This is a genomic window from Agrobacterium salinitolerans (assembly GCF_002008225.1).
Lineage (GTDB): Bacteria > Pseudomonadota > Alphaproteobacteria > Rhizobiales > Rhizobiaceae > Agrobacterium > Agrobacterium salinitolerans.
The window spans coordinates 172715-230385 of the sequence record NZ_MRDH01000023.1; the positions used below are offsets into that span (position 1 = coordinate 172715).

A 57671-nucleotide genomic window follows, 5' to 3' on the forward strand; every position below is an offset into this window, starting at 1 on the left:
CAGAGTTTTCGCATTCATGGCGAAAAAGGCATCGTCATCATCGAGAAGCGGCGCAACCTTGGCCGCGACGTGCGGCAATGTCGGCGATACCAGCAGCTCCTGCCGGTCGATCATGTTGGTAAACGCCGCCGTCATGCGTTCGCGCGCCTCGTTGATAGCGATATAATCAGGCATGGAAATATTCGCCCCGAGCTTCGTTCGCGCAACCACGCGCGGGTCCATGTGCGCCGCATCCGCACCTTCCAGCCGTATCTTGTGCAGGGCAAAGGCTTCCGCCGTCACCAACGCGCCCTTTTCCCTGATAAGATCGAACAACTCCGAAAAAATGGGAATTGCCTGCCGCCGCACCGAAGCACCGGCGCGGACAAGACGTTCCACCGCCTGCTCGAAGGCGGTAGCCACGCCATCTTCAATGCCTTCGAAAAAGACCGTTTCCGGCACCACCAGCGCCAGGCGGGAAAGAGGCGTGCGTGTGAGATCGGCAACCGCCTTACCGCGCATGGCGGCATCCACCCAAACGGCATCCTGTACGGTGTGCGTGAGTGGCCCGAGCGAATCGAGGCTTTTCGCCAAGGGATAAACGCCGCGCATCGAATAACGGCCGCGGCTCGCCTTGTAACCGACCACGCCGTTGAAAGCGGCGGGAATACGCACCGATCCGCCGGTATCAGTGCCGATCGCCACCGGCACCAGGCCGGCAGCCACGGCGACGCCCGCACCCGACGAAGAGCCGCCCGGCAGACGGTGACCATCCGTGGAAGCAGGATTGCGCGGCGTGCCGTAATGCGGATTAATGCCGAGACCGGAAAACGCGAACTCGCTCATATTGGTGCGGCCGATGCAGATCATGCCCGCCTGTTTTAGCGACGTCACCACATCCGCGTCACGAGACGCAGGCTTATCGTCCGCGAGCACCGTCGAGCCGGCCGTGGTCGCCATGCCTTCAAGGTCAAAGAGGTCCTTCCAGGCCACCGGAATACCATCGAGCACACCACTAGAACGACCCTCACCAATTCGTTTTGCCGCGTCTTCCGCCTCCGACATCGCCCGTGCTGCCGTCAACTCGACAAAAACGGCCTGATCTTCCCTTCCGCCGATCGCATCCAGCGTCTCTTCCACCAGGACACGCGGATCGAGGTGGCCGCTCTGGAGGAGAACGGAAAGCTGCGCGATGTTTTTGCCTTTATGAGCCATGATATCTTTCCTGAAAGCGGCATGTTGCGCACAAGATGCCGTTTATCGGCCAGTTGGCAAGGCCAATCGCTGCGCTATCGATGACAGACATACCGGATCGGGAAACTTGGCGGAGATCGCAGAATTTTGGAGTTTATCCTTAACGGCTCATCTCTATCCCCCGATTTTTTCAACCTAAGGTGCAAGAGCAACACCTCTTATATAAGCTACGACTATAAAAAAGAGGGATTAATTCTTAATCGCATCTAAACTTTGTTGAATTATTTAGCAGACAGCATTGAAATGCATGCCCTATAAAATTCCATAAAACAATTATAACGCGACATCGCGGGGGACTATCGCGAATGGAAGAGACTGCCTATCGCGGGACAGATAGACAGGTTGAACCGGGCCACACGCTTCGCTCGCCAACGCAGCCGGAACCAGGCCGGTTTTCGCGACGGCGCTCGCTCGCCAGCAAGATAACCCTGATATTCCTTGGCGGCGTGATTTTTTCCTATAGCATCGGCGCGCTTGTCGGCTGGTATATGTTCGTCGCCGCCGCCAGCGAGCAATGGCTCAACCAGGCCCGCGTCAATTCGCAGATCGCCAGCGCCACGCTTCGCAGCATCTACACCTATGTCAGCGTTACCGCCGATGCCGACGGGCAGGTCAACGGCATATTGACCGACAAACCCATCGGCGACGACGAATCCATTCTCGTCACCGGCTTCAACCCCAGCGACGTTCTCGCGCTTATCGGCGCACAGACCAAGAATGCCGTCTGGCTTTTCCGTTATGACGAGGCGGATTCCGGCTTCCGGCAGATCGCGGCGGCCTTCGACAACGCCACGGACGACGATGAAAAGCCGCTCGCGACCGATCCCATCTTTTCCCGCGATGCGGTCGCCGCGCGTTTTTCCACCGGTTTTGCGACCATCGGCGAATCCAGCCATTATATCGGCCTGCTGCCGATCATCAGCACGGAAACGAAGAAACCCATCGGCGCGGTCGCCGTCAGCATTGGCGGCTCGGACGCGCTTTATGGCGCGCAGCGCAAGCTGATCTATAATTCGCTCGCCGCCCTGATCGTGGTCTTGACCGTCACCGGCGCACTTGTGACCGTCATCGCCCGGCATTTCCTCAAACCGGTCCCGGCGCTGGTGCAGGCGACGCTTCGGATCGCCCGCGAGGAAACGGATGTCGCCACGCCATTTCAGGAGCGGCGGGACGAAATCGGCGACATGGCTACCGCCATTGAAACGTTGCGCGAGGCGGTTCTGGAACGCGGACGCCTGCGGCAGATTCGCGATATGGCGCAGCAGCTGGAGCATATGGCCCATCACGATGCGCTGACCGGGCTGCCCAATCGCGTCCTGCTGATGAAGACGCTGGAAAACCGTCTCGAACAGCTTGCCGCGTCAGGCCAGCCGTTCAATGTCATGCTGCTCGATCTGGACCGCTTCAAGGCCGTCAATGACACGCTGGGCCACGCCGCCGGCGATTCCCTGCTGGTGGCGGTGGCCTCGCGGATTTCCGCCGTACTTGGTGAAAACGACATGGTAAGCCGTCTCGGCGGCGACGAATTCGCGATCATCCAATCGGCAAATGCCGACTGCGAGAGCGATGCGGCGATGCTGGCCGCGCGGGTAGTGCATGCCGTCTCGCGCAGCTTCAGTCTGGAAGGCAGCGATATCAGCATCGACACCAGCATCGGCATTGCCTGCGCTCCGGGCCACGGCACATCCGCCACGCAGCTTCTGCAACATGCAGATCTCGGCCTTTACCGGGCGAAATCCATGGGCTGCGGCTATTTCGTCTTTTACGAGCCCGGCATGGACATGGCGGCGCAGCACAAGCATGCGCTGGAAATCGACATGAAATCGGCGCTCGAAAACCAGGAATTCGAGCTGCATTACCAGCCGGTCGTCAATCTGCAGAGCGGTCGCATCGTTGCCTATGAAGCGCTGGCCCGCTGGCGGCATAGCAAGCTTGGCCTCATCGCACCGGACCGCTTCATTGCGCTTGCCGAAGAAAACAACTTCATCAAGCCGTTGGGTGAATGGGTTCTGGGACAAGCCTGCATGGATGCCATGACATGGCCAAAGGATATCAGGCTGGCTGTCAATCTTTCCGCCGTTCAGCTCAGCAATGACGACATCGTCCCGATAGTGGACCGGGCGCTTGAAACATCCGGCTTACCGGCGGAACGGCTTGAACTGGAAGTCACGGAAACGGTCATGCTGGAGCGCGACAACAGCACGCGGATCCTGAAACTGCTGAAGGAAAGGGGCGTGCGCCTCGCGCTCGACGATTTTGGCACCGGATATGCGGGGCTCAGCACGCTGACCCATGTCGCCTTCGACAAGATAAAGATCGACCGGGAATTCGTCTCCGGCCTGCCGTCCAATCCCATGTGTTCCGCCATTGTCAACACCGTCATCGACATGGCTGAACAGATCGGCCTGAAGGTTACCGCCGAGGGCGTTGAAAACAGGGAGCAGGTGGAAGCGCTTAAGCTTTCCGGCTGCGACGAAGCGCAGGGCTATTATTTTGCCGAGCCCGCCCCGCTTGCCCGTATTTTGAAGAACCGCGCCGTCATAGCTTCGATCGCGCAGGATGAATTCGGCGATCCCGGTCTGCCGACACAGGAAACCTATTGCCCACCACAAAAAGCCATTTGAGAAACCGGCTCCCGGCCCAGAGGACATGAAATGCGTCTTTCAGTATTTTGCCTTTTCCTCGCATGCCTTGTTCCCATCATGCCCCTTCAGGCAGCAGGCGGAGGCGATACGCTTCAGCAAATTGCCAAAACCGCAAAGATCCGCATCGGCTATCGCGAGGCCGAACCGCCCTTTTCCTATCAATTGCCGAATGGTGAGGTCACCGGCTTCTCGACCGATCTTTGTCGGGCGATCAGCGAAGATATTCGCAAGAAGCTGAAGCTCGACAGGATTGAACTCGAATACGTCAAGGCGACGCCCGCGACCCGTTTCATCCTTGTCCGCAGCGGGCAGATCGATATTGAATGCGCGGCCACGACCAACAATAGCGAACGCCGCAAGATCGTGGATTTCTCCTATCCCAACTTCATGACCGCAACGCAATTTCTCTCCCGCAAGCAGGACAATCTGAAAAGCCTTGCCGATCTCGCCGGGCGGTCCGTCACATCCTCCTCCGGCACCGTCAATATCGAGCAACTCAACGCCGTGAACCGGGCGAAGAACCTCAATATCTCTGTTATGCCGACGAAAACCAATGAGGAGGCCTTCGAACTCGTGGTTTCCGGCAAGGCTTCCGCCTTTGTCATGGATGGCATATTGCTTGCGGCGCTGGCGGCAACGTCAGAGAATCCGGACCTCTATGCGCTTTCCGAGGAAACGCTGAGCGCACCCGAACCTTATGGCCTGGTTTTCCGCCGCAACGACCCGGATTTCAAGGCGGCGGTCAATGAAAGCCTTCGGCACATTTTCACCGGGCCGGTCATTCATGGCCTTTATGAAAAGTGGTTCACCAAGCCCATTCCCCCAAACGGCATGAACCTGAACCTGCCGATGGCCGCCTCTCTGAAACAGGCGTACGAACATCCGAGCGAATACCAGGACTGAGCGCGCAAGGCGCCAACCCGTATCGATTTTCATGAAAATGTTTTGACGGATTATTTTGACTGGAGATGCGCGATGCAGAGATCGACATTATGGCTTATGCTGGTTTTTTCAAGTCTTCTTCCCGCTCAGGCGGTGAGCGAGGACGCCCAACCGCCGACACTTGAAACTATCGCCAGAACCGGCACGATCAAGCTCGGTTATGCCGATCGCAACATCCCTTTCTCCTATCTCGGCGCCGGGACGGAGCCTATCGGTTATAGCATAGAACTGTGCCTGAGGGTGGCGGATTCCATCAAGAAAAAGCTCGGCCTGCCTGAACTGAAGGTCGAGTTCGTCAAACGCACGCCCAGCAACCGCATCATGCTTCTCAATGACGGCACGATGGACATGGAATGCGTGGCGAGCACGAATACGGAAGAAAGGCGCAAGGCCGTGTGGTTCTCCTATAGCCACTTCATCACCGGCACCCGTTATGTGGCGCTGAAATCGAGCGGCCTGAACACTGTCGCCGATCTTGCCGGGCGAACGGTGGTGGTGACGACGGGAACCATCAACATCACCCAACTCAACGTGCTCAATCGCAAATTGGGTCTGAACGTCGCGGTTTTGCAAAATGACAGCACGGAAGGCAGTTTCGACATGGTGACGGAAAACCGCGCCTCGGCATTCGTCATGGACGATATACTTCTGCGATCCTTCGTTGCCGAAACCGGCAAGCCCGAAGACTACGTCATCTCGGACGAATATCTCGCCCCGCCGCAGCCCTATGGCCTGATGCTCCGCCACGGCGATACCGGCTTCCGCGACGCCGTCAATGAGGCGCTCGGCAAAATCTATGCCAGCGGCGAAATCGAAAAAATCTACGACAAATGGTTCAACACGCCGATCCCGCCGAACGGGATAAACCTGAAACGCCCGCTGCCAGATGACCTGGAGGAAACCTTTCGCAACCCCGTCGACACGACAGCGGAATAAAAAGCCGCCCGGAGGCGGGCGGCATCCGTCTTTGGTAAAATGTCTTCAGGCAGCGCGCAGGTCAGCGCCGAGCGGGATTTCGACATCGATCTCCAGAATGGAGACATGCTCGTCGCGATCCATCTTCACATGCACCCGGTCATTGTCGATCTGCACATGTTTGGCGATGACGGCGAGAATTTCTTCCCTAAGAATGGCGACGAGATCGGAGCCCGATGACGCCCTTTCGTGAGCGAGCAGCACCTGCAGACGCTCGCGCGCAAGCGGTGCCGACTTCTGTTTGCGGAAGAGGCTGAAGATGCTCATGCAGCCCTCCTTGCGAAGATCTTGGAGAAGATGCCACGCTTCTCACCCGGGATGACCACCGGAATATCCTCGCCGGACAGACGGCGAGCGGCGTCGAAATAGGCCATAGCCGGCGCGCAGCGGGCGTCCGCCAGCGTGACGGGCGCACCGACGTTCGAGGCTCGCAGCACATCCGTGCTTTCGGGAATGATGCCGAGCAGCGGAATGGAAAGGATTTCCAGAACGTCATCGACCTTCAGCATGTCGCCGCGCTCGGCGCGGGAAGCATCGTAACGCGTCAGAAGCAGGTGTTTCTCCATGCGCTCGCCGCGCTCGGCCTTCAGCGTCTTGGAATCAAGCAGGCCGATGATGCGGTCGCTGTCACGCACCGAGGAGACTTCCGGATTGGTGACGACGACGGCCACATCCGCATGGCGCATGGCCAGCGTCGCGCCGCGTTCGATACCGGCCGGGCTGTCGCAGATCACCCAGTCGAAATGTTTCTTCAGCTCGTTGATGACCCACTCGACACCTTCCGGCGTCAAATTGTCCTTGTCGCGGGTCTGCGAGGCGGGCAGCAGGAAAAGCGTCTCGAGGCGCTTGTCGCGGATCAGCGCCTGCGTCAGCTTGGCATCGCCCTGGATGACGTTGACGAGATCGTAAACCACCCGGCGTTCAGCACCCATGACGAGATCGAGGTTGCGCAGGCCGACATCGAAATCGACGACCACGACCTTCTCTTTATTCTGCGCCAGTGCGGCGCCAAGCGCTGCGGTCGAGGTGGTCTTGCCAACCCCGCCCTTGCCGGAAGTTACAACGACTACCTTCCCCATACGGCTCTCCTGTTCCTGTTCGTTTCTATATTATCAGCCGAGCTTTGCGGCCTTGATCGTATCGTTTTCCAGCCAGAGCTGAACGGGCTGGCCGCGTAGCTTGTCGTCAATGTCTTCGGCAACCTTGTAGACCCCGTCGATGGCCAGAAGCTCCGCCTCCAGCTTGCGGCAAAAGATGCGCGCCGAAACATTTCCAAGCGAACCGGCCATGGCGCGACCGCGCAGGGCGCCGTAAATATGCACCGAGCCGCCAGCGATGATTTCCGCCCCCGAGGCGACCGAGCCGATGACCGTCACGTCGCCCTCGGGAAACATGATCGACTGGCCGGAGCGAACCGGCTCGTTGATGACCAGCGACTGCACCACGGCCCTGACCTCTCCGGCAGCGCGCGGCTTTTCCTCCGGCAACTCGGCGGCGATGGCGACCGGCTCAACCTCGACATCGGAAGCGGGCTTTCCGCCCTTCAGCGACGGCGGCATGCCCGGCTCGATCATCGAGGGGCGAACGCCCTCAATACCCATGATGCCGACATTGCGCTCCGTCAGCGCCGCCAGCAGCTCCTTCAGCCCCGCCTTGTCGAGCGACAGCTCCGACACATCCAGGACCACCGGACGCGAGAGGAAGAAGCCCGCCGAACGGGCGGCAAGATCATCCAGCCTTTCCAGCCATTGATCGACCGGAGATTCGGGAGACAGCACGACTGCGAGGAAGGAGCGGCCTTTGATACGGATCGAACGCTGGTCTGTTAGCACTTTGGTCATCTTGGTAAACAAATCGTTGACAATTAGGTACCTCGAATATGGTTAACAAATGGTTAACGCCACACCTAAATGGACGAAAGCGTTAAGAAAATTCCCTTGTGAATTTCTTTTAAAGGAACTTTCAAAAACCGTGCCACCCCTTTGATTACACAACATTCTGAACCCTATGAACGCTCATGATGACATGCCATCCTTGCAGGAGGCTGACTTGGGGTCATGTCGGGCGTGTTCTGGACCGAGCCCGCGCCCGCCGCGTGTTTTAGCGGAATCATGGTTGCCCGATTCTGATACAACGTCGCCTACCTTCCCTTACGCCTTCATCGACCACTCCTTCGGAAAATCGATTCCGTTAAGTCTCCATATAAGATAGACACGGGCTGCCCCGACAGTTTCAACGGAAGAATGAGATGCACAGCAAAGTCCCCCAGCAGAACCGTATATTTTCGCAAGACTTTGGGGCCTTCCTGTTCGACATGGATGGAACGCTCGTCAATTCGATCGCCGTCGTCGAGCGCGTCTGGCGGGAATGGGCCGTCGCGAATGGCATCGAGCCAGACGCCTTTCTTCAGCGCATTCACGGCATGCGCGCCTCCGAGGTCATCCGTCGCGAAGCGGTTCCCGGCCTTGATATCGACGCAGAAGCTGACATGATATTACGTGCCGAAATGGACGATGTGGATGGCATCATCCAGATACCGGGTGCGGCAGAATTTCTTGCGACCTTACCGGCAAGTAAATGGGCCATCGTCACCTCGGCTGTGCGCGAATTGGCTGAACGCCGGCTTGCCGCCGCGGGCATCACCCCTCCGGCCGTCATGATCTGTGCAGACGATGTGGTCAACGGCAAGCCCGATCCTGAAGGTTACCGCAAGGCCGCTGATAGGTTGGGTGTCGCCCCGGAAATGTGCGTTGTCTTCGAGGACGCACCCGCAGGCATTGAGGCTGGAGAACGAATGGGGGCTGCGGTCGTGGTGATTAACGTCACCCACTCCCACCCGATGGAAACCTCTCATCTTTCCATTGGCGGATATGGCGAGGTGAGCGCGGTCATCGGGGAGAACCGCAACCTAAGGCTGACGAGCAATAAAGCCTGAAAAGCCATTTCCATATAACAGCAGACTTTTGCAAAGCGGCTAATTGACAGCCCGGCATAAATGCGCCCTAATGAAATTGGTAAGACCATCTTACCGCTTGCGCGAATGGGGGGAGACCTTCGCGCTGGGAGGATATCATGTTTGTGGCTCTTGAGCCGCGCCGCCTTTACCGGTTGGTCGCGGAACAAATTCGTTTGCTCATCGAAAGTGGGGAACTGACCGAAGGCCAGCGCCTGCCGGCGGAACGGGATCTTGCCGAACGCTTCGGCGTATCGCGGCCGACGGTCCGCGAAGCGCTTATCGTTCTGGAAGTGGAAGGCCATATCCATATCCGCATGGGTTCGGGCGTTTATGTCAGCGCAGCCGGCAAGCAGGCCAAGGAAAAGCCACCGGTGCCGGATGCGCATGGGCCATTCGAAATCCTGCAGGCGCGCTGCATCATCGAAAGCGCAATTGCGGAGGAAGCGGCAAGGCTTGCCAAGCCGGAATGCATCGCCAAGCTCGATGATATCATCGAACGCATGGCCGGCGCGCTCGACAACTCGCCACAGGCACTCAATTTCGACAGGGCCTTCCACACCGCCATCGCCGATATCATCGGCAATTCGGCACTCAATCGCTTTACCGGCCTGATATATGACGAGCGCAGCCTGTCACCCTTTTTCGAAAAGCTCGCCAGCTATTTCGAGGGGCCGCATACATGGAACCTTGCCGTTCAGGAACACCGCGCAATCCGCGACGCTATTGCCGCCAACGACCCGGAAGGCGCGCGTGAGGCGATGCGGCAGCATCTGATGCTGTCGCAAAAGAGATTTTCCGAAAGTTTCGGGGAGGAAACGATCGGAGAAGAATGACCGCCGCCGCGACCGGCGACGGGAAAAATGAGAAATCTGGCTTTAATTCGGGAGGAGTTAAGAATGAAAATCAGATTGTCGACTTTGATGGGTGCAACAGCCGCCATCCTGCTTTCCGCGCTCGCGGCGCAGGCGCAGACCGCGCTCAAATGGGCACATGTCTACGAAACCTCCGAGCCGTTCCACACGGATTCGGTCTGGGCTGCGGAAGAGATCGCCAAACGCACGGACGGCCGCTACAAGATCGATGTGTTTCCGGCGTCGCAGCTTGGCAAGGAAGCAGATATCAACCAGGGCCTGAAACTCGGCACCGTCGATATCATCATTTCCGGATCGAGCTTCGCGGCGCGTGACTACAAGCCGATCGGCGTCACTTACTTTCCTTATATCTTCCGCGATCCGAGCCATCTGATCGCCTATACCAAGAGCGATGTCTTCAAGAAGCTCGCGAAAGGTTACGAGGACAAGACCGGCAACCACATCGTCGCCGTCAGCTATTATGGCACGCGTCATACAACCTCCAACCGGCCGATTGAAAAATGCGCCGACATGGCAGGGCTGAAAATGCGCGTTCCCGATGTGCCTGCCTATCTGGCCATGCCGCGCGCCTGCGGCGCCAATACGACGCCGATCGCCTTTGCGGAAGTTTATCTGGCGCTTCAGAACGGCACCGTCGAGGCTCAGGAAAACCCGCTGACGACAATCGAGGCGAAGAAGTTCTACGAGGTGCAGAAGAACATCGTTCTGACCGGTCATATCGTTGACCATCTCAACACGCTGGTTTCCAAGACACGTTGGGCGAGCCTCTCGGATGAGGACAAGAAAATCTTCACTGAAGTGATGCAGGAAGCCGCGGCCCGCACGACGAAGACAATCGAAGCCCGTGAAAAGGCGCTCGTTGATGAGTTCAAATCGAAAGGCATCACCGTCGCGGACGTCGACAAGGCTGACTTCGAGAAAAACGTGGTCGAAAAGGTGAAGCTTGAAGATTTCGGTTACGAAAAGGCCGACTGGGAAGCCATCCGCGCCATCAAGTGATGTTTGAGCCTATCCCGGCGCCATTTCCGGCGTCGGGATATCGCCGACCAAGACCCACTGGAGTTCCAGCCAATGACTGACAAGCAGCACGCGCCCGTCAGCGTGGAAGAAATGGCGCATGCCTTCGAGGAAGAAAACAGCCCTGTCGATCTTTCACCCTATGCGGTGGAAGACTGGATAACGCTTGCCGTCTTCTGGGGCATGGGCCTTTGTGTTTTCCTGCAATTCTTCACCCGTTACGTGTTGAACGACAGTTTCGCTTGGACGGAGGAGATTGCCGCCAATTGCCTCGTCGTCGTCGTCTTCCTCGGCTCGGTCATGTGCGTGCGCATGTTCCGCCATATTCACGTCGACCTGATCTACCGCTTCGTGCCGAAAGCCGTTGGGCGGTTTCTTGAACTGATCGTTGATCTCATCACCATTGGTTTTTTCGCCTATATCACCTGGCTGATGTGGCGTTATCTGGAAATCGTCGGCGATGAGCGCATGGTCACCGTCGATCTGCCGCGCGGTATCGTCTTTTATACCGTTTTCGCCGCTTTCGCGCTGATGTTCCTGCGTGCCCTGCACAATTTCATCAAGGACATCACCGGCAAAAAAACCGTGCGTGAAAAGGCTCAGGAAGCCGTCAGCACACAGGGAATTTAGGCCATGCTCCTGCTTATCGGTTCATTTCTTCTGCTTCTCATTATCGGTACGCCCGTCGCCGTGTCGATGGCCGTCAGCTCGCTGCTTTATCTTGTGCTTTATGGTGTTGCCCCCGATATCATCGCAGCCCAGCGCATGATTGCCGGCGTCGAAAGTTTTCCGCTCATCGCCGTTCCCTTCTTCATCCTCGCCGGTAATCTGATGAACATCGCCGGGGTGACGAGCCGCATTTATCGCTTCGCGCTGGCGCTCGTCGGATGGATGAAGGGCGGCCTGGCGCAGGTCAATATCATCGGCTCTGTGGTTTTTTCAGGCATGTCGGGTACGGCACTTGCGGACGCGGCGGGCATCGGCACCATCGAGATCAAGGCCATGAAAGATCATGGTTATCCCGTTGATGCGGCCGTTGGCGTCACCGCGGCTTCCGCAACGCTCGGCCCGATCTTTCCGCCATCACTCCCTTTCGTCATCTACGGCATGATGGCCAACGCCTCGATCGGCGCATTGTTCATGGCCGGTATCATCCCCGGCGTCGTCATGACCGTGCTGATGATGGTGACCGTTTATATTTTTGCAAAACGAAAGGGTTGGGGGTCCGACACGCCGTTCGAATTGAAGCAGCTGCTCTCAGCCTCCATGGAAATAGTGATTGTCTTCAGCTTCCCGGTCGCTATCTATCTGATGATCCTTGCGGGGCTGTCGATCAACATTGCGGTTCTCTTAGGCCTTGCCGTACTTGTCGCTCTCGACTGGTACTACGACTTTTCCGCCGTGATGGCGCTGATGACGCCGGTGCTTCTGATCGGTGGCATGACCATGGGCTGGTTCACGCCAACCGAAGCGGCGGTCGCTGCGGTGCTGTGGTCGCTGTTCCTCGGGCTGGTGCGTTACCGCACCATGACGTTCAGGACATTGGCGAAGGCCAGCTTCGACACGGTGGAGACGACGGCTTCCGTGCTCTTCATCGTCACGGCGGCGTCAATTTTCGCATGGCTGCTGACGGTAAGCCAGGCGGCGCAGCTGTTCTCCGACTTCATGTTCTCGATGACGGACAACTGGTGGACTTTCCTGATCATCGTCAACATCCTGCTCCTTATCGTCGGCGCCTTTCTCGACACCATTGCCGCCATCAGCATCCTCGTGCCGATCCTGATGCCGGTCGCGGCCCGCTACGGCATCGATCCCGTCCATCTCGGTCTCATCGTCACGCTGAACCTGATGATCGGTCTTCTGACCCCTCCGGTCGGCATGGTGTTGTTCGTATTGTCACGTATTTCGAAAATGTCGGTGGAGCGCACAACGCTTGCCATTCTGCCCTGGATGATCCCGCTTCTCGTGGCGCTGGCACTGATCACCTTCATTCCTGCGATTACGCTGTGGCTACCCACCCAGCTCGGCCTCATCCGCTGATCAAGCAAGCCCTGCGCGGCCTGTTGCCGCGCAGTTTCTCCAATATGAGTGCACCCAAGAGGATTACGTCATGCAGACACGCGTGGCACGTCTATATTCCCGTGAAGATATCCGCGTCGAAACGCAGGACGTTGCGCGCCCCGGCCCCGGAGAAGTGCTGCTTGCCATGGCGGCAGGCGGCATCTGCGGCTCCGATCTGCACTATTACCAGGATGGCGGTTTCGGCCCGGTGCGCGTGCGCGAGCCGATCATCTGCGGCCATGAGGCATCCGGCCATGTGCAGGCACTGGGAGAAGGCGTCAGCGAGCTTGCGATCGGCCAACTCGTCGCCGTAAACCCTTCCCAACCCTGCGGCCATTGCCAGTTCTGCCTGAAGGGCCAGCCGATCCACTGCCTCGACATGCGCTTCATGGGCAGCGCCATGCGCCTGCCGCATGAGCAGGGCATGTTCCGCGACAGGCTGGTGGTTCCGGCAAAACAGTGCGCGACATTTTTGAACGCCACCTCGCCCGCCGAGGCCGCCTGTACCGAGCCGCTTGCCGTTTGCCTGCACGCTGTCGCACAGGCGGGTGATCTGGCCGGTGCGAAGGTACTGGTGACCGGCGCCGGTCCCATCGGCCTCCTCACCATAGCCGCCGCCCGCCAGGCGGGTGCCGGCATCATCGTCGCGACCGATCTCACCGATGCGGCACTGGAGCGGGCCCCCGCCATGGGTGCCGACCGCACCATCAATGTCGCAAGCGACCCCGATGCACTTTTACCCTATCAGGACCACAGGGGTTATTTCGACGTCATTTTCGATTGCTCCGCCGCCGGTCCCGCGCTCCGCAGCGCCTTCGCCTGCGTGCGCCCCCGCGGCACCATCGTGCAGGTGGGTGTGACCGGCGACATCACCATTCCGCTCAATGCGCTGGTGGGCAAAGAGATCGTCTGGCGCGGCTCGCAGCGTTTCCATGACGAATTCGCCATTGCCACCGGGCTCATTTCCACCCGCAAAATCGACGTGCGGCCGATCATTTCCCACAGCTTCCCGCTTGGTGAGGCGAAAGCGGCATTCGAACAGGCCGGGGACCGCTCCGCCGCCTGCAAGGTGCAGCTGACGTTTTCCGCAGACTGACATTTGAGGATCAAAGATGAGACATACATGGCGTTGGTTCGGTCCGGTCGACAAGGTCACGGTTCAGGATGCGGCTCAGGCGGGCGCGGAAGGCATCGTCAGCGCGCTGCATCACATCCCCACCGGCGATGTCTGGCCGGTGGACGAAATCACCAAACGACATGAAGCAATCAAGGCGGGTGGGCTTTATTGGGACGTGGTGGAAAGCGTGCCGGTTTCCGAGGATATCAAGACCCAGACCGGCGACTGGAAAAACCATATCGCCAACTGGCAGGAAACGCTGCACCGCCTCTCCGCCTCCGGCATCCGCACCGTTTGTTATAATTTTATGCCGGTGCTGGACTGGACCCGCACCGACCTGCGCTGGGAAACAAGGCACGGCGCAAAGGCGATGCGTTTCGATCTTCCCGATTTCGCCGCCTTTGATATCCACATCCTGAAGCGCCCTGACGCAAAGGCCGATTATCCGGACTGGCTGCTGGAGGAAGCGGCAAAACGTTTTGCCGAGATGCCGGATACGAAGATCGCCGCGCTCGGGCGCAATATCGGCGCGGGTCTACCCGGCTCGGCGGATGGTTATACGCTCACCCAGCTACTGGAAAAACTGCGGTCCTATCACGGCATCGACCGCGAAAGGCTGCAACAGAACCTCATCGACTTTCTCTCGGACGTGACGCCGGTTGCCGAAGAGGTGGGCATCAACATTTGCGCCCATGGCGACGATCCGCCGTGGCCGCTGCTCGGCCTGCCGCGTATTCTCTCCACCGAAGCCGACTACGCCCATATGCTCTTGCAGATCGACAGCCGCGCCAATGGCGTGACGCTCTGCACCGGTTCTCTGGGCGCGCGGGCGGATAACGACCTGCCTTTCATCGCCAGCCGTTTTGCAGATCGCATCCATTTCGTGCATCTGCGCAACGTGACGCGCGACACCGACACCGTGCCGTGCTCCTTCTTCGAGGATGAACATCTGGAAGGCGGAACCGACATGGTCGCCGTCATCGCGGCACTCCTCACCGAAGAAGCGCGCCGCCGGGCTGAGGGCCGCGAAGACCACACCATTCCGATGCGGCCCGATCACGGTCAGGAAATCCTCGATGACCTGACGCGCGGCGCACAACCCGGTTACCCCGCCATTGGCCGGCTGAAGGGGTTGGCTGAGCTGCGTGGTATCGAACGCACGTTATCGCACAGCCATTTCGGGCTGGCGGGTGGGACACGCTGAACAATGTTCCCGGCTGTAGGCGTTCCGTCAGCCTGCAGCCAGCCGCGCCCTGAACAGCAGGTAGGAAAAAGTCGTGAGCCCGCCGGCAATGACGCCGGCGGCTTTCACGATAGCGTCCATCAGATGCGGATGGCGGGTGGGCGAGAGGAATTGCAGCGCCTCGATACCGAAAGCCGCCGCAATGCCTGCCACGATAATCGCCAGCCAGTAACGCGGATAGGCGAGCACGAAAGCGGCAGAACAGAAGGCGAAGGCCGCGGCGCGGTCCAGGCCCACCGTCGTCAGCGTGTGCGGACGAAAACCGATAGGGCAAACTGTAACGATCAAGATCAGCAGAAGAACCGACCAGGCGACATATTTCGGAAATCTATTTGTCATCATGACGTCACAATAAAGCGCCGTACGTGTAAACGGAAGCGGGTCTTTTTCACGCTTCGCCCCATTAATCACACTTTTTGGTCAGATAGTTGAAAAACCGGCTTTCGCTCAGGCCCCACACGGGCTAAGGCAGATGGCAACCGGGCGAGGATCGCGGCTGATGGCGTTTTATGCCGTCGCCTTTCGGTGCAACGTCACGGTGTCGGGTGGATTTTCCACACAGGATCAGATTTTCAGGGAAGAGCACAATGAGTTTCAAGCCGCACGGCAAACATCTGGTTGCAGGAGAATGGGTCGCAACGGAAGCAAAATTCCGCAGCGAGCCTGCACATGGCGAAGCTTTCGATTTTTCGGTCGGCACCGTCGATCTGGTGAATGCAGCCTGTGAAGCAGCCGAAGACGCCTTCTGGAGCTATGGTTACACCACCCGCGAAGAACGCGCCGCATTCCTCGATACCATCGCCGATGAGATTGAAGCCCGCGCCGACGCCATCACAGAAATCGGCTCGTCCGAAACTGGTCTGCCCGCCGGACGCCTGCAGGGCGAGCGTGGCCGCACTGTTGGCCAGTTGCGTCTTTTCGCGTCGCATATCCGCAAGGGCGACTATCTCGACCGTCGCCACGACGAAGCGCTGCCGGATCGCCAGCCGCTGCCGCGCCCGGATATCCGCCTGATGCAGCGCCCGATCGGACCTGTCGCCGTTTTCGGCGCGTCGAACTTCCCGCTCGCCTTCTCCACGGCCGGTGGTGACACCGCAGCGGCTCTGGCTGCCGGTTGCCCCGTCGTCGTCAAGGGCCACTCCGCCCATCCCGGCACCGGTGAAATCGTTGCCGAAGCGGTTCTCGCCGCCGTCAAGAAGCACAATCTGCATCCCGGCGTTTTCTCGCTGATCCAGGGCGGCCGCCGCGATGTCGGTTCCGCTCTTGTTCAGCATCCGCGCATCAAGGCGGTCGGCTTCACCGGTTCGCTCGCCGGCGGCCGCGCGCTGTTCGATCTCTGCGCCCAGCGCCCCGAGCCGATCCCCTTCTTCGGAGAGCTGGGTTCGGTCAACCCGATGTTCCTGCTGCCGGAAGCGGTTGCCAACCGCGGCGAAGCCATTGCCAAGGGCTGGGCCGGTTCGCTCACCATGGGTGCGGGCCAGTTCTGCACCAACCCGGGCATTGCCGTCATTCTCTCCGAGCAGGCGGATGCGGTTGCCGAGACTGCCCGTGCGGCACTTTCCGAAGTTGGCCCGCAGGTCATGTTGACCGACGGCATCGCTGCCGCCTATCGTGATGGCCGCGACCGCATCGCTGCCGGCAACGGCGTGCGCGACGTTCTGACCACCACCTGCAACCTGCGCAATGCGACGCCTTACCTGTTCCGCGTTTCGGGCAAGGATTGGGTTGCCAACCATGCACTTGCAGAAGAGGTCTTCGGACCCCTCGGCCTGATCGTGACGGTTGATAGCACCGAGGAAATGCTTGAAGTGGCCAAGAGCTTCGAAGGTCAGCTGACCGCCACCCTGCATCTCGACGCAGGTGACGCCGAACTCGGCCGCAAGCTGCTGCCGATCCTCGAGCGCAAGGCCGGCCGCGTTCTCGCCAACGGCTTCCCGACCGGCGTTGAAGTCTCCGAAGCCATGGTTCACGGCGGCCCCTACCCGGCTTCCACGAACTTCGGCGCAACTTCGGTCGGCACCATGTCGATCCGTCGTTTCATGCGCCCGGTTTCCTACCAGAACATCCCTTCGGACGTTCTGCCTGAGGATATCCGCTAGCAACAAGGGGAAGGCGCTTCCGCGCCTTCCCCTTTCATTTTCGATCCAGCAATCTCAGGCTGACTGGATAGCCTTGATCTTGTCGATGCCGCCGACTGTTCCGGCAAAATCCCGCCACACATCCTGCGCACCCTTGAGCCATTCATCCAGTGCTTCCGGCTGCAGCACCTTGCCGCCCTTGGAGAGCGCTAGCTCAACGGACTTCGTTTCGTCTTCGACAATCAGCTGGTTGAAATATTGTGCGCCCTCGCTGGAGGCTTCCGAAAGAACCTTCTTTTCTTCGTCATCCAGCTGGTTCCAGAAGGTCGCGCCGTAATAGACGACACCCGAGGCCCATATATGGCCTGTTTCCGTCATATAGGGAACGACTTCGTAAAGCTTGAAGCCGGCATAGGCGGACTTGGTGAGGTCCATGGCGTCGGCCACACCGGTCGCCAGCGCATTATAGGTCTCGGTGATCGGAATACCGACCGGCGTGGTGCCGAAGGCGCTCCACAATCTGGTGTGCAGCGGGCTCTGGATGACGCGGATTTTCTTACCCTTCAACTGTTCCGCGCGGGTCACAGGCTCCTTCGCCAGAAGATGGCGAGCACCGTAATTGATGAAATCGGCGGCAATGAATTGCTGCGCGGCAAGTTTTGCCTTCAGCTCTTCGCCGGTCTCGCCCGTCACCACCTTGCGCACATGCTCACTATTACGGAACAGGAAAGGCAGATCGAGGATCTGCAGTTCCGGCACCCAGCCTGACAGGGAAGAGACGGTGGAGAGGCTGGCCTGAACCGAACCGAGGCGAATGTTTTCCGCCACTTCCTTCTCACCACCCAGAGCACCGCTTTTGACGATGTTGAAACGGAAACGGCCAGGCAATTTCGCCTCCACCAGCTGGCTGATCCTGACCCAGATTTTCGTCTCCGGCTTGTCGTCGGCAAATAACGACGCAACCGTGAGGCTGCGGGTTCTGGCATGCGCCGGGCGCACCAGACCAGGTGCGGCAAGCGTCGCGACGCCGAGAGCGGAGAGTTTGAGGAAATGACGGCGGTCGATAAAGGTCATGACGAAAACCCCTGACTTAGAAGACTATGGCCCAGACACATAACATGGCAAGGGCGACGAGAAGCGCGACGAGATAGGGAATGACCGCCCGGAAAAGCGCTGTCGCCGGAATGCGGGTGACGCCGCTGACCACGAAGATAAGCATCCCGAGCGGCGGCGTCAGGCCATGGATCATCAGATTGACCACAAGAATGACACCGAAATGGATGGGATCGATGCCGGCCGCAACGGCAGCAGGCAGCAGGATCGGCCCGAACAGCAGGATGGCAGCACCAATATCCAGCACCAGACCGACGACAAGCAGAATGAGGTTGGAGAGCAGAAGCACCGCGATCTTGCTGCCGCCGAGCAAAGTGACGAAGTCCGTGACGAGGCCGGAGACATTGTCGACCGCCAGCAGGAAGGCAAAAGGCCCCGCCGTGCCGATCAGAAGACCGATGGCCGCCGCCTCACCCGCCGACTGGCGAAAGGTCGCGAAAATGCGGCCCGCGCCCAGTCGGTAACCGAAGCCGAGAAGCAGCGTATAAAGTGCGGCAAGGGCGGCGGCTTCCGTGGTGGTGACGATGCCGATGCGAATACCGACTACCACAATGACGCCAAGACCGAAGGCTGGTATGGCGGCGACAGCCGAGCGCCAGCGCTCAGCCTCCGTCGCGCGCGGCAAGGTATCGTCGCTGCGCACGCTGAAATGGATCGCCACGCCGAGGCAGGCTGCCATCAGCCCGCCGGCGAAGAAGCCGCCGACCAGCAGCGAACCGACCGAAAGATTGGTGGCCGTGGCAAGGATGAGAAAAGCGATGGAGGGCGGAATGACATTGTCCAGCACGGAGGTGGCGGCGATGATCGCGCCGGCCTGCGCCGGCGGATAGCCGTGTTTGACGAGTTCCGGCTGGAAGGTGGACGCGCCGAAGGCAGCATTGGCGACAGATGAGCCGGATGCGCCGGAAAACAGCACGCTGGTCAGAAGCGTCGTCTGCGCCAGACCTGCCCGGCGATGACCGACGACGGAGGCAGCGAAACGGACGAGCTGACTGGCAACACCGGATATCGTCAGCAGGCTCCCTGCCAGCAGGAAGAAAGGAACGGCAAGCAGCAGGAATTTCGACATGCCGGTTACCGTCGACGAAACGATGGCCGGCTCCGGCAAGGTGCTGCCGAAGGCGATCGCCACATAGGCGGCGGTAAGGAAGGCGTGGGCAAGCGGCGCGGCCAGCACCAGCCCCGCAGCCGCCGTCAACGCCAGAAACAGGCTCGGCGGCAGGTTCGTATCAATGAAGAGTTGCGGCAGGCTGACATAGGCGACGGCAGCGATGGCGAGAGATGCGAGAACGGCAAACGCCTTGCCTTCGCTGACACGCTGAAGCGCCAGATAAAGAAGGATCAGCACGCCGCCTGCACCGAGAAAGCCGAAACGCACCCATTCCGGCAGGCCGAGTGTAGGCGACGTGCCGCCCAGCATCGCCGCGATCTGCACACCGCCGAAGACAAGAATGAGTGCGGCGACGAAAGAAAAGGCATCGGCGAGAATTTCGGTCGCCGCGCGAAATCGTTGCGGAAGGAACCGCACGAAGACATCGAGCCGCATGGCAAGCGCGCTTTTGAGGCTGAGCGGCGCGCCGACCGCGATCATGGCGACATTCAGCCATATGCCGAGATCTTCCGAACCGATGAAGCCGGTGTGAAAGAGATAACGCAGGATGACATTGACCAGAACCACCACGAGAAGCGCGGCGAGAAGCGCGGCGGCAACCGCACCGAGCGCACTGTCGAAGCGCGACAGAGTTGCCGCGGCCACCCTCTCGAAGCTATAGCGCCCCTGTTTTTCCAGTATCGCCATCCGGCTGCCTTTCGCGCGTCATCCCTGCTGCACGGCCAGAAGCGGTATAGAAAAATGCTCGCACCTGTAAAGCTTCCGAACGAGAGAATCGAACTATCTGCCGGTGCGAACGGGAAAACGCTGCTGAAGACGCCCGATCCGTCAGCAGGCAACAAGATGGCCAGGCGAAACCTCACGATACTGCCGTGGCGTAACGACATGATCAACCGCGCGGATCGGGCTTTTCAACTCGTCATTCGCAACGCCGCGTCGTGTGTTGCGACGGCCCGGGTCCGGCACCGGCACTGCCGCCATCAGCTTGCGGGTATAATCATGCTGCGGGTTGTCGAAGACAGCCGCACGCGGACCGATTTCGACAATCTCACCCAGATACATCACCGCGACACGATGGCTGACGCGTTCCACCACCGCCATGTCATGGGAAATAAACAGAAAGGCGAGATCAAGGCTTTGCTGCAGATCCAGCATCAGATTGATGACCTGCGCCTTGATCGAAACATCCAGCGCCGAAACGCTTTCGTCAGCAACGATGACCTTCGGTTGCAATGCCAGCGCGCGGGCGATGCAGATGCGCTGGCGCTGGCCGCCGGAAAATTCATGCGGGTAACGCGCAGCCATATCTGGCGAGAGACCAACCTTCCTCAGCATGTCCGCCACCACATCTCTCGCCTCGCGAGCGCTTCCCATACGGTGCTCGAGAAAAGGTTCGGCAATCGCCGCGCCTACCGTCATACGCGGATTGAGTGAGGCAAAGGGGTCCTGAAAAATCATCTGAACCGTCTTGCGCATGTCTCGCATGCCCGTCTTGTCGAGCGCGAGAATGTTTTCGCCGTTGACCTCGACCGAACCCGCATCCGGCTCAATAAGCCGCATGATGGCGCGGCCGGTGGTGGACTTACCGCAGCCGCTTTCGCCAACCAGCGACAATGTTTCCCCGGCCCTGAGATTGAAGGACACGTTTTCCACCGCATGCACGCGGCCGCTGAGCCTCCCCAGAAGACCGGAGTGAATATCGAAACGCTTGGTCAGCCCCTCTACTTTGAGAACGGGCTGTGCAGCGGCGTTGACAGTGTCGGCGGGGCGCGCCGGCTCCTGCGTTTCCCCGGTGGTGGTGTCGACGATGGGAAAACGGAGCGGTCTTTCCTCGCCTTTCATCGAGCCCAGAACGGGAACTGCGGACAGAAGCGCCCGGGTATAGGGATGTTTGCCGCGATGGAAGATATCGGCCGTCGCGCCGACCTCCACCTGCTCGCCACGATACATGACGACGGTGCGGTCGGCGATTTCCGCCACCACGCCCATATCATGGGTGATGAACAGGACGGAGGTGCCCTCCTCTTCCTGAAGCGTCTTGATGAGATCAAGAATCTGGCCCTGAATCGTGACATCGAGTGCCGTTGTCGGTTCGTCGGCAATCAGCAGCTTCGGCCGGGACGCCAGCGCCATGGCGATCATCACGCGCTGGCGCATGCCGCCGGAAAAGCGATGCGGATATTCATCGAAACGCGAGGCGGCGGAAGGGATACGAACCTTTTCGAGCAGACGGACCGTCTCTGCCCGCGCATCCGCTTTCGACATCGGTTGATGGCACAACAGAGCTTCGGAAATCTGGTCACCGATGGTGAAAAGCGGATTGAGGCTGGTCATCGGCTCCTGAAAGATCATGGCAACCTCGTTGCCCCTGACCCGCCGCATGGCGTCCTCGGAAAGGGAGAGCAGGTTGCGACGCCCAAGCAGGATTTCACCCTGAACCCTGCTGCTTTCCCGATCCAGCAGCCGCATGATGGAGAGCGATGTCACGCTCTTGCCCGAGCCGCTTTCGCCGACGATCGCGACGGTCTCGCCCGGACCGACATCGAAGGAAATATCACGCACCACCGGTTTCCAGCCACCATCCACGTGAAATGACGTGGTGAGATTACGGACGGAAAGCACGGCATCTTCGGCACCAAGCGGTGCTGACTGCGGCATGGTCATGATCGTTCCCTTCTTTTCTTCTCGTTTGAACTGTTCAGGCACGGCGTCGCCGCAAGTTTCTTCTCCCCGCCGGGGAGAAGGTGGCCCGAAGGGTCGGATGAGGGGGCACCGTTTCCGAAATCCGGCGAGGGCGCCCCCTCATCCCGCTGCCGCGACCTTCTCCCCCTCGGGGAGAAGAAACTCGCGGCACCCGCTCGCTTAATCAGTCCGGCCAGCGCAGCATGCCGTCGAAACGGTGGCGGCTGCGGTCTTCGAACGGCGTTGCAATCACCTCGTTGGAGGCGCGCGCCCTATCCAGCTCTTCCGTCAGACGCGCAGCCACGATGGTTTCCTGGCCCGGATGCAGGTTGCAGGGGTCGAGATAGAAATAGCGGTGTTCCACCTCATGATCGCGGGTGATGATGGGAGGATTGCCTTTCGCAAGTGCCGTCGTCAGGTCCCAGGCGGTGATATGCGCTTCTTCGGCATCGATGATGACGCGCAGCCGGTCGAGCGGGTTGTTGGTCGGATCAGGCTCGATCAGCGCCGTCACGCCGGGGCGCCCGTCCAGCGTCTTTTTCCAGAGGTTGAGATAGCTGGTTTCGCGCTCGCGAATGCCGGCATGATCGCGCTTCTCCCACGCTTCCAGCGCCGCCATGACGCCATAGATGCTTTCCTTGCCGACCTTCATGCCGCGACCGACGCCCATATTCTGCAGGAAGGCGTTGCGCACGAGCTCCTTTTTGCCGGTGACGATGCCGGAAGTCGGGCCGCCGAGGAACTTGTGGCCGGAATAGAGCACCACATCCGCGCCAGTGGCCAGAAACAGCTTCAGATCATATTCGGAAGCCGCATCCACGATGACGGGCACACCCTTGGCATGGGCGATCTCGACGAATTCGGAAAGATGCAGCAAGCCATAATCAACGACGTGATGCGAGACGACATAGACCGCCGCCGCCGTCTTTTCGGTGATGGCGTTTTCCATGTGGAAACGGTGGGTCGATGTCGCCTGCCCGATGAGCACCACCTTGCCGCCGCCAAGCCGGATCGCCTGATCCACCGGCGCGCCATAGCTCACCACATGGCCCATCTGCACCAGAACCTCGTTCTTTTCCGGGGTCACGTCAGGCAGCTTTTCGATGGCCAAGAGATTGTTGCCGGTGATCGCGCCCGCCACCGCAAGGCTGATGCCGGACGAGCAGGAGGCCGTGACAAAACCGGCCTCGCCGCCCGTCAGCCTTGCAATGATCGCACTCGCCTTGCGTTGCAGATCATTGATCTCGACGAATTGCGGCAGGATGTCCGCCATGGCCTGAACGGCCTCGGGAACGACAATCGATGCGCCGAGCGAGGTCATGGTGCCCGAGACGTTGATGACCGGGCGAAGGCCGATCCTGCTTCTGATATCCTCGGTCATGTATTTCTCCTGTCCTTTGCGATGCGATGGGCATCGACACATATGCCATAATAATGTAATAGCTTCTCAAAATTCATGAGGAGCCAAAATTGGACGCCCATAAACTGGACGAAACGCCTTCAACCGCCCTGTCCGACGCCGCCGAAAACGCGAACGCGAAGGCGGCCAAGCGCTCGCGCGTCAGCGGCATCGACCGCGCGCTTCAGGTGATTGATTATCTTTACGAAACCGGATCGCCCGCCGGTGCTTACGCCATCGCCAAGGCGATCAAGGCGCCGCTTTCCACCGTCTATGTCATCATCGACGATCTCGTTGAAAAGAACATGCTGGCGCGCAATGCCGATGGCAACATCTGGCTTGGCGCGCGGCTTTACCATTATGGCCTTGCCTATGCCCGTTCGCTGGATTTCATGGGTGTCGCCACCCACGAAATGCACGATCTGTGCCGTCATGCGGGCGAGACCGTGCAGCTTTGCGGCCGCGACGGCGACCATATGCTGGTCTTGGCCATGGCCGATGGTCCGAGCCACTTTCAGGTCGCGTCGCGCGTCGGTACCCGCGTTCCTCTGAACTGGACGGCATCCGGTCGCCTGCTCGTCGGTCACCTGCCGGAGGCAGAGCGCCTCGAACTTTTCAGGCGTTGTGCCCGTTCCTCGCCCACGGGCCGTGCGGAAATCAACCCCGAGACCCTGTCGCAATCGGCGGCGACCGCTTTTCATGACCGCCTGTCGATTCAGGTCGCCGAATCCGATTATGCCGTCGCCTGCATCGCGTCGCCGATCTGCGACAACAGGGGCGAATGCGTGGCGACGATTTCCATCGTGCTGCCGGAACAGAAAGTGCTGGCGGACGAAAACCATTACACCGAACAGGTCAGGGTTTCGGCAGAACGGATCGAAAAACTGATGGGCTGGCGCAACCATTAAACGGCCTCACCCTTTGAGCGCGACGATTGCCTCGATCTCAACGGTGATGTTGCCCGGCAACGAGCCGAAACCCACGGCGGACCGGGCATGTTGTCCCACATCGCCGAACACATCGATGAAGAGATCGGAGCAGCCATTGATGACGCTCGGGTGATCGCGAAAATCGCTCACCGCATTGACCATGCCGAGCAGCTTGACCACCTTCTTTACCCGCGACAGGTCCCCCAGCGCCTCATGCATGACGGCAAGCAGGTTGATGCCGGTGAGGCGCGCATGGCTATAGGCCTCTTCCAGCCCGATTTCCGCGCCCACCTTGCCGGCGTAAAGATGACCGTTTTCTTCCCGTGGCCCCTGCCCCGAAAGATAAAGCATGTTGCCTTCCACCACATGGGTGACGAAATTGGCAATCGGCGGCGGCGGCGGCGGCAGGGAGATGCCGAGCGCGGCGAGCCGGTCATAGGGCGAAAGCCGCCCTTCTGCGTCGAGCGAAGACTGTTTCACGCAAATTCCTCATAATGCCGGGACTTGTATCCCGTAATGCCTGCGGAAGGCGGAGGACTGACCTTCGCCGTTCCAGTGGAGTTCAGCGCCAGGAGTAACCGTGGCTGTGGCGCACCAGCTTGCGCGCCCTTGGAATATAACGGCTGGCGGCAATCGCTTCCGCACCGATGACCGCATAACGCGGCTCGAACAGGCGCTTCAGGCGCGACACATCGCCATTGGAATCGGTCGCTTCCAGATCGGCGTCGACGAGATCGAAAACCGTGAAATCGGCGCGCTGACCGACATCGAGGCGGTTTTCCATATCGAGGCGGATAACGGAAGCCGGGTTGCGGGTGACGGCCTCGACCACATTTTCGAAAGGCATATCGACCGACAGCAGCTTCGACATGGTGGTGGCCAGATCCCAAACCGGGAAATTCATCGAATGCCCGTGCAAATCCGTTGAGATCGAGAAAGGGAGCAGGCCGCGTGCAATCGCCGCTTCCGCCACCTTGAAGGAGAAAGACGCGCCACCATGGCCGATATCAAGCCGAATGCCTTCGCCTGCGCAGCGTTCTGCGAGGTTGAACAGGTCCTCGTCTTCCATGATGCTGGAACCCGATTTGCCGTTGAAACAATGGGTCACGACATCGCCGGGGCCGAGAATTTCCAGCACCTCGTCGTAAAGTGCTGGCGGTTCGCCCACATGCACCATCATCGGCACTTTCAGGATCTTGGCGATCTTCTTGCCGAGTTTGACCGGCGTCACACCCCAGGAGCCGGTGATGACATGGCTCGCCCGCACCTTCAGGCCGACAATATGCTCGCTGTTTTCGGCATAAACTTCGAGGATGCGGTCAAGGTCGATATCCTTGATGTCGCGCAGTTCCGGCACTCGGTTACAGGCGACGAGACCGATGGAGCCAAGGTTGAGGAAGGCCTTGATGCGCTCCTTCGAGGGCTCGATGATATATTCCCGGAAACCGTGGAAATTCGCCTCGCCCGCCGAACCGGCATCCACCAGCGTGGTCACGCCGCGCTCGGCCCCGCATTCGGAGGGGCGGATGGAGATATCGGTACCGCCGTGCCAGATATGCACATGCAGATCCACCCAGCCGGGAGAGATGAAGGCGCCCTTGGCATCGATGCGCCGCGCATCAACGGGCGCTTGGATGGCAGGCCCGACCGCGGCGATCTTGCCATCGCCGCCAATCAGAATATCGGTCGAAGCCTGTGATGTACCCTTTCCGAAACCGACGGGTTTGACATTGGTGAGAAGAATGGGAGCTTGAAGAGGCGCTTTCGCCTGTTCGCCGGACGACATATTACAGATCCCTTCGCAGTCTTGGGTCGAGCATGTCCCGCAGCCCGTCGCCGACCATTTGCAGCGACAGCACGGAAAGAATGATGGCAAAGCCGGGGAAATAGGTCATCCAGTCGGCCTGGCCGATATATTGGCGGCCAGCGGAGATCATGGTTCCCCAGGTGGGAATTTCCGGACTGACACCAAGCCCCAGAAATGAAAGCCCGGCCTCCGCCAGCATGGCGCTGGCGAAAAGGAAGGTGCATTGCACGAGGATCGGCGAAACCAGATTGCGCAGCACATGCCGCGTCATGATGTGGAAGGTGGAAATGCCGAGCGCCTTCGCCGCCTCCACATAGGGCAATTCGCGTATGACCAGCGTCGAGGCACGCACGATGCGGGCAAGGCGCGGCGAATAAACGACGGCAAGCGCGATGATGACAGTCGTCAGCGACGGGCCGAGCGCCGCCACCAGCGCAATCGCCAGCAAAATATCCGGAAAGGCCATCATCGCATCGATCAGCCGCGCAATTGGCGTATCCAGCTTTTGGAAGAAACCGGCGAGCAAACCAAGCGTGATGCCGATCAGCGCCGAAAGCGCCACCACGGCGGCACCGACCAGAAGCGACAGTCTTCCGGCATAGATGGTGCGCGAGAAGACGTCGCGGCCGAACTCGTCGGTGCCGAACCAGTAAAGCTCGCTCGGCGGCTTCAGGCGGTTCACAATCGATAGTTTCGACGGTGAATAGGGCGCAATCATCGGTGCGAGAACCGCAAACAGCACGAAGACGAGTAGCACGATGAGACCGGCAGCGACCGTCTTGCGCTTCAGGAGACGCCGAAGGAACAGGATGGTGGGGTTGCGTGCCGGGGGGGCGGTGGAAACAATATCGGCCATCAGTAACGAACCCTCGGATCGACCAGCAGATAGAGCATGTCGATTGCAAAATTGATGAGCACGTAAAGCCCGGCGATGACGAGAAGTGCCCCCTGAATGACCGGATAGTCGCGCCGGAGCACGGCGGAGACGACAAGATTGCCGACACCCGGCAGGCCGAAGACGGTTTCCGTGACGACTGCGCCGGAAATCAGCACGGCGGCGGTGAGGCCAAGCACGGTGAGGATGGGGATGAGCGCATTCTTCAAAGCATGTTTCAGCACCACCCGGCGTTCCTTGACGCCCTTGGCGCGCGCGGTGCGGACATAATCGTCACCTAAAACATCCAGCATCGAGGCGCGGGTGAAGCGCAAAATGAGGGCGGAGGAAACGAGGCCGAGCGCTATTGCCGGAAGGGTCAGGTGATACATGCGCTCGAGGAAGCTCGCGCCCGGTCCGCCATAACCCGATACCGGAAACATATCGAGCCGCACGGCGAAGACCTGCATGAGGATCAGGCCAAGCCAGAAGCTCGGAATGCTCGCCGCCAGCATTGCGATGGTGGTCGCGGCCTGGTCCACGAAGGAACCGCGCCGGTAAGCAGCATAGATACCGATGGGGAGCGCGATGACACTGGCAATCAGCAGCGAAAAAATCGTCAGGAAAAACGTCGGTTCGGCCCGGTCCAGAAGTGCTGAGCCGACCGGCATGTTGAGGAAGATCGACTGGCCGAGATCGCCCTTGAGCAACTGGCCGATATAATAGACATATTGCACGCCGAGCGACTGGTCGAGACCGAGCCGGGTGCGAAGCTCGGCAATATCCTGCGCCGAGGCGTCCGGCCCCAGCATCACGGCGGCTGGATCTCCGGGCGTGACGCGCAAGATGACGAAGACGATGGTGACGACGAGGAACATCACCACGATCATTCCCGCAAGTCTCTGGAAAATATACCGTATCACGTATGAAGGCTCCAAGGCGCGTGATTGCCGCTATCAGGCGACGGTTGAATGGTGTCGATGAGCGCCAGCAATTCCGGCACTCACGGTAGTAAAATCGAGCGTTCTCTTCTCACGTCCGCCTTATACTCCACCCTCATTCCTGTGCTCGTCACAGGAATCTAGCCAGCCCAAGTCCTTGGGCTGAAAGGACTCTTCTCGCCACGCAGACGCGCGTCGGCTGGATTCCTGTGACGAGCACAGGAATGAGGGGAGCGGCAAGGACCCTAGATCCGTGGCGACAGAGTGCCGGATGCAATACCCGGCACCCGATTGCCAAACCGGCCTTATTTCGTAACCGAAGCATTCCAGAAGTAGGGCCATGGAGCCGGATCGACGCCTTCCAGCTTGTTGGACTTGGCCGCCACGGCATTGAAGTCGCCTATCTTGATGAGCGGCAGCTCCGCATAGATCGTCTTCTGCACATTGGCCCAGAGCGCGATACGCTTGTCGGGATCGGCTTCCGAAGTGAAGGCGTCAACCGCGGCTTTGCGCGCCGGCGTATCCCACCAGCCCGGCGAGCCGGTGGAGAGCGCGCCGATCAGCGCCGGTTCCGGCAGGAAGGGGCTGTGAGTGATGTAGATATCCCAGAGTTTCGGGTCGGCGCGGCGCTGCGTCAGCGTCGCCCAGTCCACCACCTGCATATCAACCTTGAAACCGGCAAGCTTCAGATATTCCGCCGCGACCTGCGCCATCTTGTAATGGAACTCATACTGGCGGCTGGTGAGGATGCGGAGAGGTTCGCCGTTGTAACCGGCGGCTTTGAGTTTCTCGGCGGCGGCTTCCGGATTGCCGACGTTGTAATTGCCCTCGACGCCTTCTTCGGAATGCCAGGAGAAATTATCAGGATAATAGGCGCCGTCGAGCGCGTAGAAATCCGTGCTGCCGAAAGCGGCCGCCAGCATGTCTTCCATGTTCAGCGCTTCGGTCACCGCCTTGCGGACTTCAAGCTTGGAAGACAGCCCCTCCTTCGTGTTGAAGACGAAGACGGGATAACCGAAAGGCTTCAGCATCAGCGGCTGCGAGGCCGACGACGACTTCACCTTGTCGAAGGATTCCACCGGAATGGAATCGACGTAATCATACTGGCCGGAAACGGCGGCCTCGACACGGGTATTCGGATCGGGCACCGGAACGAAGCGGATTTCATCGAGATACTGATGGCGTGCGCCGCCATAACCGTCGCTTTCGCCATCGCGGGACTTGTAGCCATCGAAGCGCACGAGCTGGATATATTGGTCGGCCTTGCGCTCCTTCAGCATATAGGGACCGGTGCCGATGAATTCGGCCATCGGCTCCGCCTGCTTTTCAGACGGCAGGATGATCGCCGCCGAATTATTGAAGGCGAGCAGTGAGACGAGCGGCGCATAGGGTTGCTTGAGAGCGATCGTCACCGTTCCGGCATCCGGCGCGGAGATATTGTCGATAAAGCCGGCTGCCTGCTTGCCGCGCGAGGCGATCTTCATCCAGCGGCCGAGCGAGGCGACGACATCTTCAGACGTCATGTCGCTGCCGTCATGGAACTTGATGCCCTGCCTGAGCTTGATCGTGTAGGTTTTGCCGTCCGCACTGATCTCGGGCAAGCTTTCCGCCAGAAGCGGCGTCACCTTCCAACCCTTGTCGAAGGTATAGAGCGTTTCGAAAATATGCTGCGTGACGATGCCGACCAGATCGGCGGTAGACGCCATGGGGTCGAGTGTCGGCGGCTCGCCGATCGTGGCGACATTGATGACGCCGCCCTTCTCCGCAGCCATCATTACACCCGGCGCAAGCAGCAAAGCGGCGGTGGCGAGAAATGCAAGTTTACGTCTCATGGACAAGCTCCCAGCTCTTATGTGTTCCATTATTATGTTATATGCATCTTTATAACAGAATATCTCGATAAGACGCCTTGTCAATGACAATGCGGCCCGATGATCGGTTTCCATGATCGGCGAAACGCAAGACAGGTCTTTGCGAAAGGTGGCGGAATCGTTTAAGGCAATGAAAAAACAGGAGTTTCGCCGAAAAAACGGTGCGCCGTGATATCCATCTTTTCCGGCTGGAAGAGAGGGAATGACGACCGGCGCTTGACTGCAAAGGAAGAAAGGGAATTAACAAGGTTGGATATTTCGCATTTGCGAACAAAGTGCTATTAAAGAGCGGACTAACGCTACGCCACCACAGACATACCCGCGCATTTTTATTAGTCGTTACGCTATTTGACGCCGTCAGCCGTGTTTTCAAGGGCTGCAGAAAGACCTGATACTTTATACCGCCAAACTTTATTCCATGGCGGAAAACTAATTTTTATTACGTTGAAATTATTGAGGAAATCATGAAGACGGCAATCGTGCATGACTGGCTCACCGACAGAGGCGGGGCCGAAAAGGTGCTTCACAACCTTCTTGAAATTTATCCTCACGCGGATCTTTACTGCCTTGTCGACTTCATGAGCGAGCGCGATCGCGGCTTTCTCGGCGGCCGTCCCGTCAACACCTCCTTCATCCAGAAGTTGCCTTTCGCCCGGAAAAAATACCGCTCCTACCTGCCGCTGATGCCGCTCGCCATCGAACAGTTCGATCTCAGCGGCTACGACCTCGTTATTTCCTCGAGTTATGCGGTCGCCAAGGGCGTCATCACCGGCCCGGGCCAGTTTCATGTCTCTTATATCCATAGCCCGATACGCTACGCCTGGGACCTCCAGCACCAGTATCTCAAGGAGACCAGACTGACGCGCGGCTTCACCTCGTGGATCGCGCGCGCTGTTCTTCACTATATCCGCATGTGGGACATTCGCACCGCCAACGGCGTCGACCTGATGACGGTCAATTCCAAATTCATCCGCAACCGGGTGCGCAAGTGTTATGGCCGCGATTCCACCGTGATATATCCGCCGGTGGACACGTCTCATCTCTCCCCGTCCGACCTTAAAGGTGACTATTTCGTCACGGCGTCGCGGCTGGTGCCCTACAAAAAAGTACACCTTATCGTGGAGGCTTTTTCAACGATGCCGGACAAACGGCTGGTCGTCATCGGCGACGGTCCGGACATGAAACGCATCCGCGAAATCGCCGCGCCGAATGTCGAAGTCCTCGGTTTCGTCGGCAATGAAGAGCTTCACAAATATATGGCCGAGGCCCAGGCCTTCGTCTTTGCGGCAGAAGACGACTTCGGCATCGTGCCCGTCGAATCCCAGGCGCTCGGTACACCGGTCATCGCCTACGGCAAGGGCGGCGTACTGGAAACCGTCGTCCCGCTCGGCTCCTCCAACCATCCGACCGGCCTTTATTTCGGGGAGCAGACACCGGAGGCGATCTGCGCCGCCGTACAGGAGTTCGTCGACAATTCCGACCGCTTCGACAAGAACGCCTGCATCAACAACGCCGCCCGCTTCTCCCGCGAACGTTTCCTGCGGGAATTCGCGGATACCGTGAATTTCGCGCTGGCTGAACGGGCATGACGGATGCATAAAAACATCCATAAAATAAATGATTGGGCTTCACGAAATTCAATAACGAAAGAAACCGCGCAGGCGTGACAAAACTGCACTAGCGCAATGCAGCAATCGAAGAGATGATGGCGTCCAACTGAATATTGAAGCGCAACAATACTGACACCGTCTGGGGTTCGACCATCGCGCCTCGCCCGGAATTTTTCGGCACAGTTGAACGATGATGAACTTGAAGCATCGTCTGAAATTAGGCATATGCCTGACAGAGGACGTAAACATCCCGGGATGCGATTCCGCTGAACGGATGTAATGCCGGTTTGGATTTCCTTTACCGGTGTCATTTATGAAGTGCTTATTTTTAAAAACTTATACGATGTCCGAATTATTTCTGCTTTTCGGACGGCATTCATTTCGAGGACCAAATGCGTTTATTGAATGTTTCGATTATGCTTGCCTCTGCAGCACTGGCGGGTTGCACGGTTACCGCAGCCTCCGGCCCCGATGCAGCCTCGATCGAATCTAACGCTTCGGTGAAATTCGCCTCCAAGGACAAGCAGAAAACCGCCGGTGTCGACTACGCACTGCTCGACATCAACAGCGCCGTCCTCAATTACGTCGGCGACACCACAACCACTACCCTGCTCGGCAGTTTCGGCGGCGGCAAGGGCGGCGTTCCGGCACTGCCGATGGGCGTCGGTGACGTGGTGCAGGTTGCAATTTTTGAAAGCCAGGCCGGCGGCCTCTTCATTCCAAACGACGCCGGCAGCCGTCCCGGCAACTTCATCAGCCTGCCGAACCAGACCGTGGACCGGGAAGGCAATATCAGCGTTCCCTATGCGGGCAAGATTCGCGCCACCGGCCGCAACGTCGAAGATGTGCAGAGCGAAATCGAGGAACGGCTCGCCAACCGCGCCATCGAGCCGCAGGTTCTCATCACCAAGATTTCCAGCCGCTCCGCACAGGCCTCCGTGTTGGGCGACGTCAAGGAGCCGACGAAGGTTCAGCTTTCGGAAGCGGGCGATCGGGTTCTCGACGTCATTTCCTACGCAAAGGGCCTCAGCGCTCCGAATATCGAATCCTATGTCACGCTGATCCGCCGCGGCAAGACCGCCCGCGTCAATTACAACCACCTTGTCAGCACGCCGTCCGAGAACATCTATGTAGTTCCGGGCGACACGATCATGGTGGAGCGTGAACGCCGCACCTACCTTGCCTTCGGTGCTTCTGGTCTCAACGGGCGTTTCGAGTTCGAGGATGCCGATCTCAAGCTGTCGGATGCACTCGGCAAAGCGGGCGGACTGCTCGATTCCCGCGCTGACCCGGCTCAGGTCTATGTCTATCGTATCGTCAAGCGCGATCTTCTCGTGAAGCTCGGCATCAATACGTCGAAGTTCCCCGGACAGGACGTGCCGGTCATCTTCCGCGCCAATCTGCGCGATCCATCGACCTTCTTCGCCGCCACGAAGTTCCCGATGCAGGATCGCGACATCATCTATGTCACCAACTCGCAGGCCACTGAACTTTACAAGTTCCTGGATCTCGTCGGCTCCGTACCGGCAACGACGGGCAATGTCGCCGAGGACGTTCTTGCGACCCGCAACGCCATCCGCGCCTTCTAAACGGCGGCTTTTCGCCGTTCATCCCAAAGCCGCCCCGGAAACGAGGCGGCTTTTTCCTTGGCCGGAACCAGTGGTGAACAGGAAGGTGATCAAACATTGCCTTGGGGCGGGAACCGAAGCCGTCCACCCTTGAAAGACAGGGGATATGGCGACGGTCATCATCACCGCCATTACAAAAGTTTAAGGTGATTTCGCAACGCATTGGGTGTCTTGTGGGGGAAAGCTGCTCCCAAGGCTTGCCGCACATGTTCGGGAAACATGTATCGCTCTCATTACGCGGAATCGTCAGATGAAACGTTTCTGGACCGCTCTCAGCGTTCTTGCCATCGCAGCCGCCGGTGCCTGGTATTTCAAGGATCGCCTGCCGCTCGATCAAATTCCCTATCTCAAACAATTTGCCAGCGTATCTCCCCAGCCCGGCGCTGACACTGCAACGCAGTCCTCCCAGAACGGCCAGCCGGCCCGGCAGTCGGGACAAAGGCAGGGCGGCGGACGGCGTAACGGTGGACCACCCACGGTCAGCACCATCGCCGTCGCCAAGGCGACGCTGCCGATGGATGCAACGGCGACGGGATGGGCGGTTGCGGCCGATATCACCAATATCGCGCCGCTTCAGGCTGGTCTCGTCACGGAGATCAGCGCGAGGGACGGCCAGCATATCAAGGCGGGCGATCTGATCCTCAAATTGGATGATCGCATCGCACGGGCCGCCGTCGACAAGGACAAGGCCAATATCGCCGCCGATCAGGCAACGCTGGAACAGACCGAGGCCGCCTTCCAGCGCGCCGCTAATCTGGTCAAGCAAAGTGCTGAATCGCAACAGGTACTGGATCAGGCACGGGCAGCGCGCGACAGCGCCAGTGCCAAGACCGACGCCGACAAGGCAACGCTCGCATCCGATGAGGTGGCGCTCGAACATATGGAAATCCGCGCCCCGTTCGATGGGCGGCTCGGCGACATCACGGTCAGCCCCGGCGCCTATCTCAGTGCGGGCGTCAACATCGTGACGATCACCAAATATGACCCGATCTCGGTCAGTTTCCGGCTTTCACAGCGCTACCTGCCGCAACTTCGTGAAGGCGTGGCAAAGGATACCGCAGTCGATGTCGACCCCGCGGCGACGGGAGGCGAACCGATGAGCGGCGTACTGCGGTTCTACGACAATACGGTGGACCAGACCTCCGGCACGGTGCTCGCCAAGGCGGAGTTCAAGAACGATCGCGGTCTTTTATGGCCCGGCCAGTCGGTAAACGTCACGGCCCATTTCGTCTCGGGGGATGAAATGATCGTGGTGCCGACAGTCGCCGTGCGCCCCGGACCGAAGGGCAATTTCGTCTATACCGTCGATAGTGAGCATCATGCCCACATGACGCCGGTGGAAGTCGCCCGCTCGAATGGCAATCTCACCGCCATAACAAGCGGCCTTAATGGTGGCGAACATATCATCGTTGAAGGTCAATCCGAACTTGCCGACGGCCAGACGGTTGTCGAGCAATTCTCCGACAAGGGCGGTGCGGCTGCCAATCTGGCCGCCAATATTCCGCAGGTACAGGTTGGCGGCCAATGATCCCTAATTTCTGCATCAACCGGCCCGTCGCCACCACGCTTCTCGCCATAGGCCTGGTGCTGGCCGGGCTTGCCGGCTTCCGCCTGCTGCCCGTCGCCGCCCTGCCGAAGGTGGATTTTCCGACGATCAACGTTTCCTCGTCGCTGTCAGGCGCTTCGCCGCAAACCATGGCCACATCGGTCACCACGCCGCTGGTCAAGCAGTTCGAAACCATTCCCGGCGTTAGCGAAATCAGCGCCACCAACACGCTCGGCAACAGCTCGATCGTGCTGCAGTTCGATCTCAACCGCGATATCGACGCCGCGGCGGCCGATGTGCAGGCCGCAATTTCCCGCGCGCAGCGGCAATTGCCCAGCAACATGACGACGACGCCGAGCTATCGCAAGACCAACCCGGCCGATGCGCCGGTGCTGCTGCTCGCCGTCAACAGCAAGGAAATGCCGACCAGCAAGGTGGATGAGATCGCCGAAAACATCATCTCACCGCTTCTCTCCACAATTTCCGGCGTCGCGCAGGTGAGCATCTATGGTGCACAAACCTATGCCGTGCGCATCGGCCTTGATCCGGCCCAGCTTCAGGCAAGAGGGCTTGGCGTCGACACCGTCACCACGGCCATCGCCCAGGCGAATAATCAGGTGCCCGTTGGTGCCTTGCAGACCGACAATCAGCGCTTGACGATCGAGGCCGATACCCAGCGCACCAATGCGGCCGCCTTCCGCTCGCTGGTCGTCTCGACGAATAATGGCGCGCCGATCCATCTCGGCGATATCGCCAATGTCACCGACAGCATCGACAACACCAATGCCGGCAGCTGGTTCGATGGCGAACAGGCCATCGTTCTCGCCGTGCAGCGTCAGCCGGACGCCAATACCGTCGACGTCGTGGACGCCATCAAGGCGAAGCTGCCGGCGCTTCACCAGCAATTGCCGCCCTCCGTCAATATCAACGTCATGAATGATGCCTCGACCGCCATCAAGGATGCGATCTCAGACGTTCAGTTCACCCTGTTTCTCACCATCGGGCTGGTGGTTGCGGTCATCTATCTCTTCACCGGGCACCTGACGGCGACCATCATTCCCGGTCTTGCAGTACCCCTGTCTCTCATCACCGCCTTCGGCATGATGTATGTTCTGGGCTACAGCATCGACAACATCTCGCTGCTCGGGCTGACGCTATCGGTGGGGCTGGTGGTGGATGACGCCATCGTCATGCTGGAAAACATCCTGCGCCTGCATGAAGAAGGCCTGCCTATGCGCGAGGCGGCCTTGCAGGGCGCGGCGGAAGTCAGCGGCACCATTCTGTCCATGTCAATCTCGCTGGTGGCCGTCTTCATTCCCATTCTGTTGATGGGCGGCGTTATCGGCAGGCTCTTCAACGAGTTCGGCATGGTCGTCACGCTGGCTATCATGGCCTCGGCGCTGGTCTCGCTGACAGTGACGCCGATGCTCGCTTCGCGCCTCTCCGGCCACTCCTCCAGACCACCTGCGATCATCCGCTGGTTCGATGCGGGTTTCGAACGCACGCTGCGCGCCTATGGCCGCGCCGTCGGCTGGTGCCTCTCCCACCGCCGCATCGTTTTGGCATCGTTTCTCGCTTCGGTCGCGGCGTCGCTCTATCTCTTCGAAACCCTGCCCTCCAGCTTCTTTCCACAGGAAGATATCGGACGTCTTTCGGTTTCGACACGGGCGCGTGAGGATATTTCCTATACGGCGATGCGCGATCTCCAGGCGCAGGTCGCCGATCAGATCCGCAAGAATCCAGCCGTCGTGCACGTCACCTCTATCGTCGGCGGCAATTCCCGCAATCCGTTGAACAACGGCTCGATGTTCGTGGAACTGAAGCCCAAGGAAGAGCGGGCGCCGCTCAGCCAGGTGCTGGCGGAACTGGGTCAGGCCGCATCGAAAGTGGCGGGCATCCGCACCTATATCAATCCGCAGCAGAGCCTGCGCTTTGGCGGGCGCAGCTCCGCCAGCCAATACCAGCTCGTCGTTCAGGGTCTGAATGCCGACACGACCAACGAATGGTCGAATAAGCTGATGGACGCGATGCGTCGCGACCACACCTTCACCTCCGTCACCTCCGACGCCCAGAACGGTGCGATCGCCGCCACGATCTCCGTTGATCCGGAAAAGGCCGCCGCCTTCGGCATTACCAATGACCAATTGCGCAAGACGCTGGAAATGTCTTTCGGAGGTTATACGGCGGCGCAAATCCAGTCTACTGGCGATAGCTACGACGTGATTGTGGAATTCGACAGTTCCAAACCCTGGAAGGACGATTTCCTCAGCGATATCAACATTCTTTCGGCAAAATCCGGGGTTCTGGTTCCGCTTTCCAACTTCGCCACCCTTACCCGCACGCAGGCGCCTGTTACCATCAACCAGACGGGCCAGCTCGTCTCCACCACCATCTCCTTCAACCTGCCGGATGGGGTGGCGCTGTCCGATGCCACAAGCCGGATAGACCAGATCAAGAGCACGATAGGTCTGCCACAGGATGTCTTCACCAGCTATGGCGGCACGGCGGCGATCTTCCAGCAGAGCCAGGGCAATACCGGCATCCTTATTCTGGCAGCGGTGCTGACCATCTATGTGGTTCTCGGCGTGCTTTACGAGAGTTTCATCCACCCGCTGACCATCCTCTCCGGACTGCCAGCCGCCGCCTTCGGCGCGCTGGTGGCGCTGAAGGTGATGGGCATGGATTTTTCGATCATCGCGCTGATCGGCCTTTTGATGCTGATCGGCATCGTCAAGAAAAATGCGATCATGATGATCGATGTTGCGGTGGAGTTGATACGCGAAAAAGCGGAACGACCAGCAACCGCCATTCACGAGGCCTGCGTGCGCCGGTTCCGGCCGATCATGATGACGACCTTCTGCGCGCTGCTTGGGGCACTTCCCATCGCACTCGGCTCGGGCGCGAGTTCGGAACTGCGCCAGCCGCTCGGCATCGCCGTGGTCGGCGGCCTCATCGTGTCGCAATTGCTGACGCTGTTCATCACGCCCGTCATCTTCGTGGAAATGGACCGGTTCGGCCAATTCCTCACCAGGGTGTTTTCCCGCCGGAAAAGGGCGAAAAAAAACACCGAACCGCAAAAGCCGGAAGGGACCGGCGAACCGGAATCCGTTGCCGCTTAACGCAGATTTTCGAGGCGCTCCAGCGCCTCGAAACCCGCTGCGGCACTACGGCTGCAATAACAGAGCCTCGCCAGCGACTTTGAAAATCCAGCCAGGCTCTTTTATTGCCGCGAAAACCGGCCAAAGGCTCCGCCTGAAAAGCATAGAGGGTCCCCGTCACGATGGGCTGCGCGCAGAACTTCTCCGACGATGATCGTGTGATCGCCCGCATCATGGGCTGCCGCCTGGCGGCATTCGAAACGAGCGAGCGTTCCGGGAATGACCGGCACGCCCTCGTCGTTCAGCTCCCAATCCAGATCGTCGAAAGCACGGCCATTACGAGTGAACCGGGCGCTCAGCACATCCTGATCGGCACTCAGTACGTGGATCGCGAAATGCGTGGCGCCGTTGAAGGCCTCATAACGCGACGAGCTTTTGGCCGGCGACCAAAGAACCAGCGGCGGATCGAGCGATACCGACGCAAAGCTATTGACCGTCATGCCAATCGGACCTTCCGGCGTGGTGGCGGTTACCACCGTGACGCCTGTCGTGAAAGCGCCGAGCGCATTGCGGAAACTGCGGCTGTTTTCGCCGCCGGGAACGAATACATGCTCATTGGGCATCTTGATTGCCTCTGCCACTGTCATCACGCCACCTCTTTTCCAATCGCAAGGGTGTAGAGTTCAAACCATGTCTGGCGGTCCATCGTCACGCGGAGCGCATCGGCCGCCGTTCTGATGCGTTCGAGATTGTTGGTTCCGAGAACCGGCACGATCTTTGCCGGATGGCGTAGCAGCCAGGCGATCGCGACAGCCGTCGCATCGACGCCCTGTTCCTTGCCGATACGCTGCAAGGCAGCCATGGTGCCCCCATGCGCGCCGGAGAACAGCGAACCGCCCCCGAGCGGCGACCATGCCATGGGCGAAACCCGCTTTTCCTGCAGGTAAGCCAGATCGCCATTGGTGAAGGTATCGGTGGCAAGAAGGCTCATTTCGATCTGGTTGGTCACGAGCCGGTTGCTCATGGCCGATTGCAGCAGCGAAAAATCCCACGGGCGGAAGTTTGAGACGCCCACTGCCTTGACCTTGCCGGAAGCCACCAGCGCATCGAGCGCCTTACCGGTTTCTTCCGCATCGATCAGCGGGTCAGGGCGGTGAATGAGGAGCAGATCGACGTGATCGGTTCCCATGTCACGTAGCGAGGCTTCGACCGAAGCATTGATGTGGCCGGCCGTCGTATCGTAATGTTTGACACGGGCGGCGGCGTGGCGACCGGCCGGCGCGACGATGCCGCATTTCGTGACGATTTCTATTCTGTCGCGCAGTCCCGGCGCAGCCTTCAGGCCGGCGCCGAGAATGGCCTCCGCCGTGTATCCGCCGTAGATATCGGCCTGATCCATGGTGGTGATGCCCTGCGCGAGGCAAGCCTCGATCTTCGCCTGAACATGGGCTGGTGACGTGTCGGCGTCGTCACCGATGCGCCACATGCCGTAAACGATGCGGCTGAGTTCGAGTTTGTCAGAAAGAGCGATACGTTCCATCAGTGGCGTTCCCCGTTGCCGAGCGGCGTCGCTGGCGTTTCGGAAGGCACCCGGCCGTAGGCATGCGGCAGGGAGCAGGTTTTCATCTGCGGCAGAACCTTGGTGCCGAAGTGCTCCGCTTCATCGAGATGCGGATAACCGGACAGGATGAAGGCGCGAATGCCCATCTTCTGGTATTCCTCCAGCGCCGAAAGCACCTTGTCGGTGGAACCGACCAGCGCCGCACCGCAGCCCGAACGCGCCCGGCCGATGCCGGTCCATAGATTGGGTTCGACATAACCGAACTTGTCGGCGAGTTCACGGGCGCGCGCCTGATGGGAGACACCGAGCGAACCGCTGTCATGGGCGCGGTTGCGGATAAGCTGGCCGTACTCGTCATCGAGCTTCGAGACAAGATGCTCGGCATATTCACGGGCTTCCTGTTCGGTATCGCGCACCACCATATGGACACGCAGGCCGTAATCCAGCGTGCGGCCATGGGCGGCGGCGCGCTCGTTGGCGGCGCGCATGCGATCCGCCAGCTGGTCCTTCGTCTCAGGCCACATCAGATAGACGTCACACTGCGCGCCGCAGAGTTCCAGCGCATCCGGCGAGTAGCCACCGAAATAAAGGAGCGGTCCGCCATTTTGCTGGTAGGGCCGTGCCGGCTCGGTGGAGACGCCCTTGAATTGGTAGATTTCGCCGTCATGGTCGATGGTGTCACGCGTCCAGGCTTGGCGCAGGATCTCAACGACCTCGTGGCTGCGCTTGTAGCGAAAGGCGCTATCAGCCACTTCGCCGGGGAAATCGGAGCTGATGACGTTGAGCGTCAGGCGGCCCTTCAACATATGGTCGAGCGTCGCTACCGTACGGGCCAGCATGATCGGCTGCATTTCGCCACAACGGATAGCAGCAAGAAAATTGATGCGGTCGCTGATCGGCGCACAGCCGGCGACGAAGCTCAGCGTATCCTGCCCCACCTGATAGGATGAGGGGCAGAGGATATTGCGAAAACCGAGTTCTTCGGCCTTTTTAACGATATCGGAACAATGCTCGAAACTGGAACGCAAGCTACCGTCAGGCACGCCAAGATAGGCGTAGTCATCGGAACACAAAGCGGAAAACCAGGAGACCTCGGCAGCATCGAGATCAGCGGATGTAACGGGTACGACGGTCATGCAATTCCTCCTCAGGGCCGCTCTCGTTTTTCTTGCATAACATCAAGAAATATGTAAATCAATGATGTATCAATTTTTGTTTCGGGGGAGGAAACGGTATATGAAACACACTGGCGGCAGCCTGCCCATGTATATGCAGATCGCCGAAATGCTGGTGCGCGAAGTGGCGGCGGGCCGGTTGATCGATGGCGAGAAGCTGGCGCCGGAGCGCGACATGGCGGCCGATCTCGGCATCGCCGTCGGCACGCTGCGCAAGGCGCTTGCTGAACTGCAGGAGCGCGGCCTTCTGGAGCGCGTGCAGGGCTCCGGCAATTACATTCGCGCCGTCAGCGATCCGCAAAGCGTCTACGCCTTCTTCCGGCTTGAACTGATCGAAGGCGGCGGCCTGCCGACGGCGGAGGTTTTGGATGTGGCGCGCCTTGCCAAGCCCGCTGACCTGCCCGCTTTCGGCACATCGACCGAAGGGCACAGGATAAGACGGCTGCGGCGCATCGCCGGCAAACCCGCGGCCATCGAGGAGATCTGGCTGGACGGTTCTTACGTGGACACCATCGCCATCGAAAACATGTCGGAATCCCTCTACCTCTATTACCGCACCCGCCTCAATCTCTGGATATCGAAGGCGGAGGATCGCATCGATCTCGGTGACGCGCCCGAATGGACACCCGAGGTTTTCGGCCAGAAAGCCGGCGCCTCTGTGCCGCGGGTGCTGCGCCTCAGCCAGGCACAGGATGGCGCGGTGGCCGAAGTTTCATGGACCTGGTTCGACCATACCGTCGCACGATACGTTTCACGCATACGTTGAGACTGCGAAAATTTCGCGTGCTCCACATAGATGAAAGAATTTGACGGGAGGCAAGCAAGCAGCAGCCTGCCGTCGAGCTGATTTTGCAGTTATATTTCTTTTAATCAACGGGTTAATAGTTTTTGATTTCTGTCAGAAATAAAATTGATACACTATTGATTTCCTTTTTATGAAAGGTAATATCACGACCTCAGGGAGACAGGCGTTTCGCCATCCCACGATATCGCCAGACAATCGGGATCGATTTTCGACGATGCGATGCGTGGAACTTGAAGGTTGATACCGGCAATGGCGTCCATTCGAATTCTGGACGCGCCGGTCGTGAGGAGGAAAATATGGCTTCGGTCAGCCTGCGCAAGCTGGACAAGAGTTACGGTGCGCTTCGCATCGTCAAGGGCATCGACCTTGAAATCAACGATGGCGAATTCGTCGTCTTCGTCGGCCCTTCCGGCTGCGGCAAATCCACGACGCTGCGCATGGTCGCGGGGCTGGAGAGCATTACCGGCGGCGAAGTGAAGATCGGTGACCGCGTTGTCAACAAGCTGCCGCCGCGTGAGCGCGACATTGCCATGGTGTTTCAGGACTATGCGCTTTATCCGCACAAGACGGTGCGTGAAAACATGGGTTTCAGTCTGAAAGTGCGCGGTGTCAGCGCATCGCAGGCCAATGCCAGCATCGATGAGGCCGCGAAGATGCTGGGCATCGAGCACCTTCTCGACCGGCGGCCCGGCCAGCTCTCCGGCGGCCAGCGCCAGCGTGTGGCCATGGGCCGCGCCATCGTGCGCCGCCCGCAGGTCTTCCTGTTCGACGAGCCGCTTTCCAACCTCGACGCTAAACTCCGCGGACAGGTGCGCACGGAAATCAAGCGCCTGCATCAGCAGCTCGGCACGACGATCATCTACGTTACCCATGATCAGGTGGAGGCGATGACGCTTGCAGATCGCATCGTCATCCTGCGTGGCGGCGATATCGAGCAGGTCGGTACACCTGACGAGGTCTATAACCGGCCTGAAAGCGTGTTCGTCGGCGGTTTCGTCGGGGCTCCGGCGATGAACTTCGCCCGCGCAAAGGTGAGCGGCGACCGGTTGGCATTCTCCGACGGCAATTCCCTGCCGATGACCGCCATCCGGCCATCGCGCGAAACAGGCCTCGACGGGCGTGAAGTCATCGTCGGCATTCGCCCGGAACATTTCGGCCCCGTCGAGGGCTTTGACACGCAGCTTGCGGTCAAGGTGCAGGTGGTGGAACCGCTCGGCTCGGACACGCTCGTCCATTTCAGCCTCGGCGATGCGGCGCTGACCGCACGTATGCCGCCGCATCTGCGGCCTGCTCCGAATGAGGAACTGAAGATCGGCGTCGATCCGTCCAAGGTTCATCTTTTCGACGCCGCGACGGAACGCTCGATTCACTGATTGCCGGGCGAAGAGACGCTGCGGCCAACAGGTTTAATAATGGGAGGAACACATGACATTTAAAACCACCAGGGGCAAAGCCCTCATGGGTGCCGCGCTTTGCGCAACCATGCTCGCCTTTTCGGGACAGGCCTTTGCCGATGCCGAACTGAAGATCTTCGTTTCCAGCCAGCATCAGCCGGATGTCTGGCGCAAGGCGCTCGATCAATATGAAGCGAAGACGCCCGGCGTGAAAGTGGTCATCGAGACCGGCGGCAACACCTCGGAAATGCAGGCGCAATATCTCAATACCGTCATGTCGGCCAAGGATTCGAGCCTTGACGTGCTGATGCTCGACGTCATCCGTCCCGCGCAGTTCGCCACCGCTGGCTGGACCAGCGATTTCTCAGGCAAGGACATGTCGGCCTATCTGCCGACCTATGCCGAAGCAAATACCGTAGACGGCAAAATCGTGGCGCTGCCCGCGTTTGCCGACTCCATGTTCCTCTATTACCGTAAAGACCTGCTCGACAAATACGGCCTCAAGCCGCCGACCACCTGGGACGAGCTGAAGGAAGCCTCCAAGAAGGTCATGGAAGGCGAAAAGAACCCCGAACTTCAGGGCCTGTCCTTCCAGGGCAAGGCGATCGAAGGCGCGGTCTGCACCTTCCTCCTGCCCTATTGGAGCGAGGGCAAGTCGCTGGTTGAAAACGGCAAGCTGAATTTCGACAACAAGGCAGCGGTGGATTCCCTGAAGCTCTGGAAGAGCTTTGTCGACGAAGGCATTTCCAAGAAGAATATTTCGGAAGTCGCGACCGACGACACCCGCAAGGAATTCCAGGCCGGCAAGGTTCTCTTCGCCGTCAACTGGTCCTACGCCTGGACCCATTTCCAGGGCAAGGAATCACAGGTGAACGACAAGGTCGGCGTTGCCCGTCTGCCGGCCGTCAAGGGCGGCGAGCAGACGACCTGCCTCGGCGGCTGGGAGTTCGGCGTTTCGGCCTATTCCAAACAGCAGGATGAAGCCAAGAAGCTGGTGGAATATCTCTCCAGTCAGGATGTGTCGAAGTTCATGGCGATCAACGCAGCGCTTCTGCCCACCTATGCCGCCCTCTACAAGGATGCCGACGTAACCAAGACGATCCCGTGGTTCGCGGACGCCCTGCCCGTCGTTGAAACGGCAAAGGCCCGTCCGGTTACCCCGCGTTACAACGAGGTCAGCGAGACGATCCGCACCACCGTCAATGGCGTTCTTGCCGGCGTGATGACACCGGAAGACGGTGCAAAGCAGATGGAAAGCCGTCTGCGGCGCGTTCTGCGCTAAACTTCAGGCCGGAAGGCGGCATGCTTGCCATGCCCTTTCCGGCCGTTTCGACGGACAGGAATAAAGCCGCCTGAAGGGCGCGATAAACGGGCCGGATAAGAACCGGTCCGATCGGGAGACGACGACGTGAATCCAGTTGCGGGAGTGGCAGACGTGACAATGCCGGAAAGAACCATGGTCCGGGTGGACGAAAAGCAGCTGCCGCGCTGGACGCGATGGCTCGATCTCGGCGACCGGTCGCTGGCCGTGCTTCTCCTAACGCCGGCGGCGATCCTGCTGTCGCTCATCATCGTCTATCCGGTGGCGCGGCTCGTCTATACCTCCTTTTTCAGCCTTTCGTTGACATCAGGGCTGCCGGCGGAATTTATCGGCTTTGAAAATTATACCGCCATGTTCGATGATCCGATTTTCTGGGAAACAACCTGGAATACGGTTCTGATCACGCTGATCACCGTACCGGGCGCGCTGTTCATGGGCCTTGGTCTCGCACTGCTTGCCAACCTGCCTTTTTCCATGCAGTGGCCGATGCGGCTTTCCCTTCTCATTCCCTGGGCGCTGCCGCTATCCTTTGCAGGTCTCATCTTCGCGTGGTTCTTCCATTATGAATATGGCGTGGTCAATGACGTGCTGAACCGGTTGGGCTTCGAAGGCATCATCTGGTTCAACTCGCCGAACTGGGCCTTTGCGGCCATCTGCCTGACGATCATCTGGAAAACTTCGTCGTTTATGGCGCTGATGATCCTCGCCGGCCTGCAGACCATTCCGCGCTCGCTCTATGAAGCGGCTGATGTGGATGGCGCCGGCAAAATCCGTCAGTTCTTCGAAATCACTCTGCCGCTTTTGAAGCCGTCGATCGTCGTCGCGCTCATCTTCCGCACGATCACGGCGCTGCAGACCTTTGATATTCCTTACATGATGACCGGCGGCGGCCCCGGCACATCCACCACCACGCTTGCGATGTATATTCACCAGAACACCGTCTCCTTCCTCGATCTCGGTTACGGTTCTGCGCTTGCTGTCATGATGTTTGCGCTTTCCATGTGCGTTACCGCCGTTTACCTCCGCATTATCAGGACGAAGGACTGATCCCATGAGCACCGTTGCCACCTCCTCCGGTCTGTCCTCCTTCTTCTCCGGCAAGCCGCTGCGTTTCATCGCCGCCTCCATTCTTCTGGTGAACGGCCTCTTCCCCGCGATCTGGATTCTCTTCACATCGCTGAAGACCGAAGCGGAATTGACCGCGAAACCCATTACCTGGTTTCCGCATGCGCCGACACTCGCCAATTACATGCAGGCCTTTTCCGACCAGCCGCTGCACCTCTTCCTGTTCAACAGCTTCATGGTGGCGCTGCTTTCCACCGCGCTCACCATCCTGATTTCGGTGCTGGCGGCCTATGCACTGGCGCGGCTGAACCTCAAATACCGGGCGCTGATCCTGTCGCTCATCATCGCCGTTTCCACCTTCCCACTGGTGACGCTGCTGGTACCGCTGTTCGAAATCATGCGCGCGCTGAACCTGCTCAACAGCTGGACGGCACTGATCCTGCCCTACACGGTCCTCTCTCTTCCGGTCTGCACGCTAATGCTCGTCTCTTTCTTCGAAAGCATCCCGCGCGACCTCGAAAACGCCGCCATGATCGATGGCTGCACCCGCATCGGCGCGCTGTTCAAGGTCGTCGTGCCACTCTGCGCGCCGGGCGTTTTCACCGCCGGCATCCTTGCCTTCGTCAATGCCTGGGATGAGTTCCTACTGGCACTCTCGTTCAACTCGAACCCAGCGCTCCGCACGCTTCCCGTCGGCATCCAGCTGTATCAGGGTGAATTCGCCTTCCCCTGGCCGGTCATTTCGGCAGCGCTGGTGGTCGGCATCGTGCCGGTTGCGATCCTGATCGTCATCTTCCAGGAACGGGTCGTCTCGGGTCTCACCGCCGGTGGTCTCAAGGGCTAAAAGGGTAAGTCATGTATTTCGAAACGACCAAAGACGGCTTCACGCTTGCGATCGGCAATCGCACAATCCTTTCCCATTCGACCGATAATCCGGCCTTCTTCGCCGGTTTCGGTAAAGAGCGAATGGACATGTATCGCGGCAATTTCGATATCGAAGACTATGTCATCGAGAGAACGGCCCTGCGCCATGCCGAGGTGAGTGGCGACAGCGTCACGCTCTCATCCGCGCCAGGACAGGCGCCGCGCCTTCGCCTGACGCTCGACGGCAACGCTATCAGGTTGACGGCGATGGACGAGACGATCAACCGCCTCTGGCTGCGCGTCGTCGCGGAGGCGGACGAGCATGTCTGGGGCGGCGGCGAGCAGATGTCCTATTTCGACATGCGCGGCCGGCGCTTCCCGCTCTGGACCTCCGAGCCCGGGGTCGGCCGCGATAAGACCACCGAAATCACTTTCAAGTCCGATGTCAGCGGCAAGGCGGGTGGCGATTATTACAATACCAACTACCCGCAGCCGACTTACCTGTCGTCGCACAAATACGCCCTGCACGTGGAGACAAGCGCCTATTCGGTCTTCGATTTCCGCAACGACGATTTCCATGAGATCGAAATCTGGGCCATCCCAGAAAAGATCGAATTCTTCGCCGGCGATCATTTCACCGATATCGTGTCTGCGCTTTCACTGCGGTTCGGCCGCCAGCCGGAATTGCCGGAATGGATTTATGGCGGTGCGATCATAGGGTTAAAGGACGGCGTCAACTCCTTCACCAGACTGGAGAAAATCCGGGCGGCCGGAACGAAGGTGTCGGGCCTGTGGTGCGAGGACTGGGTGGGTCTGCGCCAGACATCCTTCGGCGCCCGTCTGTTCTGGGACTGGCAGGCGAATGAGACCCGCTACCCGCATCTGCGCCAGAAGATTGCCGAGCTGGCCGATCAGGGCGTTCGTTTCCTCGGTTACGTGAACCCCTATCTCTGCGTCGACGGCCCGCTTTTCCCGGTCGCCGAAAAAGCCGGCTATTTCGCAACCGACGCCGATGGCAAAACGGCGCTGGTGGATTTCGGCGAGTTCGATTGCGGCGTAGTCGATTTCACCAATCCAGCCGCCGCCGACTGGTTCGCCGAAGAGATCATCGGCAAAAACATGCTCGATTTCGGCCTCTCCGGCTGGATGGCCGATTTCGGCGAATATCTGCCGATCGACATCACGTTGTCCAACGGCGTCGATGCCAAGCTGATGCACAATGCCTGGCCCACGCTCTGGGCCGAGGTCAATGCGAAGGGCGTCGAAAGTCGCGGCAAGACCGGTGAAGCACTGTTCTTCATGCGCGCAGGCTTCACCGGCGTGCAGACTCACTGCCCGCTGATCTGGGGCGGTGACCAATCGGTCGACTTCTCCCGTCACGACGGCCTTGTCACCGTCATCTGCGGCGCGCTCTCCTCCGGCCTCATGGGCAATGCCTATCACCATTCCGACATTGGCGGTTACACCAGCCTGTTCGGCAATGTCCGCACAGCGGAACTCATCATGCGCTGGACGGAGATGGCCGCCTTCACGCCGGTCATGCGCACCCACGAGGGCAATCGGCCGCGCGACAATCTCCAGATCGATCAGGATGAAACGATTCTTTCCCATTTCGCCCGCATGACATCCATCTATGTCGCGCTGGCCCCCTATCTGAAATCGCTCTCCGCGGAAGCGGCAAGAACAGGCCTGCCGGTGCAACGTCCGCTCTTCTTGCATTACGAAAATGATCGCCAGACCTTTGCGATTCAGGACTGCTATCTTTACGGGCCGGACATACTTGTCGCACCTGTGTGGAAAGCGGGTGAAACGCAACGCTCGCTCTATCTTCCGGGCGACGGTGAATGGGTACACCTGTGGAGCGGTGCGCATTATCCCGGCGGACACAACGTCACCGTGGCGGCGCCGCTCGGCGAACCAGCGGTGTTCTATCGTGCAGATAGCAGCCATCATCCGCTGTTTGAGCAGCTTCGCACAATCAACTGAACGATAGCCGAGGTCGTCCCTGTCATCACCCCGTCAGACGGGGTGATGTTATGGCCTTCTTGAAAAGCGCGGTCATCGCATCGCTGATGCCCTGCGACGGGCTAACTTCGAAGAACAGGCCCGGAGAAGCGCAGGACTGCATGCGCGTGCCGATTTCCGGCTGAAACGGCTTGATCCAGCTATTGTACCAGTCATTGGTCGGCAGCGGCAGGTAGGTGGTGTAGAGCACGGCGATGCGAAAACCCTTTTCTTTCAGCTTCGTGCAATATTTGACGTCGATCGGTTCCTGACAGCGGCCGCTCGTCGTTTTTTTGGTGCAGGTCGATGGCTTATAGCTATCGCCGACACCATCGGTCACGAAGAAGACGATCTTTTCCGGGCTCGCCGAACTCGCGCCCGTGCCGGAGGTGCCGATCTTGTCCCCGATCTGGGTCAGTGCCCGGTCGAAATCCGTCTGCTGGTCGTTGTTGAATCCCTGCTTGGGGATAGACATGAGATCAACTTCAGCGGCTTTCTTCTTCGCCGTCGCCAGATCCGACGTGAGCGGTACGACCTCAAGCAGCTTCGTATCTTCGGCTTTCTCTCCAAAGGAATAGACTGCCATGCGATATTGATTGCTGCTTTTGCGCATGGACTTCGCCGTGTCCATAAGGCTCGCTGTTGCCTTTGCGACCACATTGATGCGCGTCGTCACGCCGAGACTTTTCGCCTTGTAATAATAGCTGTTCGTATCCACGACACCGTCTTTCACGATGTGACAGGCGAAAGCACATTTGTCGCTCGTATTCGCGACCATGGTGGCAACGTCGGTTGGCGTGGCGCCGACGCCCATTGAGGGGGTGTTATCAAGAAGCACATAGAAGTCGCTGAATGTTTCCGTCTCGTATTTGGCGGTCGCCTTGCCCGAAACGGTAATGAGATCCTCCCCGAGTATCCGTGAAAGCGTCGTGTCAATGGAAGCCTTGAAGCTGACCGAGGATTCGATCGCGTTACCGTGCTTGGTCACCGACACATCCAGAGACAGAAGCTTGTAATCGGGATTGGACCGCTCATTGCTTTCAAAGAATGCGGAGGCGTCATCAGCGCCGAGCGAAATGACGCCATCGCCCGACATTTCCTTCGCCTTTTGAACACTCGACGATGTATCGGCAACCACCGCAAGGGCTGCGGCATCCGCTGCCATCTGCAGATCGGATTTTACGGCCATGCTGTGAGTCACATCCAGCGCAACGCCGGCCGTACCGATGAGCGGCACCAAAAGCAAAGCAGTTAGAATTCCGAAATTTCCTGATCTATCCTGCCAGATATTTTTCAAATCTGCCCCCATAGCGCTTTTGGAGACAGAACTTAGAAAAAGAATGTTGAAGGGCAGTTTCAAAGGATAACTAATTTTCGATAAATCTAATTTCCTAAATAACTAAATACCGATCCAACCAGCCTTCCGCTATGCTGGTCATCAGTTGGTCAGGCGTGGCGAGCTGATCGCCTTTTTAAAAAGCGCCGACATGGCCTCGCTGATGCCCTGCGAAGGACTGACCTCGAAGAACAAGCCAGGGGAGGCGCAGGCTTGCATGCGCGGGCCGATTTCCGTTTCGAATGGTGCGATCCAATTCTTGTAGTGAGGATTATCAGGAAGCGGCAGATACGTCGTGTAAAGCACGGCGATACGGAATCCTTGTTTCTTGAGGTTGTCGCACAGCTTGGTGTCTATGGGTTCCTGGCAGCGTCCATTCCAAATCTTTTTCTTGGTACATGCGGCCTTTGCAGCATCGGCCACGCCATCCGACACGAAGAACAGGATTTTTTCAGGTGTAGCGGAACTCGCGCCATTCCCCGATGTTCCCATCTTCGGTGTGATTCTCGTCAGTGCACGGTCGAAATTCGTATGCTGGTCGCTTTTGTAATGATGGTCTGGAACTGACATCAACTCAATTTCTTTGACCTTTTTTTTGGCCCCCTGCAAATCCGAGGTGCGCGAGACAATTTCCGGAAGGTCTTTGTTAAAAAAGGCATCCTCTGCTGTCTTTCCAAAAGTATAGACCGCAATGCGATACTGGTCGGGTCTTTTGCGAGTGTCCTCGGCAGTATCCATTAAGCTTGCGGTTGCCTTTGCGACCACGTCAATGCGCGTCGTCGCGTTTATGTAACCTCGGGCCTTCGGATCCTTGTTTCTGAGCCGGAAATAGCTGCTGTTGGGATTGGAAGACCCGTCTGGCAATGAGAGATGGCAGGCGAACTCACAACCGAGGGCAACTTTCATCGTTTCCACATCGGCGGGCGTTGCGCCGACACCCATGGAAGGCGAGTTATCGAGCAGCAGATAGAAATCGGTATAGGTTTCCGTCTCATATTTGGCAGTTGCACTGCCGGAGACAGTCAGGAAATCCTTTCCCAGTACTCTGGAGAGCGTTGTATTAAGCGAAGCCTTAAAACTCACTGACGATTCGATCACGGTGCCATTCTTCTTCACCTGTACATCGAGCGCCAATAGGCGATATTCCGGGTTCCCTCGCTGATTGCTGTGAAAAAAAGCCTCAGCCTCTTCCTTTCCGACCGAAATGACGCCGTTGCTGGCCATTCGCCGTGCAGCCTCGGCACTGGCTGAACTTTCCGCAACCACGGCCAGAGCCGCAGAGTCCGCTGCCATCTGAAGATCGGATTTCACGCTCATGGCCCGAACGACATCCAGCGCAACGCCGGCAGATCCGACGATCGGTATGATCAACAGAGCACTAAGAATTGCAAAGTTTCCAGACTTGTCCCGCCAGATGTTTTTCAAGCTCATCTCCGAATTATCAGAATTCGGATGAGGTTTATTTGAGTGCCGTTGCGATATAGTTTATCGATATAACTAATTTACAATAAATTCGGTATTACTAATAACTATATTTAAGTAATATATATACGACCCATGATCTGTCAGCGGAGGCCGTTGACATTTTTAGATCTTGTCCTACAAAACAATCTCTTCCGAGGGGAGCACCAGACGGTGCTGAGATGGCGTTGAGCCGGACCCTTGAACCTGATCCGGGTCATGCCGGCGTAGGAACGGAACTGTCGCGCCCAAGGGGCGCCGCCCTTTCTCTTCTTCGCTTTGCCTGATCTCCGAGATTGCCACATCTGGAGACGAGTGACGATGCTGAAACCTTCCGCCCTTCGCACACGGTGCGTCTGCGTCTGAGGTCCGGCTCATGCGTGCCACCCATGCACTGAACGGAGTCGGTCTTCTGCTGGTTTTCTGGCAGGCGGGAACGTGGCTGTTTTCACCGCCCCGCTATATCCTGCCATCGCCCGCCGATGTCGCTGGCGCGTTCTGGCGTCAGCCGGGCTTCCTGTTCGGGCAGGCACTGGTAACGCTCGGCGAAATGGCCCTCGGGCTTGTGGCGGGCGTCGCCGGCGGCATTGTCGTCGCTTTCACCATTGCCGCCATCCCGCGCCTCGGCCGCCTCGTCTGGCCCATGGTTCTGGTGTTGCAAGCCTTTCCGGTCTTCGTGCTCGCCCCCATCCTCGTCCTCTGGTTCGGTTTCGGCATGGCTTCGAAAGTGGTCATGACGGCTATCATCATATTCTTCCCCGTCGCCTCCGCTTTCACGGATGGCCTTAACCGCACCGATCGCGCCATCCTCGACGCCGCCTCGCTGACTGAGGCGAGCCACTGGCAGATCCTTACCCGGTTGCGTGCGCCGCTGGCGTTGCCCTCGCTGATTTCAGGCCTCAGGCTCGCCGCGCCGCTTGCCCCGCTCGGCGCCGTCATCGGCGAATGGGTGGGCGCATCGGCCGGGCTCGGGTTTGTGATGATCCAGTCCAATGCCCGCATGCAGACCGACACCATGTTCGCCGCCATGACCATTCTGGCCGTCATGGCGGTGCTGCTGCGGCTCGTCGTCGACTTATCGACAGCCCATCTGGCTCCCTGGGCCAAGGAAACAGAACACACCATTCCTTTCAGATACTTGCGGAGACTTTCGGCACCATGAAACGAACTCTTCTTTCCCTCGTCGTCGCAGCGGCAAGCGTACTAGCACCCATGCAATCTGAGGCGGCCGACAAGCTCACCATATTGCTCGAATGGTTCGTGAACCCGGATCATGCGCCGATGGTGGTCGCCAGGGAACGCGGCCTGTTTGCCGATGCCGGGCTGGAGGTGGAACTGGTTCCGCCCGCAGACCCCTCCGCCGTGCCGCGCCTCGTCTCGGCAAAGCAGGCCGATATCGGTGTGCATTACCAGCCGAACCTCTATCTCGATCACGACGCCGGCCTGCCGCTCGTGCGTTTCGGTACGCTGGTCGAAACCCCGCTCAACACTGTCACCGTTTTGGCCGATGGTCCGATCAAGAGCCTGAAGGACCTGAAAGGCAAGAAGGTCGGCTTTTCCGTTTCCGGCTTCGAAGACGCCATGCTGAAGCGCATGCTGGAAAAGGACGGGCTGACGAAGGACGATGTCGAACTCGTCAACGTCAACTTCTCGCTCTCGCCGTCGCTGATCGCCGGCAAGGTGGATGCCACGCTGGGTGGCTTCCGCAATTTCGAGCTGACGCAGATGAAGCTAGAGGGACATGAAGGCCGCTCCTTCTTCCCGGAGGAACATGGCGTGCCGGCCTATGACGAGCTGATCTTCGTCACCCATCGCGATCTCGTAAAAGACGGCCGCCTGCCGCGTTTCCTCTCCGCGGTGGAACAGGCAGCGATCTTCATCACCAACCACCCGCAGGAAGCCTGGCAGCTTTTCATCAAGGCCTATCCGAACCTTGATGACGCGCTGAACAAACAGGCCTTCTTCGATACGCTGCCGCGCTTCGCCAAGCGCCCCGCCGCACTCGACCGCGCGCGTTACGCCCGTTTCGGGGCTTTCATGCAGGAGATGCAACTGATCAAGCAGGCGCCGGCGGCGGACGACATTGCCGTGGAACTGCAACAGCCATGACCAGGACTTATCCGACAGCAACAAAGGCCGCCGACATACTGGAGCGCGTGCGCAACACGCGCCCGCGTGTGCATTGCCTGATGAACACCGTGGTGCAGAAATTCACCGCAGACGGCATCACCGTCGTCGGTGGCATTCCTTCCATGACCACCTCGCTCGAGGAAATCGAGAGTTTCGTGGCCAAGGCAGATGCGCTGACTGTCAATCTCGGCACGCTGGATGCCGAACGGCGCAAGGTCATCCGGCTGGCGATCGAGATCGCCAACGCATCCGGCAAGCCGTGGATCGTCGACCCCGTGCATTGCGACTACTCACCGTCGCGGCTGGAGTTCGCGCGCGAACTCATCGCACTTTCCCCGACTATCGTGCGCGGTAATCACGCCGAAATGAGCCTGATCGGCGATGTGCCTGATGTGGTGAGGATCGAGACCGGGCCTGTGGATCACCTCAGCGACACAACCCGCAGCGTCAGGATCGTCAACGGCCATCCGTGGATGGCGAAGGTGACGGGAACGGGCTGCCTTTCGGGCGGCGTCATCGCCGCCTTCATGGCGGTGGAAAAGGACGCGTTGACAGCGGCCGCCGCCGCCCTTGCGGTCACCGGCGTCTCCGCCGAACTTGCGGCCAAGCACGCCGGAGGCCCCGGCACCTTCGAACCGGCGTTTCTGGATGCGCTTTCCGAGATTTCCGCCGGGGACGTCACAAATCACGCGAGGATAGAGCATGAATAAGGTTGATTACCGCCTCAACGCGCTGGTCGACGCTAGCCTTAGCGATGTCGCGCCGCTGCCGGAGCTTGCTCTGGCAGCCGCACTCAATGGCGCGACTATTCTGCAATATCGCGACAAGCACGGCTCGACGCGGGAGATGATCGAAAACGCCCGCGCCATTCATGAGGCCATCGCCGGCACCGGCGTGCCGCTGGTCATCAACGACCGGGTGGATGTGGCCCTCGCGTCGGGCGCCGATGGAGTACATCTCGGCGCCGACGACATGGACGCCAAAACCGCAAGGCGCATTCTCGGCGAAAAGGCGATCGTCGGCCTCACCGTCAAAAATCGCACCGATGCCGAACGGGCAGCCTCAATGTCCGTCGATTATGCTTGCATCGGCGGCGTGTTCGAAACCGTTTCCAAGGTCAATCCGGACAAGCCGGTCGGCATAGACGGTTTTACCACGCTGCGCGCCCTTTTGAAGGAGTGGAGGCCGGATATGCCGGTGGGCGCTATCGCCGGAATCGATCTTGCGCGTGTGCCGTCCGTCATCGAGGCGGGCGCAGATGGTGTCGCGGTCATTTCCGCCATTTTCCGCGCGGGCAATATTGCCAGCGCGACCAAGGACTTCCGCTCCGAAATTGACGCCACGCTGAAAGCGAGACAGCCATGACAGCCATTGCATTGACCATTGCCGGTTCCGACAGCGGCGGCGGCGCAGGTATTCAGGCGGATATCAAGACCTTCTCCGCACTCGGCGCCTATGCCGCCAGCGTCATCACTGCCATCACCGCCCAGAACACCAAAGGCGTGACGACGGTCGAGGATGTTTCGGTCGCCACCATTATTGCGCAGATGGATGCGGTATTATCCGATCTCGCCGTCAATGCGGTGAAGATCGGCATGGTATCGCGGATCGAAACCATCGCCGCCATCGCGGAACGGCTCCGGCGGCAATCGCAGCCGGTGGTGCTGGACCCGGTCATGGTAGCGACCTCCGGTGACAGGCTGCTGCATGAAGACGCCATCGAGACATTGCGGCGCGACTTGCTGCCGCTCGCGACCATCGTTACGCCGAACCTGCCGGAAGCGGCGCTGCTGACCGGGACCTCCATGGCGAAGACGGATACCGAGATCGCCCAGCAGGCTGAATTGATCCTGAAGGCGGGCACAAAAGCCGTGCTCATCAAGGGCGGCCATGGTGATGGGCCTGAGAGCACGGATTATCTGTTTGCAGATGGCGCCATGCAGGCGCTTTCCGCGCCGAGGGTCGAGACGAAAAACGACCACGGCACCGGCTGCACACTGGCGGCGGCGATTACGGCTCATCTTGCAAAGGGATATGAGTTAAGGGAGGCGGTTGAGCTTTCGAAGGATTATCTGAATGGGGCGCTCGATGCCGGGCGGGGCCTTGCTGTTGGGCACGGGCGGGGGCCAGTGCATCATTTTTATCGGTGGTGGGGGTAGTGACGCGAGGACAGAGGGGGTGGCCGCATACACTACCGCGCCTTCGGCGTCGCCAGCACATTCCGGATCGCAAAGCTCGAATGAATGCGCGAAACCCCTGGCAGTTTCGATAGGATTTCCTTGTGAATCCGCTCGAAATCCCCCGCACTTTCCGCCTCGCAGCGCAGGAAATAATCCGATCCTCCTGTCATCAGATAACATTCGCGGATTTCCGGATATCGCCGCACCGCATTTTCGAAACGGTTGAGAAAATCCTCCGTCTGGCGGTCGAGCGTAATCTGCACGATGACCGAAATCACCTCGCCGCCAGCAAGGCCGCTGGTCAGCGCCGTATAACCGCGGATGATCCCTTCCCGCTCGAGAATATCGACGCGGCGAAGGCAGGCGGACGCAGATAGCCCGACTTCTGCTGCCAGTTTCGCATTGCTGATGCGGGCATTGAGCCGAAGCAGACGGATGATATGGCGGTCAGTCGCATCGAGTGACGACATAGGAAATTCCAATAATGAGAGTAAAATTGCTCTATTATGTAATTTGTCGCATATTATTCGAACAATCGCCAAGAAATTCGACAATCGTTGCAATACCCTCATGGGATAAAAATGAGGGTGAACGACCATGGACATGCAGATCAGCCGCCAGCAGGCAGCCGGTGGTGCAAGCGGCCAGCTGACCATCGATCTCGGCGCATTGCGGGACAACTACCTTAGCCTTGCCGCCCTGGCCCCCGCATCGCAAACGGCGGCGGTCGTGAAGGCCGATGCCTATGGCCTCGGCGCGGATATCGTCTCGCAGACCCTGTTCGAGGCGGGTTGCCGGAATTTTTTCGTCGCCCACATCGACGAGGCGCCGGCACTCAGGATCCGACTTTCGGCAGAAGCGCAGATTTTTGTCCTCAATGGTCTACAGCCCGGCAACGAGACCTCCTGCGCCGCCATGGCCATCACACCGGTTCTGAACTCGCTGGAACAGATCGCCCAATGGTCAGGCCATGCCAGAAAGCTCGGCAAGACACTCACCGCCGCCGTCCAGATCGATACCGGCATGTGCCGCCTTGGGCTCTCGCCCGGGGAGCTTGAAATCCTCTCCGCCGAGCCGCAGCTGCTCGATGGAATTGAGATCGCTTTCGTCATGAGCCATCTCGCCTGCGCCGACGAGCCCGATCATGCCTCGAATGCAGCACAGCTTGCCGTGATGCGCAAGGCCGCCACAGCTTTTCCCGAGACGCCGGTCTGTTTTTCCAATTCGGGCGGTATTTTTCTCGGCAACGACTATCATAATGCTTTGCTGCGTCCCGGCATCGCGCTTTATGGCGGCGCGCCTTCCGCTGCCGGCCCCAACCCGATGAAGCCGGTCGTCCGTCTCGATCTCGCCGTCATCCAGACCCGCACCGTTCCCGCCGGCTCACTCGTCGGTTACGGCGGCTCTTTCACGGCGAGCGGTCCGACACGGCTGGCGACAATCGCTGCCGGTTATGCCGATGGCTTGCCGCGCTCGCTCAGCAATCGCGGCGCGGCGTGGTATAATGGCGTGCGTCTGCCGATTGTCGGGCGCGTTTCGATGGATAGCATCATTCTCGACATATCCGCCCTGCCCGAAGGGGCATTGACCCAGGGCAGCCTTGTGCAGATGATCGGGCCGGACCAGACACTGGAAGACATTGCCGAGGATGCGGGCACGATTGCCTATGAAATCCTGACCGGCCTCGGCCGCCGTTACCGCCGCAGCTATATTCAGCCGGGCATAACCCCGACAACCGCTTCAATATCAGCCAATCACAAGTGAGACGATCATGAACGTCACTATCCTCGGAGCCGGCGTCGTCGGCGTGACATCTGCCTGGTATCTGGCCAAAGCCGGACACAAGGTGACGGTGATTGACCGCCAGCCGGCCGCAGCGCTCGAAACCAGCTTTGCCAATGCCGGCGAGGTTTCCCCCGGTTATTCATCGCCCTGGGCTGCCCCCGGCATTCCGATGAAGGCGATGAAATGGCTGTTCATGAAACATGCACCGCTGATCATTCGCCCAACCGCCGACCCGGCCGCCTGGCGCTGGATGAGCCAGATGTTGCGCAACTGCACCTCGGCGCGTTACGCCATCAACAAAAGCCGCATGGTGCGCGTTGCCGAATATAGCCGTGATTGCCTGATGGCGCTTCGCGAAGAGACCGGCATCGAATACGATCAGCGCATGCAGGGCACGCTGGAGGTGTTCCGCACCCAGAAACAGTTCGACGCCATCGGCAAGGATGTGGACGTGCTGACGGCGGGCGGTGTGCCTTTCGAGATTCTCGACCGCGACGGCTGCGCCGCCATCGAACCCGGCCTTTCTCCTTCGAAGGAAAAGATCGTTGGCGGCCTGCGTTTGCCGGGCGACGAGACCGGCGATTGCTTCATGTTCACGACTGAACTTGCCCGCATGGCAGACGAAGCCGGCGTTACCTTCCTTTACGATACCGGCATCATGCGCCCCATCGTTGAAGCAGGACGCATCAAGGCCGTGGAAACCACCCGGGGGCTGGCGGAGGCCGATATTTTCGTCGCCGCACTCGGCAGCTATTCGCCGCAATTCCTGCGCCAGCTTGGCCTTACTCTGCCGGTTTACCCGGTCAAGGGTTACTCCATCACGGTTCCGATCGTGAAAGAGG

The 57671-nt window shown here is 59.2% G+C and carries 49 protein-coding genes and 1 riboswitch (2 of these 50 running past the window's edge); of the genes, 29 read left to right on the forward strand and 20 right to left on the reverse strand.

All coding sequences use genetic code 11. The features are described from left to right. Window positions 1–1194, reverse strand: partial view of an amidase gene (locus BS627_RS16645; RefSeq protein WP_077984285.1) — the 5' portion only. The gene continues 165 nt to the left of window position 1, outside the view; only the first 1194 of its 1359 coding nucleotides appear in the window; it begins with the start codon at window positions 1192–1194; its stop codon lies beyond the left edge, outside the window. Window positions 1195–1538: 344 nt separating this feature from the next. Between BS627_RS16645 and BS627_RS16650 the strand changes: the two genes are divergently transcribed. From BS627_RS16650 to BS627_RS16660, 3 genes are all read left to right on the forward strand, one after another. Further along, a complete protein-coding gene (locus BS627_RS16650; RefSeq protein WP_077984286.1) occupies window positions 1539–3857 on the forward strand; it encodes a putative bifunctional diguanylate cyclase/phosphodiesterase in 2319 nt (772 codons plus the stop codon). A 30-nt stretch (window positions 3858–3887) separates the two neighbouring features. Beyond that, window positions 3888–4781 (forward strand): amino acid ABC transporter substrate-binding protein, encoded by an 894-nt coding sequence (locus BS627_RS16655; RefSeq protein ID WP_077984287.1) that lies wholly within the window; start codon window positions 3888–3890, stop codon window positions 4779–4781. A gap of 72 nt (window positions 4782–4853) precedes the next feature. After that, entirely contained in the window at window positions 4854–5756 is a 903-nt protein-coding gene (locus tag BS627_RS16660) for an amino acid ABC transporter substrate-binding protein (RefSeq protein ID WP_077984288.1), read from the forward strand. A 45-nt stretch (window positions 5757–5801) separates the two neighbouring features. Here the strand turns inward: BS627_RS16660 and minE are convergent, their stop codons facing one another. Genes minE through minC form a run of 3 tightly spaced genes read right to left on the reverse strand, consistent with a single transcriptional unit; the run spans window position 5802 to window position 7636 of the window. After that, on the reverse strand, window positions 5802–6062 hold the full coding sequence (gene minE, locus BS627_RS16665) for a cell division topological specificity factor MinE (protein WP_077984289.1): 261 nt from the start codon (window positions 6060–6062) through the stop codon (window positions 5802–5804). After that, a complete protein-coding gene (minD, locus tag BS627_RS16670; protein WP_003506498.1) occupies window positions 6059–6874 on the reverse strand; it encodes a septum site-determining protein MinD in 816 nt (271 codons plus the stop codon). Before minD ends, minE begins: the two co-directional genes overlap by 4 nt. A 33-nt stretch (window positions 6875–6907) precedes the next feature. Continuing rightward, window positions 6908–7636 carry a septum site-determining protein MinC gene (gene minC, locus BS627_RS16675; RefSeq protein ID WP_162520324.1) on the reverse strand — a complete coding sequence of 243 codons (729 nt, stop codon included), beginning with the start codon at window positions 7634–7636 and terminating at the stop codon, window positions 6908–6910. Between the two features lie 407 nt (window positions 7637–8043). Between minC and BS627_RS16680 the strand changes: the two genes are divergently transcribed. The 7 genes from BS627_RS16680 (at window position 8044) to uxuA (ending at window position 15022) form a co-directional block, all read left to right on the forward strand. Next, complete coding sequence (locus tag BS627_RS16680; protein ID WP_077984290.1) at window positions 8044–8730, forward strand: HAD family hydrolase; 687 nt, start codon at window positions 8044–8046, stop codon at window positions 8728–8730. Between the two features lie 137 nt (window positions 8731–8867). After that, a complete protein-coding gene (locus tag BS627_RS16685) occupies window positions 8868–9584 on the forward strand; it encodes a FadR/GntR family transcriptional regulator (protein ID WP_077984291.1) in 717 nt (238 codons plus the stop codon). A gap of 63 nt (window positions 9585–9647) precedes the next feature. Beyond that, window positions 9648–10622 carry a sialic acid TRAP transporter substrate-binding protein SiaP gene (locus tag BS627_RS16690; RefSeq protein WP_077984292.1) on the forward strand — a complete coding sequence of 325 codons (975 nt, stop codon included), beginning with the start codon at window positions 9648–9650 and terminating at the stop codon, window positions 10620–10622. Between the two features lie 72 nt (window positions 10623–10694). Then, on the forward strand, window positions 10695–11270 hold the full coding sequence (locus BS627_RS16695) for a TRAP transporter small permease (RefSeq protein ID WP_077984293.1): 576 nt from the start codon (window positions 10695–10697) through the stop codon (window positions 11268–11270). A gap of 3 nt (window positions 11271–11273) precedes the next feature. Then, window positions 11274–12680 carry a TRAP transporter large permease gene (locus BS627_RS16700; RefSeq protein WP_077984294.1) on the forward strand — a complete coding sequence of 469 codons (1407 nt, stop codon included), beginning with the start codon at window positions 11274–11276 and terminating at the stop codon, window positions 12678–12680. A gap of 70 nt (window positions 12681–12750) precedes the next feature. Then, complete coding sequence (locus tag BS627_RS16705; protein WP_077984295.1) at window positions 12751–13797, forward strand: L-idonate 5-dehydrogenase; 1047 nt, start codon at window positions 12751–12753, stop codon at window positions 13795–13797. 16 nt (window positions 13798–13813) lie between these two features. Beyond that, window positions 13814–15022, forward strand: a complete 1209-nt coding sequence (gene uxuA / locus BS627_RS16710) for a mannonate dehydratase (protein WP_077984296.1) — start codon at window positions 13814–13816, stop codon at window positions 15020–15022. A 27-nt stretch (window positions 15023–15049) separates the two neighbouring features. Here the strand turns inward: uxuA and BS627_RS16715 are convergent, their stop codons facing one another. After that, on the reverse strand, window positions 15050–15403 hold the full coding sequence (locus BS627_RS16715; RefSeq protein ID WP_162520325.1) for an antibiotic resistance protein VanZ: 354 nt from the start codon (window positions 15401–15403) through the stop codon (window positions 15050–15052). A gap of 245 nt (window positions 15404–15648) precedes the next feature. Here BS627_RS16715 and BS627_RS16720 point away from each other — a divergent pair, with 245 nt between their 5' ends. Next, window positions 15649–17160 (forward strand): aldehyde dehydrogenase (NADP(+)), encoded by a 1512-nt coding sequence (locus BS627_RS16720; protein WP_077984298.1) that lies wholly within the window; start codon window positions 15649–15651, stop codon window positions 17158–17160. 54 nt (window positions 17161–17214) lie between these two features. Here BS627_RS16720 and BS627_RS16725 read toward each other — a convergent pair whose 3' ends face one another. From BS627_RS16725 to BS627_RS16740, 4 genes are all read right to left on the reverse strand, one after another. Beyond that, a complete protein-coding gene (locus BS627_RS16725) occupies window positions 17215–18213 on the reverse strand; it encodes a TRAP transporter substrate-binding protein (RefSeq protein ID WP_077984299.1) in 999 nt (332 codons plus the stop codon). A gap of 16 nt (window positions 18214–18229) precedes the next feature. Next, window positions 18230–20050 carry a TRAP transporter large permease gene (locus tag BS627_RS16730; protein WP_077984300.1) on the reverse strand — a complete coding sequence of 607 codons (1821 nt, stop codon included), beginning with the start codon at window positions 20048–20050 and terminating at the stop codon, window positions 18230–18232. A 141-nt stretch (window positions 20051–20191) separates the two neighbouring features. After that, entirely contained in the window at window positions 20192–22027 is a 1836-nt protein-coding gene (locus tag BS627_RS16735; protein WP_077984371.1) for an ABC transporter ATP-binding protein, read from the reverse strand. Window positions 22028–22229: 202 nt separating this feature from the next. After that, entirely contained in the window at window positions 22230–23426 is a 1197-nt protein-coding gene (locus BS627_RS16740) for an aminotransferase class V-fold PLP-dependent enzyme (RefSeq protein ID WP_077984301.1), read from the reverse strand. A gap of 89 nt (window positions 23427–23515) precedes the next feature. On the opposite strand from BS627_RS16740, the gene BS627_RS16745 reads away from it, so the two are divergent. Continuing rightward, window positions 23516–24352 (forward strand): IclR family transcriptional regulator, encoded by an 837-nt coding sequence (locus BS627_RS16745; RefSeq protein ID WP_077984302.1) that lies wholly within the window; start codon window positions 23516–23518, stop codon window positions 24350–24352. Between the two features lie 6 nt (window positions 24353–24358). Here the strand turns inward: BS627_RS16745 and BS627_RS16750 are convergent, their stop codons facing one another. From BS627_RS16750 to BS627_RS16775, 5 genes are all read right to left on the reverse strand, one after another. Then, window positions 24359–24853 carry a RidA family protein gene (locus BS627_RS16750; RefSeq protein WP_077984303.1) on the reverse strand — a complete coding sequence of 165 codons (495 nt, stop codon included), beginning with the start codon at window positions 24851–24853 and terminating at the stop codon, window positions 24359–24361. 82 nt (window positions 24854–24935) lie between these two features. Then, a complete protein-coding gene (locus tag BS627_RS16755) occupies window positions 24936–26159 on the reverse strand; it encodes an amidohydrolase/deacetylase family metallohydrolase (protein WP_077984304.1) in 1224 nt (407 codons plus the stop codon). A gap of 1 nt (window position 26160) precedes the next feature. Continuing rightward, window positions 26161–27036 (reverse strand): ABC transporter permease, encoded by an 876-nt coding sequence (locus tag BS627_RS16760; RefSeq protein ID WP_077984305.1) that lies wholly within the window; start codon window positions 27034–27036, stop codon window positions 26161–26163. Next, on the reverse strand, window positions 27036–27977 hold the full coding sequence (locus BS627_RS16765; RefSeq protein ID WP_165691281.1) for an ABC transporter permease: 942 nt from the start codon (window positions 27975–27977) through the stop codon (window positions 27036–27038). The genes BS627_RS16760 and BS627_RS16765 overlap by 1 nt, the downstream gene beginning before the upstream one ends. Window positions 27978–28300: 323 nt before the next feature. Beyond that, the gene (locus tag BS627_RS16775) at window positions 28301–29827 is read right to left on the reverse strand and encodes an ABC transporter substrate-binding protein (RefSeq protein WP_077984307.1); all 1527 of its coding nucleotides are present in this window, start codon (window positions 29825–29827) and stop codon (window positions 28301–28303) included. Window positions 29828–30330: 503 nt separating this feature from the next. On the opposite strand from BS627_RS16775, the gene BS627_RS16780 reads away from it, so the two are divergent. From BS627_RS16780 to BS627_RS16795, 4 genes are all read left to right on the forward strand, one after another. After that, window positions 30331–31455 (forward strand): glycosyltransferase family 4 protein, encoded by a 1125-nt coding sequence (locus BS627_RS16780; protein ID WP_077984308.1) that lies wholly within the window; start codon window positions 30331–30333, stop codon window positions 31453–31455. Between the two features lie 413 nt (window positions 31456–31868). After that, window positions 31869–33065 carry a polysaccharide biosynthesis/export family protein gene (locus BS627_RS16785; RefSeq protein WP_077984309.1) on the forward strand — a complete coding sequence of 399 codons (1197 nt, stop codon included), beginning with the start codon at window positions 31869–31871 and terminating at the stop codon, window positions 33063–33065. Between the two features lie 289 nt (window positions 33066–33354). Further along, window positions 33355–34632, forward strand: a complete 1278-nt coding sequence (locus BS627_RS16790; protein WP_077984310.1) for an efflux RND transporter periplasmic adaptor subunit — start codon at window positions 33355–33357, stop codon at window positions 34630–34632. Continuing rightward, window positions 34629–37769, forward strand: coding sequence for an efflux RND transporter permease subunit (locus BS627_RS16795; RefSeq protein WP_077984311.1), 3141 nt, complete (start codon window positions 34629–34631; stop codon window positions 37767–37769). The genes BS627_RS16790 and BS627_RS16795 overlap by 4 nt, the downstream gene beginning before the upstream one ends. Before the next feature lie 101 nt (window positions 37770–37870). Here the strand turns inward: BS627_RS16795 and smoA are convergent, their stop codons facing one another. From smoA to BS627_RS16810, 3 genes are read right to left on the reverse strand one after another with little or no spacing between them, the layout of a single operon-like run. Continuing rightward, window positions 37871–38395 carry an NADH-dependent FMN reductase SmoA gene (smoA, locus tag BS627_RS16800; protein WP_077984312.1) on the reverse strand — a complete coding sequence of 175 codons (525 nt, stop codon included), beginning with the start codon at window positions 38393–38395 and terminating at the stop codon, window positions 37871–37873. Beyond that, complete coding sequence (locus tag BS627_RS16805) at window positions 38395–39288, reverse strand: aldo/keto reductase (RefSeq protein ID WP_077984313.1); 894 nt, start codon at window positions 39286–39288, stop codon at window positions 38395–38397. Before BS627_RS16805 ends, smoA begins: the two co-directional genes overlap by 1 nt. Next, window positions 39288–40445, reverse strand: a complete 1158-nt coding sequence (locus BS627_RS16810) for an LLM class flavin-dependent oxidoreductase (RefSeq protein ID WP_003519880.1) — start codon at window positions 40443–40445, stop codon at window positions 39288–39290. The genes BS627_RS16805 and BS627_RS16810 overlap by 1 nt, the downstream gene beginning before the upstream one ends. A gap of 100 nt (window positions 40446–40545) precedes the next feature. Here BS627_RS16810 and BS627_RS16815 point away from each other — a divergent pair, with 100 nt between their 5' ends. The 6 genes from BS627_RS16815 to BS627_RS16840 all read left to right on the forward strand — a co-directional run bounded on the left by BS627_RS16815 (window position 40546) and on the right by BS627_RS16840 (window position 47919). After that, on the forward strand, window positions 40546–41250 hold the full coding sequence (locus tag BS627_RS16815; protein WP_077984314.1) for a GntR family transcriptional regulator: 705 nt from the start codon (window positions 40546–40548) through the stop codon (window positions 41248–41250). Window positions 41251–41585: 335 nt separating this feature from the next. Continuing rightward, a complete protein-coding gene (locus BS627_RS16820; protein ID WP_077984372.1) occupies window positions 41586–42662 on the forward strand; it encodes an ABC transporter ATP-binding protein in 1077 nt (358 codons plus the stop codon). A gap of 52 nt (window positions 42663–42714) precedes the next feature. After that, window positions 42715–43965 (forward strand): ABC transporter substrate-binding protein, encoded by a 1251-nt coding sequence (locus BS627_RS16825; protein WP_077984315.1) that lies wholly within the window; start codon window positions 42715–42717, stop codon window positions 43963–43965. A gap of 174 nt (window positions 43966–44139) precedes the next feature. After that, window positions 44140–45051 carry a carbohydrate ABC transporter permease gene (locus BS627_RS16830; RefSeq protein ID WP_165691282.1) on the forward strand — a complete coding sequence of 304 codons (912 nt, stop codon included), beginning with the start codon at window positions 44140–44142 and terminating at the stop codon, window positions 45049–45051. Between the two features lie 4 nt (window positions 45052–45055). After that, window positions 45056–45913, forward strand: a complete 858-nt coding sequence (locus BS627_RS16835; RefSeq protein ID WP_077984317.1) for a carbohydrate ABC transporter permease — start codon at window positions 45056–45058, stop codon at window positions 45911–45913. An 11-nt stretch (window positions 45914–45924) separates the two neighbouring features. Continuing rightward, on the forward strand, window positions 45925–47919 hold the full coding sequence (locus tag BS627_RS16840; RefSeq protein ID WP_077984318.1) for an alpha-glucosidase: 1995 nt from the start codon (window positions 45925–45927) through the stop codon (window positions 47917–47919). Between the two features lie 25 nt (window positions 47920–47944). On the opposite strand, the gene BS627_RS16845 is transcribed toward BS627_RS16840, so the two are convergent. Both BS627_RS16845 and BS627_RS16850 read right to left on the reverse strand, forming a co-directional pair. Further along, complete coding sequence (locus BS627_RS16845) at window positions 47945–49234, reverse strand: pilus assembly protein TadG-related protein (RefSeq protein WP_077984373.1); 1290 nt, start codon at window positions 49232–49234, stop codon at window positions 47945–47947. A gap of 141 nt (window positions 49235–49375) precedes the next feature. Next, entirely contained in the window at window positions 49376–50698 is a 1323-nt protein-coding gene (locus BS627_RS16850) for a Tad domain-containing protein (protein ID WP_077984374.1), read from the reverse strand. Window positions 50699–50882: 184 nt separating this feature from the next. Next, a riboswitch (TPP riboswitch) is annotated at window positions 50883–50985 on the forward strand. Window positions 50986–51110: 125 nt separating this feature from the next. Here BS627_RS16850 and BS627_RS16855 point away from each other — a divergent pair. From BS627_RS16855 to thiD, 5 genes are read left to right on the forward strand one after another with little or no spacing between them, the layout of a single operon-like run. Then, complete coding sequence (locus BS627_RS16855) at window positions 51111–51896, forward strand: ABC transporter permease (RefSeq protein ID WP_077984319.1); 786 nt, start codon at window positions 51111–51113, stop codon at window positions 51894–51896. Then, window positions 51893–52843, forward strand: coding sequence for an ABC transporter substrate-binding protein (locus tag BS627_RS16860; RefSeq protein WP_165691283.1), 951 nt, complete (start codon window positions 51893–51895; stop codon window positions 52841–52843). Before BS627_RS16855 ends, BS627_RS16860 begins: the two co-directional genes overlap by 4 nt. Further along, window positions 52840–53574, forward strand: coding sequence for a hydroxyethylthiazole kinase (locus BS627_RS16865; RefSeq protein ID WP_077984321.1), 735 nt, complete (start codon window positions 52840–52842; stop codon window positions 53572–53574). The genes BS627_RS16860 and BS627_RS16865 overlap by 4 nt, the downstream gene beginning before the upstream one ends. Then, window positions 53567–54229, forward strand: a complete 663-nt coding sequence (gene thiE, locus BS627_RS16870; protein ID WP_077984322.1) for a thiamine phosphate synthase — start codon at window positions 53567–53569, stop codon at window positions 54227–54229. The genes BS627_RS16865 and thiE overlap by 8 nt, the downstream gene beginning before the upstream one ends. Next, window positions 54226–55023, forward strand: a complete 798-nt coding sequence (gene thiD, locus BS627_RS16875) for a bifunctional hydroxymethylpyrimidine kinase/phosphomethylpyrimidine kinase (protein WP_077984323.1) — start codon at window positions 54226–54228, stop codon at window positions 55021–55023. The genes thiE and thiD overlap by 4 nt, the downstream gene beginning before the upstream one ends. 32 nt (window positions 55024–55055) lie before the next feature. Here the strand turns inward: thiD and BS627_RS16880 are convergent, their stop codons facing one another. Then, on the reverse strand, window positions 55056–55514 hold the full coding sequence (locus BS627_RS16880; protein WP_003500727.1) for an Lrp/AsnC family transcriptional regulator: 459 nt from the start codon (window positions 55512–55514) through the stop codon (window positions 55056–55058). Window positions 55515–55641: 127 nt separating this feature from the next. On the opposite strand from BS627_RS16880, the gene alr reads away from it, so the two are divergent. Beyond that, window positions 55642–56808 carry an alanine racemase gene (alr, locus tag BS627_RS16885; protein ID WP_077984324.1) on the forward strand — a complete coding sequence of 389 codons (1167 nt, stop codon included), beginning with the start codon at window positions 55642–55644 and terminating at the stop codon, window positions 56806–56808. Window positions 56809–56815: 7 nt separating this feature from the next. Further along, on the forward strand, window positions 56816–57671 hold the 5' portion of the coding sequence (locus tag BS627_RS16890) for a D-amino acid dehydrogenase (RefSeq protein ID WP_077984325.1). 401 nt of this gene lie beyond the right edge of the window; the window shows 856 of its 1257 coding nt (coding positions 1–856); its start codon is at window positions 56816–56818; the stop codon falls past the right edge of the window.

Bases quoted from the DNA above. Each gene is read 5' to 3' on its own strand.
- BS627_RS16685 (WP_077984291.1), top strand. From the start codon at position 8,868: ATGTTTGTGGCTCTTGAGCCGCGCCGCCTTTACCGGTTGGTCGCGGAA.
- smoA (WP_077984312.1), bottom strand. From the start codon at position 38,395: ATGACAGTGGCAGAGGCAATCAAGATGCCCAATGAGCATGTATTCGTT.
- minE (WP_077984289.1), bottom strand. From the start codon at position 6,062: ATGAGCATCTTCAGCCTCTTCCGCAAACAGAAGTCGGCACCGCTTGCG.
- BS627_RS16740 (WP_077984301.1), bottom strand. From the start codon at position 23,426: ATGACCGAGGATATCAGAAGCAGGATCGGCCTTCGCCCGGTCATCAAC.
- minD (WP_003506498.1), bottom strand. From the start codon at position 6,874: ATGGGGAAGGTAGTCGTTGTAACTTCCGGCAAGGGCGGGGTTGGCAAG.
- BS627_RS16700 (WP_077984294.1), top strand. From the start codon at position 11,274: ATGCTCCTGCTTATCGGTTCATTTCTTCTGCTTCTCATTATCGGTACG.
- BS627_RS16785 (WP_077984309.1), top strand. From the start codon at position 31,869: ATGCGTTTATTGAATGTTTCGATTATGCTTGCCTCTGCAGCACTGGCG.
- BS627_RS16780 (WP_077984308.1), top strand. From the start codon at position 30,331: ATGAAGACGGCAATCGTGCATGACTGGCTCACCGACAGAGGCGGGGCC.
- BS627_RS16655 (WP_077984287.1), top strand. From the start codon at position 3,888: ATGCGTCTTTCAGTATTTTGCCTTTTCCTCGCATGCCTTGTTCCCATC.
- BS627_RS16830 (WP_165691282.1), top strand. From the start codon at position 44,140: ATGGTCCGGGTGGACGAAAAGCAGCTGCCGCGCTGGACGCGATGGCTC.
- BS627_RS16840 (WP_077984318.1), top strand. From the start codon at position 45,925: ATGTATTTCGAAACGACCAAAGACGGCTTCACGCTTGCGATCGGCAAT.
- uxuA (WP_077984296.1), top strand. From the start codon at position 13,814: ATGAGACATACATGGCGTTGGTTCGGTCCGGTCGACAAGGTCACGGTT.
- BS627_RS16775 (WP_077984307.1), bottom strand. From the start codon at position 29,827: ATGAGACGTAAACTTGCATTTCTCGCCACCGCCGCTTTGCTGCTTGCG.
- BS627_RS16815 (WP_077984314.1), top strand. From the start codon at position 40,546: ATGAAACACACTGGCGGCAGCCTGCCCATGTATATGCAGATCGCCGAA.
- BS627_RS16795 (WP_077984311.1), top strand. From the start codon at position 34,629: ATGATCCCTAATTTCTGCATCAACCGGCCCGTCGCCACCACGCTTCTC.
- BS627_RS16730 (WP_077984300.1), bottom strand. From the start codon at position 20,050: ATGGCGATACTGGAAAAACAGGGGCGCTATAGCTTCGAGAGGGTGGCC.
- BS627_RS16715 (WP_162520325.1), bottom strand. From the start codon at position 15,403: ATGATGACAAATAGATTTCCGAAATATGTCGCCTGGTCGGTTCTTCTG.
- alr (WP_077984324.1), top strand. From the start codon at position 55,642: ATGGACATGCAGATCAGCCGCCAGCAGGCAGCCGGTGGTGCAAGCGGC.
- BS627_RS16755 (WP_077984304.1), bottom strand. From the start codon at position 26,159: ATGTCGTCCGGCGAACAGGCGAAAGCGCCTCTTCAAGCTCCCATTCTT.
- BS627_RS16805 (WP_077984313.1), bottom strand. From the start codon at position 39,288: ATGGAACGTATCGCTCTTTCTGACAAACTCGAACTCAGCCGCATCGTT.
- BS627_RS16810 (WP_003519880.1), bottom strand. From the start codon at position 40,445: ATGACCGTCGTACCCGTTACATCCGCTGATCTCGATGCTGCCGAGGTC.
- thiE (WP_077984322.1), top strand. From the start codon at position 53,567: ATGAATAAGGTTGATTACCGCCTCAACGCGCTGGTCGACGCTAGCCTT.
- BS627_RS16760 (WP_077984305.1), bottom strand. From the start codon at position 27,036: ATGGCCGATATTGTTTCCACCGCCCCCCCGGCACGCAACCCCACCATC.
- BS627_RS16855 (WP_077984319.1), top strand. From the start codon at position 51,111: ATGCGTGCCACCCATGCACTGAACGGAGTCGGTCTTCTGCTGGTTTTC.
- BS627_RS16660 (WP_077984288.1), top strand. From the start codon at position 4,854: ATGCAGAGATCGACATTATGGCTTATGCTGGTTTTTTCAAGTCTTCTT.
- BS627_RS16820 (WP_077984372.1), top strand. From the start codon at position 41,586: ATGGCTTCGGTCAGCCTGCGCAAGCTGGACAAGAGTTACGGTGCGCTT.
- BS627_RS16860 (WP_165691283.1), top strand. From the start codon at position 51,893: ATGAAACGAACTCTTCTTTCCCTCGTCGTCGCAGCGGCAAGCGTACTA.
- BS627_RS16690 (WP_077984292.1), top strand. From the start codon at position 9,648: ATGAAAATCAGATTGTCGACTTTGATGGGTGCAACAGCCGCCATCCTG.
- BS627_RS16680 (WP_077984290.1), top strand. From the start codon at position 8,044: ATGCACAGCAAAGTCCCCCAGCAGAACCGTATATTTTCGCAAGACTTT.
- BS627_RS16705 (WP_077984295.1), top strand. From the start codon at position 12,751: ATGCAGACACGCGTGGCACGTCTATATTCCCGTGAAGATATCCGCGTC.
- BS627_RS16835 (WP_077984317.1), top strand. From the start codon at position 45,056: ATGAGCACCGTTGCCACCTCCTCCGGTCTGTCCTCCTTCTTCTCCGGC.
- BS627_RS16725 (WP_077984299.1), bottom strand. From the start codon at position 18,213: ATGACCTTTATCGACCGCCGTCATTTCCTCAAACTCTCCGCTCTCGGC.
- BS627_RS16695 (WP_077984293.1), top strand. From the start codon at position 10,695: ATGACTGACAAGCAGCACGCGCCCGTCAGCGTGGAAGAAATGGCGCAT.
- minC (WP_162520324.1), bottom strand. From the start codon at position 7,636: ATGACCAAAGTGCTAACAGACCAGCGTTCGATCCGTATCAAAGGCCGC.
- BS627_RS16825 (WP_077984315.1), top strand. From the start codon at position 42,715: ATGACATTTAAAACCACCAGGGGCAAAGCCCTCATGGGTGCCGCGCTT.
- BS627_RS16790 (WP_077984310.1), top strand. From the start codon at position 33,355: ATGAAACGTTTCTGGACCGCTCTCAGCGTTCTTGCCATCGCAGCCGCC.
- BS627_RS16720 (WP_077984298.1), top strand. From the start codon at position 15,649: ATGAGTTTCAAGCCGCACGGCAAACATCTGGTTGCAGGAGAATGGGTC.
- BS627_RS16650 (WP_077984286.1), top strand. From the start codon at position 1,539: ATGGAAGAGACTGCCTATCGCGGGACAGATAGACAGGTTGAACCGGGC.
- thiD (WP_077984323.1), top strand. From the start codon at position 54,226: ATGACAGCCATTGCATTGACCATTGCCGGTTCCGACAGCGGCGGCGGC.
- BS627_RS16880 (WP_003500727.1), bottom strand. From the start codon at position 55,514: ATGTCGTCACTCGATGCGACTGACCGCCATATCATCCGTCTGCTTCGG.
- BS627_RS16735 (WP_077984371.1), bottom strand. From the start codon at position 22,027: ATGACCATGCCGCAGTCAGCACCGCTTGGTGCCGAAGATGCCGTGCTT.
- BS627_RS16865 (WP_077984321.1), top strand. From the start codon at position 52,840: ATGACCAGGACTTATCCGACAGCAACAAAGGCCGCCGACATACTGGAG.